Here is a 56,673-nt window from a genome sequence, read left to right on the forward strand (position 1 = left end):
CGATCTCACCCAGCAACCCGTCGGCATCCTCGGGCAGACGCGTACGGAAATCGCCGTCCCGGACCGCCGTCAGCCCGCCGAGCAGCTGACGCAGCTCGGTCTCGCCCACCTCGGAAGGGCCTCGGACACGTTTGCCGCGCCCGCTCGAACGTGCGTTGCCGACCGTGGGGTCGCTCATGTCGTGTTCCTCGTTCCGTGCTCGCCCGGCATGGAAGAACTTCAACCCTGGGTGGCGGAGGAGTAGCCGCCTGCGCCCAGACGCGCGCTAGCCCCGAAGTTAGCCGAGAATGCCCCCGCGCGCCGCCCGTCACACGGAACGTTCCGCGGCGGCCCTGGCGGCGGCCACCGCCTCCTCGACGGTGTCGTGCACCGGGACGTGCCCGAGCACCCCGGTGACGTCCAGCAACCGGGCGGGCAGGGGCTGCACGGCGGCCAGCCGCACCGCGCCCGACCGCCTGAGCTGGTCGGTGGCGAAGGCCAGCAGGACGTGCAGGCCCGAGCTGTCCACGAACGGCACCCGGGCCAGGTCGAACACGACCTGGTGACCGGGGGGCTCCGGACGATCTCTGAGGAAACTCTCGAACTGGGCGCGGTTGGTGGCGTCGAGCTCGCCGGACACCACGATCACGGTCACGCCCGGCTGCTCCCGGCGCAGGAGCGTCAGCGGTGGCATCGGCGTCGCCCACCGCGCCTCGGACGCGACGCGACCGGCGGGGGAGGGCCGCCGACCGGCGCCCGGTGATGACCGGCCCCGGCGGAGGCCGGGTGTGTCGAGAAGCCGCGTCCCGCGGGGGGCGGAGCAGTCACGCAAGCAGAATAGCCTCCCGGGGTCGCCGGGGACATCCCGTCAGTGACCGTGACCGTGGCCGACGAACGCGCCCGCCGGCCTGCCGGGCGGGACGAGGCCGAGCGAGATCACCGCCGCCACCCCCGCGACGACCGCGCACAGCACGAGCCCCGAGGTGAAGCCGCCGGCGCCAGCGCCCGGCACCAGGCTGGACGCGGCGACCGTGGAGACCACCGCCACCCCGATCGAGCCGCCCAGCTCGTGGAAGGTGTTGATCACTCCGGAGGCGACGCCGTTCTCGCCGGGCGGGACGTTGGCCATCGTCGTGGTGGTGGCGGTCACGAACGCCGGCCCGATCCCCACGGCGGCCAGCACGAACCCCGGCACCAAGGTGGTGAACGCGCCCGCCTCGGGGGAGACCCGCGTCATCAGCGCCGCCCCCGCGGCGGTCAGCAGGAACGACGCCACGGCCACCGGCCGGCCCCCGACCTTGCCGATGAGGCGGCCGCCGAGATGCGCGCCGAGCGTGATGGCGACGGCGACGGGCAGGAACGTGAGCCCGGTCCGCAGGGGGCTGTAGCCCAGGACGTGCTGCAGGTAGAGGGAGCTGAGGAAGAACAGGCCCAGCATCAGTCCGGTGGCGACCAGCATGACGAACGCGCCCGAGACGACAGGCCGCCTGGCCAGGGTCTCGACCCGCATGAGCGGCACCCGTACGGACCGCTCGACCAGCACGAACGCGACATAGGACAGGGCGGCTCCGGCCAGCGGCAGCACGGTCCGCGCGGATCCCCAGCCGCCGTCGCCGGCGGAGACGAGCCCGTAGATCAGCAGGGCGGTCGCCAGGGTGACGAGCAGCGCGCCGCCGACGTCGACACGACCGCCGCGCCGGGCACCGTTCTCGACACCGTCCTCGACACCGTCCTCGACGCGGGCGGGGACGACGCGGGGGACGGCGGCCAGCACCAGCAGGCCGACGGGGACGTTCACGAAGAACACCCACGTCCAGCCGGGGCCGTCGGTCAGGACGCCGCCGAGCAGCACGCCGATCGCCGCGCCCGAGCCGCCGATGGCCGCCCACACGGCGAGCGCGCGGGCCCGGCGCTCGCCCTGGAAGACGGTGGTGACGACGGCCAGGGCCGCGGGGGACATCAGCGCCGCGCCGATCCCCTGAACGGCCCGCCCGGCGATGAGCGTGCCGCCGCCGTCGGCCAGGCCGCAGACGAGCGAGGCCGCGGTGAACAGCGCCAGCCCGGCCAGGAGCGTGCGGCGGGGGCCGAGCGCGTCGGCGAGCCGCCCGCCGAGGACCATCAGGCCGCCGAAGCACAGGGTGTACGTGGTCACCACCCAGGTCAGCGCCTCCCGGCCGAGCGCGAGGTCGGCGCCGATGGTGGGGAGGGCCACCTGGACGACGGTGATGTCGATGATCAGCATGAACTGCGCCAGGCACAACAACGCCAGCACCGCCCAGCCCTTGCTCTGTGCGGGGGCGGAAGCCCGCGTCCCGACGTGATGACTCATCTCGTGTCTCCTTAACTCGTACACTGGTGTTCAAGTTAAGCACAAGAAAACGGTACGCCGGTAGGGTGTCGCGCCGGGCTCGGGAGAAGGGGGGCTGAATGCCGGGGCAGCCGAGCGTGAGGCCGTGCCGGAAGACCGGCGGGGGAGGAGCCTGTAGGGCGGGGTGGGAGGGGGAGCGCCTGGAGGGGGGAGGTCAGGCCGGGGAGGGCGGGGTGAGGAGGGAGAGCATGGTGCGGGTCAGGACCGGCTCGACCTCCTCGGCGGCCAGACGGCCGGCCTCCCGTTCCTGGGCCGCGCTGTGGATGATCGCGAAGAACGTCGTCACCAGCCACTCCAGCGGCAGGTCGGTGCGGAAGTCCCCGTCGCCCTGGCCGCGGGCGATCAGGCGTTCCACCCGGCGTAGCGGGCGGTCGTGGTGCTCGCGGATGCGCTCGGTGGGCAGCACCCGGTCGGCGGCCACGAAGAGCCGCCGGTGGCGATCGAGGATCTCCCACGACGAATGCAGCAGCCCGGCCATCGCCTCCGGCGCGGGAGCCGTGTCGAGCGCCTCGTCCTCCAGGACGGCGTCGGCCAGCCCGACGGTGTGGTCGAGGACGGCGTCCACCAGGGCCTCGCGGGAGGGGAAGTGCCCGTACAGGGTGACCCGGCCGACGCCCGCGGCCTTGGCGATCTCGGCCACGCTCGCGCCCGGGTCGTCGCTGAGCAGCCGCGTCCCGGCCTCCAGGATGGCGGCGATGTTGCGTTCGGCGTCGGCCCGCCGGGCGGGGACGGGCTGTCGGGCGGCGGTCTTCCCCATGGGCACCAGCCTACGACGCCCCTGGCCGGAGATCGCCGCTGCCCTGGGCGCGTCACCGGCCCCAGGAGAGGTGGTCAGAGCGCGAGCGCGTGGTCCAGGAGGGACTGGAGGGTGACGGCTCCGGCGACCCGGCCGTCCTCCACGATCGCCACCAGCGGGCTGCGCGTGCGGGCCATGAGCGCCGCCAGTTCGAGCACCGTGGCCTTCATGTCCGCCACCGGAAGCTCGCGCGGCTGCTCGGGCAGGCACTCGCGGACGGTACGCGTGCCGAGCCGGTGCAGGAACAGGTCGGCGTGGGCCTCGTCCACCACCCGGGCCAGGGCCGGGTCGTCCTGGCAGTAGGGCGGCACGGCCAGCCGGAGCACCTGCGTCCCGGGGAGGATGCTGTGCGGGCGGCCGTCGTCGCCGATCACGATGAGGCCGGGCAGGTCGCGCTCGGCCAGCAGCCGGGCGGCGTCGAGCGCCGACATGTCCAGCGTGACCGCCGGGAACTCCGTGACGAGATCGCGTGCGCGCATGGGTGATCATCCTCCGGCCCACAGCCTAGCCAACTCCCCTCCCGCCCGGCTCTGCCGGAGCCCCCGGGGGGCCGAAGAAGGCCGTGCGGCCCGGCTCCCGTGGCGGGGCTAGGAGGGGAGGCGCAGGTAGCCCGGTGGGACGTGGGCGGTGAGCCAGACGCCGTTGGCGCTGCGCAGGAAGAGGTGACCGGCGGCGTGCATGTCCCCGGCGGCGACCGCCAGCACCACCGGCCTGCCCCTGCGCGCGCCCACCCGGACGGCGGTCTCCCGGTCGGGGGACAGGTGCACGTGGTGGCGGCTCATCGGCCGCAGGCCCTCCCGGCGGATCGCGTCCAGGCTGCGCGCCACCGTCCCGTGGTAGAGGTACGCGGGCGGCTCCACGGCGGGCAGGCCGAGCTCCACCGGCACGGAGTGGCCCTGGCTGGCGCGGATCCTGCCGTCCTCGATCGCGTAGCGCCGCTTGTCGTTGGTCTCCACGACCTGGCGCAGCTCGTCGGGGGTGATCGGGAAGTCGTGCGCCGCGGCGGCGGCGAGCAGGTCGTCGACGGCGACCCAGCCGGCCGGGTCGAGGGTGAGCCCGATGCGCTGCGGATCGTGGCGCAGGTGCCTGGCCAGGTACTTGGAGATGCGGATCATGCGTCGTTCGTCCATCGAGGTCCCATTGTGGCAGCGACGGGCGGGCGCGGTCAGTTGGTTTGTGCCCGTACGAGGTCTTCGCCGACGGACGTACGGCCGTAGAGGACCGAACGGCCCGCCCGGACGCGGCCGACCAGCCCCGCGTCGAGCAGCACCCTGAGATGGCGGCCCACCGAGCCCAGGCCCTGGCCGGTGAGCGCGACGAGCTGCGTGGTGCTCTTCGGCGTGTCCAGCAGCACCAGCACGCCCGCCCGCGCCCCGCCCAGCAGCCTGCCCAGCGCCTGCGGCGCGGGCGGCGGGCCGACGTCGGCCAGCGGCCCCGAGCACGGGTAGACGATCGCGCAGCGGCGGGAGCCGTGCCAGCTCACCCAGCCCTGCCGCGGCGTGACCGGCACGAACATCAGCCGGGCGCCCGCCAGGTCCCGCGGCGGGTGGTCGTGGGCGTTGATCTGCAGCCGTCCGTCGCCGAGCCAGCGCAGGCCGGGACGCATGCCGTCCAGGGCCGCCGCCCAGCCGCCCCGGCCCAGCCGCGCGGCGCGGGCCGTGACGTCGGCCTCGATGATCCGGCGGCGCCGCGGCCAGGTCGGCAGCACGGTCTCGCGCCACACCCACTCCAGCCGGGCGGCCATGCGTCCGGGCAGGTCGTCGCGGCGCAGCACGGCGGGCACCGGGCCGCCCAGCGACTCGACCAGGTCCGCGCGCGCCTGCCCGGGCGGGGTGTCGCGGACGCTCGCCACCTCCTCCTCGAAGGCGGCCTCGCCTTCTCCCTCGGGCGTGGGCGTGAGGAAGGTCGCGTTCCACGTACGGCCCAGCGCCGCGCGGACGAGCAGCGCCGTCACCGGGTCGGCGGCCTGCTCGGCGCGGTAGGCGGGCAGGTGGGCGGCCAGCCAGGCGTCCTCGCCGGGATGGGCGGCGACGGCGCGGTCCAGCGTCTTCAGCGCGGCGATCGTCTCGGCCAGCGGCGACAGGACGAACCGGCCGCCCGCGAGCGTGTCCGCGTCGACCTGCCAGACACCCACCACGTCCTCCTCGTCCCACATTGTTTCGCGGGTGGGCGAAACAGTAACGCCCGCAGCCGCCGGTCGCGAAGACTGCCGTCCCATGCGCACGTACCGGGACCTGTTCGGCAGGTCCGGATTCACCCCGCTCTTCCTGGTCTCGTCCGGGCAGGTGGCCGGGCAGACGGTGAGCGGGCTCGCCCTCGGCACCCTCGTCTACGCCGACACCGGATCGCCGCTGCTGTCCGGGCTGGCCATGTTCGGCCCGGCGCTCGCCCAGGTGGTGGGCGCGGCCACGCTGCTGTCGGCGGCCGACCGGCTGCCGCCGCGGGCCGCCCTGTCCGGGCTGGCGCTGGCGGCCGCGCTAGGCGCCGCCTTCCTGGCCGTGCCCGGCCTGCCCGTGTGGGGCATGCTCGCCGTCGTGCTGGCACTCGGCGCGCTGTCCGCGCTCGGCGGCGGCGTCCGGTACGGGCTGCTGAACGAGCTGCTCGACCGGGACGGGTACCTGCTCGGCCGGTCGGTGCTCAACATGTCCTCCGGGATCGTGCAGATCGCCGGGTTCGGCGCAGGCGGCGTGCTGGTGACCGTCCTGTCGCCGCGCGGGACGCTGCTCGTCGCGGCGGCCCTCCACCTGGCCGCCGCGCTGGCCGGGCTGGGGCTCGGACGGCGGCGGCCGCGCGCGTCCGGACGGCCCTCACCCGCCGAGACCTGGCGCGACAACGCCCGCCTGTGGTCCGATCGGCCGCGCCGGCACGTCTACCTCGCCCTCTGGCTGCCCAACGGCCTGATCGTCGGCTGCGAGTCGTTGTTCGTGCCGCTCGCGCCGGACCGGGCCGGGCTGCTGTTCGCCTGCGCCGCCACCGGGATGCTCGCCGGTGACGTGCTGGTCGGCCGGTACGTGCCGCCGCACTGGCGGGCGCGGCTGGTCACGCCGCTGTACCTGCTGCTCGCGCTGCCGTACCTGGTGTTCGCGGCCTACCCGTCGCCGGTGCTGGTCGCGCTCGCCTCGGCCGGGTTCGCCGCCACCCTGCTGCTGCAGGAGCGGCTCATGGCGCTCACGCCCCCCGAGCTGAGCGGGCACGCGCTCGGGCTGCACTCCTCCGGCATGGTCGCCATGCAGGGGCTGGCCGCCGCGCTCGCCGGCGCCCTGGCCGAGCACACCTCGCCCGGCGTGGCCATGGCCGTGCTGGCCGCGGCGTCGGCGGCGGTCACGCTCGCGCTGGCGCCCCGCCTGCGGTCCGCCCGTGTCGCAACCCCGGCGCAGGCTCCGGCGAAGTTACCGTTGACCAGGGGAAATCGCCGGGGGAAGGACACATCATGACGCAGACGGACGACTTCGTGCTCGACGTCACCAGGATCCGCGAGCAGGTGCGGCAGAAGATGGACGAGGGCCCGATCACGCAGACCTTCGGCCGCGACCCGGAGAAGGTCATCGAGATCCTCAACGACGTGATCGCCACCGAGGTGGTGTGCTGGCTCAGGTACACCAGGCACGCCATCTCGGCCAAGGGCATCGACCGCGCGCAGGTGGCGGCGGAGTTCACCGAGCACGCCAAGGAGGAGCTCGACCACGCGCTGCGCGCCGCCGAACGCGTCAGCCAGCTCGGCGGCGAGCCGGACTTCGACCCGGCCAAGCTCGTCCAGCGCTCGCACACCGACTACCAGGTGCCCGCCGACACCGACCTGAAGGCGCTGCTGGAGGCCAACCTGTGGGCCGAGCGCATCGTCATCTCCACCTACCAGGAGATCATCCGCTGGCTCGGCGAGGGCGACCCGACCACCCGCCGGCTCATGGAGTCGATCCTGGAAGAGGAGGAGGAGCACGCCGACGACCTCACCGACCTGCTCGGGGTCTAGAACCGGGCTTGGCCCGCCGTTGGGCGGCCCGTGAGCCGGCCCGGGTAAGTGGCGGGCATGAAGAGCCTGGTCGACACGCCCGTCACGCACGCGCCGCCGTCCCGCGAGATCGACGTCGAGACGCTGAGCCGGCGCCTCGCCGAGGCGGTGGACGGCGAGGTGCGCTTCGACCTGGGCAGCCGCGCCGCCTACGGGCGTGACGCCTCCAACTACCGGCAGGTCCCGATCGGCGTCGTCGTGCCGCGCGACCTGGACGCCGGGGTGGCGGCGGTGGCCGTGTGCCGGTCCAGCGACGTGCCCGTGCTCTCCCGCGGCGGCGGCACCAGCCTGGCCGGGCAGTGCTGCAACGCGGCGGTGGTGATCGACTGGTCCAAGCACTGCGGCGCGGTCGAGTCCGTGGACGCGCCGGGCCGCCGGGTCGTCGTCCAGGCGGGGGCCGTGCTCGACCAGGTGGACCACGAGCTGGCACCGTACGGGCTGATGGTGGGGCCCCGGCCGTCCAGCCACCGGGCCTGCACGATCGGCGGCATGATCGGCAACAACTCGTGCGGGGCCTCGGCGCAGGCGTACGGGAAGATGTCGCAGTCGGTGCTCCGGCTGGAGATCCTCACCTACGACGGCGTGCGCGCCTGGGTGGGGCCGACGGACGACGCCGAGTACGACCGCATCCAGGCCCAGGGCGGCCGGCTGGCCGAGATCTACCGCCAGGTGCGCGACCTGCGCGACGAGACCATGGAACTGGTCCGCACCCGCTACCCCAGGCTGGAACGCCGCATCTCCGGCTACAACCTGGACCAGCTCCTGCCCGAGAACGGCTTCGACCTGGCCCGCGCCCTGACCGGCAGCGAGGGCACGCTGGTGACCGTGCTCCGCGCCGAGCTGCGCGTCGTGCCGGCGCCACCCGCCAGGGCGCTGGCCGTGCTCGGGTTCGAGGACGTCTTCACCGCCGCCGACGCCGTCCCGGCCGTGGCCCGGCACGCGCCGATCGCGCTGGAGGCCATGGACGAGACCATGTACCGGCTGGCCAAGCGGGAGCACCCCGGCGACCCGGCGCTCCAGGACCTGCCCGAGGGCGGCGGCTGGCTGCTGGTGCAGTTCGGCGGGGACACGCCCGAGCAGGCGCGCGAGCGGGCCGAGACGATGATGCGCGACGTGGGAGAGCGGGCCGAGGCGCCCACGCCCACGCACGCCTTCCTCGGCGACCCGGCCAGGGAGGACCGGCTGTGGCGGTGGCGGGAGTCGGGGCTCGGCGTGGAGGCGTACCCGCCGACCGGCCGCCAGACGTACGAGGGCTGGTCGGACGCGGCCGTGCCGCCCGAGCGGCTGGGCGCCTACCTGCGCGACTACGAGCGGCTGCTGCGCGCGCACGACTACCAGGACTCCGCCCTGTACGGCCACTTCGGCCAGGGCTGCGTGCACGGTCGGCTGCCGCTCGACCTGCACACCGACGACGGCATCGCCCGGTACCGCGCCTTCGCCGGGGAGGCCGCCGAGCTGGTCGCCTCCTACGGCGGCTCGCTGTCCGGCGAGCACGGCGACGGCCAGGCGCTGGCCGAGCTGCTGCCCGTCATGTTCGGCCCGGAGGTCGTGGAGGTGTTCGGCCGCTTCAAGGCCATCTTCGACCCGCGCGACCGGGTGAATCCGGGCAAGGTCGTCCACCCCCGCCACCTGGACCAGAACCTGGCCCAGCACCGCTTCTACCCGCACGAGCCGCGCCAGACGTTCTTCCAGTACCCCCACGACCACGGACGTTTCGGGCACGCCGCCACCCGCTGCGTCGGCACCGGGACCTGCCGCAAGCACACCTTCGAGGGCGGCGTCATGTGCCCCAGCTACCGGGTGACCCGCGAGGAGGAGCACTCCACGCGCGGGCGCGCCCGCCTGCTTGAGGAGATGGTGCGCGGCGACGTCATCACCGACGGCTGGCGTTCGGACGCCGTGCGCGACGCGCTCGACCTGTGCCTGTCGTGCAAGGGCTGCCGCTCCGAATGCCCCGTGAACGTGGACATGGCCACCTACAAGGCCGAGTTCCTCGCCCACCACTACCGGCACCGCGTCCGGCCGCGGGCCCACTACTCGATGGGCTGGCTGCCGGTGTGGGCCGCGCTCGCCTCGGCCGCGCCCGGCCTGGTCAACGCGGTCGGCTCGGCGCCCGGACTGTCGCGGCTGGTCAAGGCCGTCGCGGGGATCACGCCGGAGCGCGACCTGCCGCGGTTCGCCCGGCAGCGGTTCACCGACTGGTTCAGGCGGCGTCCCCAGGGCCGGCCGGGCACGCGGGGGCGGGTGGTGTTGTGGGCCGACACCTTCACCGACCACTTCGACCCGCACATCGGGCGGGCCGCCGTGGACGTGCTGGAGGCGGCCGGGTTCGAGGTGGTGGTGCCGCCGGTGACGCTGTGCTGCGGGCTGACCTGGATCAGCACCGGGCAGCTCGGGGTGGCGCGGCGGGTGCTGGCGCGTACGGTGGGGGCGCTCGCCTCCTGGGCCGAGGCCGGGGTGCCGGTGGTCGGCCTGGAGCCGAGCTGCGCCGCCGTGTTCCGCTCCGACGGGCCGGAACTGCTCAACACGACCGAGACGCGGCTGCTGGCGGAGCGGTTCCTGACGCTGGCCGAGCTGCTGGAGACGCGCGCCGCCGACTGGCGGCCGGCCACGACCGGCGGGCAGGCGATCGCGCAGGTGCACTGCCACCAGAGCGCGATCATGGGCTACGACGCCGACCGGGCCGTGCTCGACCGCTTCGGCATCCGGACCAGCGTGCTCGACTCCGGCTGCTGCGGGCAGGCCGGGAACTTCGGGTTCGAGCGGGAACACCACGAGGTGTCGAAGGCCTGCGCCGAGCAGGGGCTCTGGCCGGCCGTACGGTCGGCGGGGCCGGGGGACGAGCTGCTCGCCGACGGATTCTCCTGCCGCACCCAGATCGCCGCCGCCGGCACCGGACGCCAGGGCCGCCACCTGGCCGAACTGCTCGCCACGGCCCTCGTCCGCCAGGACTGACCCGGCCGCGCCCCCGCCCCGCCCCCGCTCCCGCCGCGCCCCGGCCGGGCACGGGCCGGCCGGGGCCGGGGCCGGGCCGGGCCGGGCCTGGCCGGCGTCAGGCCGACAGGCTCTGGGACAGGCGGCGGGGCAGGCCGGTGTTGCGGGGGCGGCCCACGCGGTGGACGGCCAGCTCCAGCGCCTCGCGCTGCCCCACCAGCACGACCCACGCCTTGGCCCGGGTCACCAGCGTGTACAGCAGCTTGCGCCGCAACATGATCCCGCCCGCCTCGGCCACGATCGGCGCCACCACGAACGGGTACTCGCTGCCCTGCGAGCGGTGCACGCTGATCGCGTAGGCGTGGGTGAGGTCGTCGAGCTCGCCGAACCCGTACTGGACGGTCTCGCCGTCGTCGGTGCGGACCTCGATCACGCGGTCCTGCGGCAGCACGGCGGTGACCGTGGCGGTCTCCCCGTTGAAGACGCCCTTGTCGTAGTTGTTGCGGATGGGCATGACCCGGTCGCCCACCCGGAACACCGACGCCCCCGACCAGTGCTCGGGCTTGTCGTCGGCCGCCGGGTTGAGGCGGTCCTGGAGCAGCCGGCCCAGCGTGACCGCGCCCGTCTCGCCCTTGCGCATCGGGCACAGCACCTGCACCTGCTCGGGCGGGACGCCCTGCTTGCGCGGGATCGCCTCCATGGCCAGATGGGCCACCCGCTCGGCCACCCGCGCCGGATCGTCGAGCTCCTCGAACCAGAACCCGCCGCGCCCCGGCGTCGCCGGCATGCGGCCGGCCCGGATGAGGTGGGCGGCCTCGACGATGCCGCTGCCGCCCGCCTGGCGGAAGACGTGGGTGAGCCGCACCCGCGGGATCGCCTCCACGCGCAGCAGGTCGGCCAGCACGTCGCCGGCGCCGATGCTGGGAAGCTGGTCGCTGTCGCCGATGAGCAGCAGATGGCTGCCCGGCTGGACGGCCGCCGTGAGCCGGGTGGCGAGATGGAGGTCGAGCATCGACGCCTCGTCGACCACGATCAGGTCGGCCTGCGCGGGCGCCTCCTCGAACAGCGTGGACGGATCGGGGTCGGGCTGGTGGGCGAGCATGCGGTGGATGGTCATCGCGGGCAGGCCGGTCAGCTCCGACAGGCGCTTGGCCGCCTTGCCGGTGGGGGCCGTGAGCGTGACCGTGCCGCCCGACGCCCTGACCGTGGTGGCCACGGCTCTGACCGTGTGGCTCTTGCCGCAGCCGGGCCCGCCGGTGATGATCGAGACAGTGCAGGTCAGCGCCATGTTGACGGCCGCGCGCTGGTCGTCGTGGAGGGTCTCGTCCTCGCGGAAGGGGCGCAGCGGCAGCGTGGAGCGGGCCCGCATGAGCCGGGTGAGCTGCTCGGTGAGCTGCCGCTCGCGGGCGTGCACGTGTTTGGCGTAGGCCACCGCCCGCCCCGGCTGCTCCTCGTCGGCCTCGACCACCACCCGCCGCTCGGCCACCAGGGCGTCGATCATCGGCCCGACCGCCTCGGGATCGAGCTCGATCAGCTCGGCCGCCCCCGCCACCAGATGGGGCACCGGCACGAAGCAGTGGCCGTCGCGGACCGCCGCCGACTCCAGCCGGTCGAGCAGCGCCGCCTTGATCCGCTGCGGGCTGCGCTCGGGCACCCCCCGCTGCAGCGCGATGCGGTCGGCGACGCGGAAGGCGATGCCCCTGACCCGGCCGATCAGCCGGTAGGGGTCGGTGGCCAGGACCTCCTCGGCCTCGCCGCCGAACACCTGATGGATCTTGGCCGCGAGCAGCGGGCTGACGCCCAGCCCCTGCAACGTCACCATCAGCGCGGCGATGGCCTTCTGCTCCTGCCACGCCTGGACGATCTGCGCCTGCCGCAGCGGCCCGATGTTGACGACCTCGGTCAGCCGCCCGGGCTCGGCGTCGATGACCTTGAGCGTCTCCTCGCCGAAGTGGTCGACGATCGCGTACGCCAGCCGCGGCCCGATGCCCCGGATCAGCCCCGACCCCAGGTAGACGCGGATCGCCCGGACCGTGGCGGGCACCACCCGCTCGCACCCGGCCACCGCGAACCGCCTGCCGTGGCGCGCGTGGTGGCTCCAGTCGCCGGTCAGCCGGAGCGTCTCGCCCGGCTGCGCGCCCGACAGCGCCCGGCCGGTGGCCACGAAGTCGGGCACGCCCTCGGCGCTCATGCGCGCGACGGTGTATTCGTCGTCTCTGACGTAGACGAGCTGCTCGACCGAGGCCTCCACAGCAGCGATCAAACCATCTGCCACCGACAGTCCGTCACATGGCGCTGGGATAGGTCTCCGGTTCGACGTCGTCCCACGGCTCGGCGTGCAGCGGGTGCAGGGCCTCGGTGACGTCCAGCCAGAGGAAGGCGTCGTAGCGGTCGCCGAGCGCGGTGGGCACGTAGTTGCCCCACTTCTCGCGCTCCGGCCGGTAGACGACGCCGATCGCGCGGTGGTCCAGCGGCTGGTCGAACCAGCGCGGACGGGGCCGCCGGGGCGTCACGAACAGGGCGCGCTCGCCTCCGAGAGCGTCGTGCAGCAGCGCCTCCAGCGATCCGGGCCGGGCCGGCGGGACGGGCATGACGTGCGCCCGCGTGCCCCAGCTCGCCCCGGCCACGACCGTCCCCCGGTAGCCGCCGAAGCCGACCAGGACGACGTCCTCGCCGTGCCGCTCGCGGGCCAGCTGGCCGAGGTTGGTCATGCCGGCGGCGGCCATGTCGGTAGCGCGGGCGTCGCCGACGTGCGTGTTGTGCGCCCACACCACGCCCTTGGCGCCGTGGAAGGCGGTCAGCCGGTCCAGGGTGTCGGCCATGTGCACGTCCCTGATGTTCCACGAGCCGGGGCCGCCGCCGACCATGGTCCGGTAGTAGCTCTCGGCCCCGGCCACGACCTCGGCGTTCTGCCGGGCCTCGAAGCCGTCCTCGTCGGCGGGCGCGGCCGTCACGACCGCCCTGAGCAGCTCCACGACCTCGTTCTCGCAGGAGTCGGGGACCAGGCGGGTCTCCAGGCCGTACCGCTGCGGGTCGTGGCCGTAGGACTCGAAGCAGTACAGGGCCTCCATCACCGTGCCGAGCTGGTCGGGCAGGTGGTCGACGGCGTAGCGGCGCACGGCGCGCAGGGACTCCCAGAGGCTGTAGACGTCGAGGCCGTGGAAGCCGACGCGCTCGCCCGGCGGCAGGGCCGAGTTCCAGCGCCGCAGCCAGCGGCAGAACTCGGCGACCTCCTCGTTGGCCCACATGAACGCGGGCCAGCGCTGGTAGGCGTACAGGGCGTCGAAGGGGTCCTCGCCGTCGCGGGTGACCGCGCGGTGGACGCGCTCGCAGTCGGGCCAGTCGCCCTCGACGGCGACGAACCCGAAGCCCTTCTCGGCGATCAGGCGGCGGGTGAGCGCGGCCCGCCAGGTGTAGAAGTCGTGGGTGCCGTGACTGGCCTCGCCGATCAGCACGAGACCGGCCTCGCCGACCCGGTCGAGCAGCGGGTCGAGGTCCTGTTCGCCCGACAGCCGCAGCGCCGAGCTGGTGACGTCATCCATAGCCGTCCTCCTCTGCCGGCCGGAACACGCCCAGGCATTCGCGGGCGAGCTGGAGCTCCTCGCGCACCTGGACGACCAGGACGGGCACGGCGGCGCCCGGCCCGCTGACCGGGCCGTCGTCGTGCCGGTTGCCGGACTCGGGCGGCTCGACGCCGAGCAGCCCGAGACGGCGGCAGACCGCCTCGCGCACCTCGGGCTGGTCCCAGCCGATCTCGCCGGTGAACACCAGCGCGTCGATCCTGGACAGCGACGTGGCGGCGGCGGCGATCTCCCGGCTCACCCGGTGGCAGAACACCTCCAGGGCCAGGGCGGCGTCGGCGTCGCCGGCGCGTTCGGCCTCGACCAGCTCGCGGGTGTCGCCCGAGCGGCCCCCGGACAGCCCGAGCAGCCCGGAACGGCGTTGCAGGCCCTCGTCCAGCTCGTCGGCCGACAGGTGGCCCTGCGACAGCAGCCACATCAGCATCCCGGGATCGACGCTGCCCGAACGTCTGCTCATCGGGACGCCGTCCAGCGGGGTGAACCCCATCGAGGTGTCCAGGCTGCGCCCGCCCGACACCGCGCACACCGACGAGCCGCCGCCCAGGTGGGTCAGCACCAGCTCCAGGTCGGCGAGCGGCCGGCCGAGCAGCTCGGCCACCCGGTCGGCGGTCCAGGCGTAGGACAGGCCGTGGAAGCCGTAGCGGCGCAGGCCGTACCGGTCGCGCCACTCGCGCGGCAGGGCGTAGACCGCGGCGGCGTCGGGCAGGCCGGCGTGGAAGGCCGTGTCGGGGCAGAGCACGTGCGGCACCGCGGGAAGCTGCTCGCGGGCCGCCTCCAGCAGCGCCAGCGCGGGCGGCAGGTGCAGCGGCGCCAGGCTCACGACGCCGCGCAGCGCCTCGACGGTCTCGTCGTCGGCGACCGTGGGCGCGCGGACGACGTCGCCGCCGTGCACCAGCCGGTGCGCCACCGCGCGGATGTCGCGGTCGAAGTGGCCGCCCAGGAACGCCGCCAGCTCCTCGCGCGCCGAGCCGGGGTCCGCGGCTCGCTCGGCGTGCGCGCTGTCCAGCACGCAGCCGCCCTGCACGAGGTCGAGGCGCAGGCTCGACGAGCCCGCGTTGACGGTGAGCACCGCCTCGGACTCCGCCACCTGCTCGTCGAACGCTCGCCCCATGCACCCCTCCGCGGCCCGATCCTCTTCCCGGCTACCCGCCGCCCGCGGGCCGACACCTGGACGCCGTCACCTTTACCCCGAGATGTCCGAGCCCGTGGTTGCCCCCGGCGGTGGCCGGGTAGGCGAGCGCCTATGGACATCACCCTGCAGGTGAACGGCGTGCCGCACACCGTGGCCGTCGACCCCAGGATCTCCTTGCTCGACCTGCTGCGCGAACGGCTCGGCCTGACCGGCTCCAAGAAGGGCTGCGACCACGGCCAGTGCGGCGCGTGCACGGTGCTGATCGACGGCCGCCGGGCCAACTCCTGCCTGGCGCTGGCCGTGGCGGTGGACGGCAGCGAGATCGTCACCGTCGAGGGGCTGGCCTCGGGCGAGCAGCTGCATCCGCTGCAGGCCGCGTTCATCGAGCACGACGCCTTCCAGTGCGGCTACTGCACGCCGGGCCAGCTCTGCTCGGCGGTCGGCATGCTGGGCGAGCCCGGCCCGAGCGCCGTCACCGCCGACCTCCTCCTCGACCCGGCCCTGACGCCCGAGGAGATCAGGGAACGGATGAGCGGCAACCTGTGCCGGTGCGGCGCCTATCCCGGCATCGTGGCCGCGATCGGCGAGGTGGCCCGGTGAAGGCGTTCGACTACGTCCGCGCCCAGAGCCCGTCGGACGCGGTCGGCCGGTACGGCCCCGGCACGATGTACCTGGGCGGCGGCACCAACCTGGTCGACCTCATGCGCCTCGGCGTGGCCGCCCCCGACCACCTCGTGGACGTCAGCCGCCTGCCGCTGGACGCCGTCGAGCCCGTACGCGACCGGCTGCGGATCGGCGCGGCCGTGCGCAACAGCGACCTGGCGGCCGACCCGTTCGTCCGCGCCCGCTACCCGATGCTCGCCAGGGCCGTGCTGACCGGCGCCTCCGGCCAGGTCAGGAACATGGCCACGGTGGCCGGCAACCTGCTGCAACGCACCCGCTGCCCCTACTTCCAGGACGTCACCAGGCCCTGCAACAAGCGCGAGCCCGGCACCGGCTGCCCCGCGATCGAGGGCGACCACGGCAACCTGGCCGTGCTCGGCGCCTCGGACGCCTGCGTGGCCACCCATCCCTCGGACATGGCCGTGGCGCTGGCCGCGCTCGACGCCGAGGTGCACGTCACCGGCCCGGCCGGCGACCGGATCATCCCCATGCCCGGCCTGCACCGCCTGCCCGGCGACGCGCCCGAGCGCGACACCGTGCTCGAACCCGGCATGCTGATCACCGCCGTCGAGCTGCCCGCGCCGCCCCCGGGCGCCTCCCTCTACCGCAAGGTGCGCGAGCGGGCCTCGTTCGCGTTCGCGCTGGTGTCCATCGCCGCCGTGCTCGACGTGCGCTGGGACGGCGTGGTGACCGGCTGCCGCATCGCGCTCGGCGGCGTGGCCCACGCGCCCTGGCGGGCCGAACGCGCCGAACGGGCGATCATCGGCGGCCCCGCCACGGGCGAGGCGTACCTGCGGGCCGCCGAGGCCGAGCTCGACCAGGCCCGCCCGCTGCCGCGCAACGCGTACAAGCTGCCGCTGGCGCGCAACCTGATCGTCCGCACGCTGGAGGAGCTGACGCCGTGAACCGCATCGAGGGGCGCGTCAAGGTCACGGGGCTGGCCACGTACGCCGCCGAGTACCCGGTCGAGGGCGTCGCCTACTGCTACCCGGTGCAGTCCACGGTCGCCAGGGGCCAGGTCACGCGGGTGGACGCCGGGCAGGCGCTGGCCATGCCGGGCGTGCTCGCCGTGCTGTCCGTCGACGACCCGCCCGACCTGGCCGAGGACGCCGACCCCGAACTGGCGCTGTTCCGCTCCCGGGACGTCGTCTACCGGGGGCAGCTCGTGGCCGCCGTCGTCGCCGGCAGCTACGACCAGGCCCGCGCCGCCGCCGACGCCGTCCGCGTCGACTACCGGCCGCAGGCCCACGACGTGCGGCTGCGCGCCGACCACCCGGACCTCTACCGGCCGGAGGTGGTCAACCCGAACCTGCCGCCCGACACCGAGAAGGGCGACGTGGCGGCCGGGCTGGCCGCCGCCGCGTCGGCCGTGGACGTGACGTACACGACGCCGCCGCTGCACAACAACGCGATGGAGCCGCACGCCGCGGTGGCCGTGTGGGCCGACGACGGCCGGCTGCTGGTCTACGACTCGACCCAGGGCAGCAGCGGCGACCGGGACAGCATCGCCAAGACCCTCGGCCTGCCCGCCGCGCAGGTGCGCGTGGTGTCCAGGCACGTCGGTGGCGGCTTCGGCTCCAAGGGCACCACCAGGCCGAACGCCGTGCTCGCCGCCCTGGCCGCCCGGGCCGCCGGCCGTCCGGTCAAGGTCGTCTTCACCCGGCAGCAGATGTTCGACCTCACCGGCTACCGCACCCCGACCGTCCAGCGGCTGCGGCTCGGCGCGGACGCCGAGGGCCGGCTCACCGCGGTCGAGCACACGGCGTACGTGCAGACCAGCAGGCTCGTCGAGTTCGCCGAGCAGGCCGCCACCCCCGGCCGCGTCATGTACGCCACGCCCGCGCTGCGCACCGCGCACCGGCTCGTCCGCCTCGACGTCGCCACCCCGTCCTGGATGCGCGCCCCCGGCGAGTGCCCCGGCATGTACGCCCTGGAGTCGGCGATGGACGAGCTGGCCGAGGCGGCCGGGATCGACCCTGTCGAGCTGCGCATACGCAACGAGCCCACGGCCGAGCCGGACGGCGGGCTGCCGTTCAGCTCCCGCAGCCTGGTGACCTGCCTGCGCGAGGGCGTCCGCCGCTTCGGCTGGGACCGCCGCGACCCGGCGCCCGGCGTCAGGCGCGAGGGGGAGTGGCTGGTCGGCACCGGCGTGGCCGCCTCCACCTACCCGGCCAGGCGCGGCCCGTCGCAGGCCACCGCGACCGTGCGGGACGGCGACTTCGTCATCCGGGTGGCCGCCGCCGACATCGGCACCGGCGCCCGGACCGTGCTCACCAGGATCGCGGCCGACTGCCTGGGCGTCGCCCCCGGCCGGGTGCACGTCGAGCTCGGCGACAGCGACCTGCCCACCGCGCCCGTCGCGGGCGGCTCGATGGGCACGGCGTCGTGGGGCTCGGCCGTCGTACGGGCCTGCGAGGCGCTGCGGGCCGACGGCGGCGAGGGGTCCGCCGACACCACCGAGGAGGTCAAGGCCGACGAGGAGCTGGCCAGGCACGCCTTCGGCGCCCAGTTCGCCGAGGTCAGGGTCAGCTCCGTGACGGGCGAGATCCGCCTGTCGCGCCTGCTCGGCGTGTTCGCCGCCGGCCGCATCCTGGACGCCAGGCTGGCCAGGTCGCAGTTCGTCGGCGGCATGACCATGGGCATGGGGATGGCGCTGATGGAGGAGACGCTGACCGACGACGAGTTCGGCGGCTTCCTGCACCGCGACCTGGCCCAGTACCACGTGCCGGCCTGCGCCGACGTGCCGGCGATCGAGGCGGTCTGGATCGACGAGCAGGACGGCCTGCTCAACCCGATGGGCTCCAAGGGCATCGGCGAGATCGGCATCGTGGGCACCGCCGCCGCGATCGGCAACGCCGTTCACCACGCCACCGGCCGGCGGGTGCGTGACCTGCCCATCACGCCCGCCAAGATCCTCGCCTGAGCTCGAAAATCCATGTTTCGACCGGCCTCCGCCAAGGAAGAGGAGAACATCCAACGAGGAGGCCGAGTGAAGAACGAGTCGCACGAGGAACGCGCCGACCGCAACTTCGTCGAGCTGCTGCAGGGAGCCCGCGTCGCGGTGACCGGCGTGCAGGTGCTGTTCGCGTTCCTGCTGACCGTCCCCTTCTCGCCCGGCTTCGTCAAGCTGGACCAGACCGACCGCTGGCTCTACTTCGCCGCGCTGGTCAGCGCCGCCATCGCGTCGATCTGCTACATCGCGCCGACCGCCCAGCACCGCGTGCTGTTCCGGCAGGGCCACAAGGAGAACCTGGTACGCCGGTCCAACACCTACGGCCTGTTAGGAGCGCTCGCCCTGGTGGTGTCGATGACCACGGCCACCATGCTGGTGATCGACTACCTGTTCCACTCCACCCTGGCCTGGATCACCGCCGGCATCCTGGCCGGGCTGGCCGCCTGGACCTGGTTCGGCCAGCCGGCCCTCGACCGCAGGGGCGATCAGTCCTCCTCCGAGGGCGGCATCTCGGTCTCGTCCCGCGACGACTGACGCGAGTAGGCCGCCCGCCCCACCATGTACGCCGCCACCGACACGGTGATCACCTGCGAGGCCCCCACGATCAGCAGCGGCCCGGCGTTCCACCAGGTGGGCCGGTGCAACCACATCGCGGCCAGCACCAGCAGCACGCCGAGCACCTGCGGCTTGGTGCCGGCGTGCATCCGGTCGAGCGTCGTGCGGAAGCGCACCAGCCCGGCGCCCGCCGACAACGCCAGCACGGCCCCGAGCACCAGGCAGACCGCCGCCGCGACGTCCATCACGCTCACCCCGACCGCCCCGGGAAGAACCGGGCCAGCGACACCGAGCCCACAAACCCGAGCAACGACAGCACCTGGAGCACCGGCAGGTCCGAGTAGTCGTCCCTGACCACCGCGAACAGCCCCACCGCGCACATCGCCAGCGACGTCAGCACGTCCAGGGCGACCGCGCGGTCCAGCATCGAGGGCCCGCGCCCCACCCGCCACAACGCGGCCGCCGCCCCGCCGCCCAGCAGCGCGATCGTCACCAGGTACACCGCGCTCACCGCAGCTCCTCCCGGTCCGCGCGGGTCCCGAACGCGGCCACGATCCGCGACTCCAGCCCGGCCACGTCCGTGCGGACCGCGTCCGGGACGCCCTCTCCGGCCAGCCCGAGCACGTGCAGCATCAGCTCTCTCCTGTCCATGTACGCCTCCACCACCAGGCTCCCCGGCATCGTGGACAACGCCACCATGATCATCACGGTCATCGACTCCGACGACGTGCGCAGCCGGACCAGGACCAGCTGGGTGGGCGGATCGCCGGGCCGCACCACCCACGCCACCACCCGCACGGTCGAGAGCAACATGTCCCACCCGAACCACAGCAGGAACCGCGCCAGCGGCAGCGGCCGCACCCTGATCCCCGGGTCCAGGACGGGCAGCGGCAGCAGCCACGTCACCACCAGCGCGGTCGCCAGGCCGCCCAGGACGTTCCCCGCCGACAGCTCGCCCCACAGCGTCACCCACACCAGCGTCAGCCACGCCACCAGCGGCAGCGGCACCCGCCGGCCGAACAGCCGCGGCGCGAGCAGACCGCCGCTCACGGCCGCGTCCCCAGCACCGCGGTGATGTACGTCTGCCGCTCGCTCAGCTCCGTGGCCACCCGCTGCGTCAGCGCCGCCAGCGGCCCGGCCAGCACCGTGAACGACAGCCCGAACGCCACCAGCGCCGCCGTCGCGCCCAGCAGCACGGGCGGCAGCGCCGTCGTCGTCACCACCGGCTCCTCACCCGTCGCCTCCTCGCTCTCCATCACCTGGCCCAGCCGCTCCTCGCGCGGCGCGCGCCAGAACGCCTTGCCCCACGTCCTGGCGATCGCGTACAGCGTCAGCAGGCTCGTGAGCAGCCCGCCCGCCACCAGCACGACCGCCGCCGGGCCGCCCTTGGCCAGGCCCGCCTGCACCAGCAGCAGCTTGCCCAGGAAGCCCGACATCGGTGGGATGCCCGACAGGTTCATCGCGGGCACGAAGAACAACACACCCAGCACCGGCGCGGTCCTCATCAGCCCGCCCAGCCGGTTGACCGACGTGGTGCCGGTGCGCCGCTCGATCAGCCCCGTCACCAGGAACAGGCTCGTCTGCACGGTGATGTGGTGGACGATGTAGAACACCGCGCCCGCCAGGCCCGCCACCGTCGACAGCGCCACCCCGAACACCATGTAGCCGATGTGGCTGACCAGCGTGAAGGACAACATGCGCTTGATGTCGGTCTGCGCCACCGCGCCCAGCACGCCGGCCAGCATCGTGGCCAGCGCCACCGCCATCAGCAGCGTGGACACCGGCCCGCCGGGGAACAGCAGCGCCTCCAGCCGGATGATCGCGTACACGCCGACCTTCGTGAGCAGCCCGGCGAACACGGCCGTGGCCGGCGCGGGCGCGGTCGGGTAGGAGTCCGGCAGCCACGCCGACACCGGGAAGATCGCCGCCTTGATCGCGAACGCCAGCAGCAGCGTCAGCTCGACCAGCAGCTTCACCTGCTCGGGCAGCGTGCCGAAGCGCTCGGCGAGCTGCGCCATCGACAACGTGCCCGTCGCGCCGTAGGTGACCGCCAGCGCGATCAGGAACAACATCGACGACGCCAGCGCCATCAGCGTGTACGTGGCCCCCGCCCGCATCCTGGACTCGGTCCCGCCGAAGGTCAGCAGCACGTACGAGCCGCTCAGCAACATCTCGAACGCGACGAACAGGTTGAACAGGTCACCGGACAGGAACGCGTCCGCCACGCCCGCCACCATGACCAGGAACGCCGGATGGAAGATCGCCATCGGCGCGTCGTGCTCCGCCTCGTCGTAGGCGTTGGCGATCGAGTACACCATCACGCAGAGCGTCACCGCCGACGACACCACCAGCACCAGCGTCGAGAGCCGGTCGGCCACCAGGCAGATCCCGCCCGGCGAGGCCCAGCCGCCCAGCTCGGTCACCAGCGGGCCATGCGTGTCGGCGTGCGCGAGCAGCAGCACCGACACCGCCAGCGAGATGCCCAGCGTGGTGAGGCTGATGGCCGACTGCAGGTGCCGCAGCCGCCCGCCGATCGCCAGCTTGATCCCGGCCGCCAGCAGCGGCAGCAGCACCGGCACGCACACCAGCCCGCGCAGCTCGACCAGGTCACCCACGGGCCCCGCCCCTGCCTGCCACTAGTCGTCGCCCTCCAGTTCGGGGTCGTTGGCGAGCGCCTGGCGGGCCCGCTCCTCGCGGATGGCCGAGCGCATCTGCCTGCGGGCGTCGCGCTGCCGGGCCTTGATCCGCTGGCGCAGCTCCTTCTCGCCGGCCGCCTGCTCGGCCCGCCGCCGGGTGTGCTCGCGGCGCAGCTCGTCGATGCGCTCGGCGTTGTCACCCGCCGTGGCCTCCTCGTCCGGCCGGTCCCGCTGCCCGGCCTCCTCGAAGCCGCGTTGCAGCTCCTCCTCCGACAACCCCTCGGCCATCCGGGTGCGCATCCACTCCTCCAGCTCGGTGTGCACGCGGGCGATCCGCCGTTCCAGGTCGTCCTCCTGCAGCCGCTCCCGCTCGGCCTGCTCGGCCTCCAGCCGGGCCAGCTCCGCCCGCTGCTCCACGACCAGCCGCCGGTAGGCGTCCTGCCGGGTGCGCAGGGCGTGGCTCAGCTCGCCGCGCCGGGCCCGCAGCCGCACGCGCCGGTCCTCGGTGTCGTCCTGGACCTCGTCGCTGCCGGTGAGCTGCCACGACCGGTGCACCATGGCCAGCACGAACGCCGTCACGCCCAGGGTGATCACGATGGCGGTGAGCACCATCGCCTGCGGCAGCGGATCGGCCATGTCCGCCACCGGCGTGCTGCCGAGGATGGGCGGCCCGCCGGCGTTCCCGCCCGCGGTGACGATCAGCAGGTTCACGCCGTTGCCCAGCACGACGACCCCGGCCAGCACCCGCACCAGGCTCCGCTCCAGCAGCAGCGTCACGCCGGTCGTGATCATCACGCAGCAGCACACGAGCGGCGCCAGGGAGATCGTCACGAGCTCTCCTCCGCCTCGATCTGCCGGTCCAGCTCGGCGCCGAGGCCGCGCAGCACGTCCTGGACCATGCCGGTGACCGAGACGTACACGCCGAGGTCGAACAGCAGGCCGGTGGACACGTGCAGGCTGCCGACCAGCGGCAGGTGCACGTCGGCGGCCAGCATGTCCAGCGCCGCCCGCCCGAACAGCAGCCCGGCCAGCGCCGTGCCGGTCGACAGGGTCAGCCCGACGCCCATCAGCACGCCGGCGTGCACCGGGACCGCCGCGGCCAGCTCGTACCGGCCGCCGGCCAGGTAGCGCACGGTGATCGCCAGCCCGGCCACGATGCCGCCGGCGAACCCGCCGCCGACCCCGCTGTGCCCGACGAACAGCAGGAACACCGAGAGCACGAGCACCGTGTGGAAGGTCAGCCGGGCCGCCACCTCGAAGGCCACGGCCCGCTGGCCGCGCGGCAGCGTCGAGGACAACCAGTGCGTGCGCTCGGCGGGCACCCGGCCCCGGTCGTCCCGCTCGATCTCGTACGTCCTGCGCCGCAGGAACACCAGGCTCGTCACGCCCAGCGTCAGCACGACCAGCACGGTGCTCTCGCCCATCGTGTCCCAGGCCCGGATGTCCAGGATGATCGCGCTGACGACGTTGCGCGCCCCGGCCTCGCGCGCCGCGGCGGGCATCAGCGACCCGACGGCCCAGGTGCTCCGCGCGCTGGTGGCCAGCAGGCCCGCGCCGGTCACCACCACCCCCACGGCCAGCCCGAGCCCGAACCGGAACAGGCGCGGCAGCCGGGGCCTGACCGGGGTCACCGGCAGCCGTCGCAGCACCAGGGCGAACACCACCAGGGCCAGCGTCTCGGCGAGGAACTGGGTCAGCGCCAGGTCGGGCGAGCCGTGCGCGAGGAACAGCAGCGCGGTGCCGTACCCGATGACGCCGACGACCACGGCCAGCAGGATGTAGGCGCGGGCGAACAGCGCCAGCGCCGCCGCCGCGGTGATCAGCACCGCCAGCACCGGCTGCTCCACGCGCTCCCAGGCGACGACCGGCACGTCCAGGTGCGGCACGCCGCCGTAGGCGACGGCGAACACGCCGACGCCGGTCGTGGCGGCCAGCGTGAGCAGCAGGTAGTCGGGCAGCGAACCGCGCTGGACGAAGCCGGTGGCCTGGACGGCGAACCGGTCCAGCCGGCGGACGAGCGACCAGAAGATCTGCGTCGAGTCCAGCACGTGCAGCGCCGCGCCCGCCCTGGCCACCGGCTCCCTGGCCAGGAACAGCAGCACCCCGGCCGCCAGCGCCACGGCCGACAGCAGCAGCGCGGGCGACAGGCCGGCCCAGATCGCCAGGTGCGTGGCATGGCCGGGGTCGCGGAAGGTGCCGGTGTAGCCCGACATCGCACCGCCGTACCAGGAGGCGAAGGGCGCCAGCGCCAGGCCGAGCACCGCCAGCAGCGCGGCGGGCGCGAACATGGCCGCCGCCGTCCGGTGCGCCGGCGTGGCCGGCACGCCCGGCTTGGCGGCGAAGGCCCCCCACAGGAACCGCAGCGTGTACCCCGCCGTCAGCGCCGACCCCGCCACCACCCCCGCCAGCACGAGCGGCCGGTCCAGCAGCGCCTCCAGCGCCGCCTCCTTGCCGGCGAACCCCGCGAACGGCGGCAGCCCCGCCATCGACGCCCCCGCCAGCACCGCGGCCGCGCACACCAACGGCATCGACCGGCCCACCCCGCTCAGCTCGCGCAGCTCGCGGGTGCCGGTGGCATGGTCGACGACGCCCACGACCAGGAACAGCGCGGCCTTGAACAGCGCGTGCGCGGCCAGCATGCCCACCCCGGCCAGCGCCGCGCCCCGGGTGCCCGAGCCGAACAGCGTGATCAGGAAGCCGAGCTGGCTGACCGTGCCGTAGGCCAGCAGCCGTTTCAGGTCCGTCTCGCGCAGCGCCCGCCAGCCGCCCAGCAACATCGTCAGCACCCCGAGCGGCACCGCGACCGCCCGCCACAGCGGCACGTCCCCGAACGCCGGCCCGAGCCTGGCCACCAGGTACACCCCGGCCTTGACCATGGCCGCCGCGTGCAGGTACGCCGACACCGGCGTCGGCGCCGCCATCGCGGCCGGCAGCCACGTGCTGAACGGGAAGATCGCCGACTTCGCCAGCGCCCCGGCCAGGATCAGCACCAGCCCGGCGGCCAGCGGGCCCGCCTGCGGCGGCCGGGCGACGACCCCCGACAGCGCGTACGTGCCCGCCGCCTGCCCGACCACCACGAACCCGGCCAGCATCGCCAGCCCGCCCAGCGTGGTCACCGTCAGCGCCTTCATCGCGGCCCGCCGGCTCGCCCGGCTCTCCGGGTGGTAGCCGATCAGCAGGTAGGAGAAGACGGTGGTCAGCTCCCAGAAGACGTACAGCAGGAGCAGGTTGTCGGCGGTGACCAGCCCCAGCATCGACCCGGCGAAGGCGGCCATCGCGCCGCCGTAGCGGCCCAGCCCGTCGTCGCCGGCCGGGAAGTAGCGCACGCTGTAGACGAGGACCAGCACGCCCACGCCGGTGACCAGCGCCATCATCAGCAGGGTCAGCGGGTCGGCCCGGAAGGACAGCTCCAGCCCGAGCGCGGGCGCCCAGCGGGTGTCCTCCCGCGCCGGCAGCCCCCGCACCCCGAGCCACACCGAGTACGCGAAACCGGCGCCGGGCGCCACGGCCAGCAGCAGGAAGGAGGCCCGTCCCATGCGCCGGGCCAGCCAGGGAGCGCAGACCGCCGCGAGCGCGTGCAGGACCAGCAGCGACTCCATGGGCTCCTCGGGCGGGAATTTCCGGCTACGTCCGCCCAATCTCTCCCGCCCGGTGGTGGCCGCCGCGCAGGCGCGGCCAGGGTTGACCCGAACGTCACCAGTCCCTCACCCGCCCATGAGCGGGTGGGGGACCGGGCCCCGCCGTCAGACCTTCGCGCAGGCTCCCGGGCGCGGCGCGCGAGCCGTGATCACGTACCGGTCGATCTGCCGGTCCAGGCAGGACGAGCTCCCCTTGTACGCCGTGTGCCCGTCGCCGTCGTGGGTCAGCAGCACGCCGTGCTCCAGCTGCCCGGCCAGCCGCCTGGCCAGCTCGTACGGCGTGGCCGGGTCACGTGTCGTGCCCACCACCACGATCGGCGGCGACCCGTGGGCGCGCACCTTCCTGGTGAACCTCCTGCCCTTGACCGGCCAGTACGCGCAGCGCTGCTCGGGATGGTCCAGGCAGTTGACGGCCGTCAGCGCCTCGCTGCTGTTGTCGTAGCTGCCGTCGGGACGGCGTCCGTGGTTGACGTCGGCCAGGGCGAGCATGGCCGTGCCGTCGCCCTTGAAGGCGAGGGCGAGTGCCTGGCGCAGGTAGGGCCAGCTGTCCCTGGCGTACATGGCCTGGTTGACGCCCGAGCGCAGGATGGCCTCGTTGACCTGCCTGCTGTCGCCGTCGTTGCGCAACGGCGCCCGGTCGGCCCGCTTGTAGAGCGCCTCCAGCCGCCTGGTCGCGGCGGCGACGGTGTGCCGGGGGAACGGGCAGTCCCTGGCCCGGAAGCAGTCGCGCAGGAACGACTCGCGCGCCAGCCGGAACCCCCGCTCCTGCGCCGCGCCGAACTCGGCGAGCGTCTGGCCGGGGTCCTCGGCGCCGTCGAGCACCATGGCGCGGATCCGGGTGGGGAACAGGTCGGCGTAGCGGGCGCCCAGGTAGGTGCCGTAGGAGAAGCCGAAGTAGGTCAGGCGGGCGTCGCCCAGGGCGGCCCGCATCACGTCCAGGTCGCGGGCGACCTCGCCGGTGCCGACGTGCGCGAGCAGCTGCTTGCCGGAGTTGGTCGCGCAGCCCTGGGCGAAGATCTTCATCCACGCCTTGGCCCGCTTGACCTCGGCCGCGTTGTCGGGGGTGGGGTCGGCGGCGAAGTAGGCGTCCAGGCCGAGGGGGGACAGGCAGCGTACGGGGGCGGAGGCGCCCACGCCGCGCGGGTCGAAGCTGACCACGTCGAAGTGCTGCCGGACGGCGGCCGACATGACGGTCTTGTCGGCCTTCAAGATGGTCGCGCCGGCGCCGCCGGGACCGCCGAAGTTCAGCACGATCGAGCCGATCCTCCGGCCGGTCGCGGGCAGCCGGACCATGGCGATCCTGATCCGCCGGCCGCCGGGCTTCGCATAGTCGAGGGGGACCGCCAATTTCGCGCACTGGAACCCGCTGCCGCACCCCGACCAGGCCAGGCGCTGACCGTAGAAGGCGTTGAGCCCGCCGTTCGTGGCCGCGTCCGCGGCGCCGGACAGGCCGGCCGCGGCGATCAGACCTGCGAGTACGGGCGAGAGAATCGTGATTAAACGTCGCATAATCAAAAGTTGAAGGGGATACCTTGCGAGCCCCTTTAAGCGTGGTGGCACAGATCGTTTGCAAGAAGCGCGCCGAGCTGGGTATCGAGCAGGTCATCCGCACGACTACCAGGGGGAACAGGCCGCCATGTCGCAGCAGAACCGTCCCGTCGAGGGCGAGCACAAGTACGAGCAGCACGTCACCTCGACCGGCGAGCACGAGGAGCGGCCCGGCCGCAGTCTCATCACCACCGACCACGACGTGATCCAGGAATGGGCGCAGGAACGCGGCGCCAAGCCCGCGACCGTGCCCGGCACCGAGCACCAGGGCAGGGCGGGCGTGCTCCGCTTCGACTTCCCCGGCTACGGCGGGAAAGACCTGGCGGAGATCACCTGGGAGGAGTGGTTCGAGACCTTCGACCAGCGGAAGCTGAACTTCATCTACCAGGAGCACAAGAAGGACGGCAAGCAGAGCAACTTCTTCCGGCTGGAGAACCCGGACCGCGAGGACGCCTGAACCCCGGAGGGCGGGCCCGCCCCCGCCCGCCCGCCGGAGTCAGCCGCCCTCGCAAAAGCCGCCGTCCGGACGCGCCGAGGGGAAGCCGCCGTTCAGCCGCCCTCGGAGACGCGGCGGGTGACCTCGTCGGCCAGCCGGTCGAGGGAGCGGTCGAGCAGCTCGCGCACCTCGTCGGCCCTGGCGCCGGCGGCCGGCTCGTCGAGCAGCGACAGGTGGACGGTCACCTCGCTGGTACCGGCCGCCGAGTCGGACACCTGCAGCCAGCCCGCGTAGTCGGGGTGGTCGCGGCCGCCCCACTCCACCCGGAGCTGCTCCTCCCGGGCGCGGAACAGCCCCTCGTGCCGCCCGCTGCCGGGCACCAGCTCGCCGCCCGCCTCGACGGTGCCCGCTCCGCCGTCGCCGACCCACAACCCCTGCGGCAGCCACCGGTCCATCAGCTCGACGTCGGACGCCACCCCGAACACGATCATGCTGTCGGCCGGCATCCCGCGCGTCGCCTCGATCTCCGCCATCACAGGCCCCCGTCTTCCCCGAATGCCGCCGTACCGGGCGCGGACCGCGCCGCCTGCCACCGGCAGCCGAACGCGGCGACCATACCCGTGGCAGCTGCTCGCAAACCGGCCCCCGCGGGGCCCGTCTCTCCAGCTACGGTGGCTCCGGTGAAACCGCGGCGAGAGGGGAGAACGGCGCGATGGCGGAGCTGCCACGAGTGCCGCCGGAGATGTTCCGGTTCGCCACCACTGAGCGGGCGGATCTGCACACCGCCCTCCTCGACGTCCTCGGCGCCGCCGCCGAGCGCCTGGAGCCCGCGCTGACCGCCGACGAGGTCCGCGACCGGCTGCGCGCCCGCGGCTGGTACGCCCCCGTCAGCGACCACGACCTCACCGGCGCGCTGCGGCAGCTCGCCGGCTGGAGACTGGTCGAGGTCGTCTTCGACCACGCCGCCGGCTTCGCGACCGCCGAGGAGTACGAACGCAGGAACCTGCGCTACGCCCTGACCGCCGAGGGCGAGGCCGCCCACGCCGGGCTGCGGCAGGCGTCGGCGACGCTGGCCTCGGCGACACCGGCCTCGGGGGGCGCGTTCCACACCGCCGTGCTCGACGCCCTCGCCGACCGGCTGGAGGAGCTGGAGGCGCTGCTGGCCGACCCCGACCCCGGCCGCGACCGGCGGGTGTTCACCTGCCTGCGGGAGCTGGAGTGCCACCTCGACGGGCTGCGCCGCGACACCGTGCGGCTCAACGGCGAGCTGCGGCGGCTGCTGCGCGCCGACGGCGCCGGCGTTGGCACGTTCCACGAGCCCGAGGCGGCCACGGTGGCCTACCTCCAGGAGTTCGTGACCGGGCTGGAGCAGCGCGGCGAGACGGCGGCGCGGGCGCTGCGCGGCGTGGCCGGGCGGGGCGTCGGCGTCCTGCACACCCGCGCCCTGGCCGGCGCCGACCTGCCCCGGATCCCCGGAACCGACCTGGCCACGCCGTGGCTGGCCGCCCGCGCCGCCGCCTGGGCCGAGCTGCGCCAGTGGTTCGACCCCGACCTCGACGGCGACCTCGACGGCGACCTCGACGGCGACCTCGACGGCGGCACCGGGGGCGGCACCGGGGGCGAAGGTACCGAGAGCGGCGGTGCCGGGCCCCGGTTGCGGCGGCTGCACGAGGTCGCCGGCGAGGCCATCGTCACCCTGCTCGGGCTGCTCGACCGCGTCACCGCCGCCCGCCGCCCCGCCTCCAGCGCCGCCGCCGACTTCCGCGCGCTGGCCCGCTGGTTCGCCACCGCGCCGGGCGAGGACGACGCCCACCGGCTCTGGGACGCCGCCTTCGGCCTCGGCCCCGCCCGGCACGCCCACCTCGGGCACGCCGACGCCGAACTCGTCCCGGCCGGGACGCCCTGGGCGGAGGCCGGGCCGGTGGCGGTCTCGGCGCTGCTGCGCTCGCGGGGCAGGACCGAGCGCATGGGCCGTACCGGGCGGGTGCGCGACGTGGCCGCGTTGCGCGCCGAGCGCCGCGCCCGCGCCGAGAAGGAGCATGCCGGGCTGGAGGCCGCCTGGCAGGCGCTGGCCACCACCGGCTCGGTCCGCCTCTCCCAGCTCGGCGCGCTCGACCACGACACCCTCGGCCGGCTGCTCGACCTGCTGGGCCGGGCCCTGGCCGCCCGTCCCGACGCCACCGGCCTGCGCCGGGCCGTCACCTCCGACGGCCGGGTCGAGGTCGTGCTGCGGGCCCCCGGTGACGGCGCGGTCGCGGTGCTGCGCACGTCCGAGGGCTGGTTCCGCGGCCCCGACTACCTGCTCGACGTGCGCTCCCCGGGCGCCCGCGACCACGGGAGGGCCGAAGGGGCATGAGCAGCCTGGCCAACCAGCTCGTCAGGGCGGAGAAGGAGGAGATCGCCCGCGCGATCAGGACCCTCCTCGCCCGGCCCTTCCTGACGGCGGACGACGAGCCCGCCGCCTTCGCCGTGATCAGGAAGCGGCGGGAGCCGCTGACCCGGTGGTTCGACTACTTCTGCGGCTGGCGGCTGGTCGTGGAGCCCCGCGAGGGTTACGCCCGCCTGGTCAAGGTCGGGTCGCGGCCGACGGCCACCCGCCCGGCCCGCCGCCGCGCCGGCGGCCCGCCGTTCGACCGCCGCCGCTACACGCTGCTGTGCCTGTGCGCGGCCGAACTGCTCGCCGCGCCGGTCACCACGATCGGCATGCTGGCCGGGCGGGTGGCGCGGGCGGCGGCGGTCGAGGCCGGCGTGCCGCCGTTCGACCCGGTCGGCGCCGACGAGCGGGCCGCCTTCGTCGACGCGCTCAAGCTGCTCGAACGGCACGGCGCGATCACCGCCACCGACGGCACGACCGACGCCTACCTCGACGACGAGGAGGCCAAGGTGCTCTACCGCGTGGACACCACCCGCGTGATCAGGCTGCTGGCCGCCCCCGTCCCGCCCTCCCGCCTGCCCGGCGCGGCCGGCACCCCCGCAGCGCTCACCGCAGCGCTCACCGTCGAGGCCCGTTACGGCGGCGACGAACCCACGGAGACCCAGCGCGCCCTGTGGGCCCGCCACTCCGTCATCCGCCGCCTGCTCGACGAGCCCGTCGTCTACCGCGACGAGCTGACCCCCGCCCAGGCCGCCTACGCCGCCTCGCTCACCGGCCGCGGGATGATCCGCAGGGCCGCCGAGGAGGCCGGGTTCGTGCTGGAGGAACGCGCCGAGGGTCTCCTGCTCGTCGACACCGAGGCCACCGCCACCGACACCAGGTTCCCCGACGACGGCGGCCACGCCAAGGTCGCCGCCCTGCTCCTGCTCGACCTGCTGGTCACCGCCGGTCCGCTGCCCGCAGGACGCCTCGACGAGGAGGCCGCCGAGCTGCTGCGGCGCTTTCCCCAGTGGGCCAGGGCCTACCAGTCGGACGGCGGAGCGCCTCGCCTCGCGGCCGACGCGCTGGCGGTGCTGGCCATGTTCGGGCTGGCCCGCCGTACCGGCGACCGGGTGGCCGCCCTGCCCGCCGGAGCCCGCTACCGGGTCGATCGCGGCCCGGCCGACACGGAGGACGCATGACCGTCACCGAGCTCACGCCCGCCCGCACCGCCCCGGGCATGGACCGGCGCTGGATCCCCGTACGCGCCGGGATCCTCAACGTGTGGCGCTACCACGACGAGGTGTTCGAGTTCCACCGGGGCAGGCTGCTGCTGCGCGGGCCCAACGGCAGCGGCAAGTCCAAGGTGCTCGAACTGCTGCTGCCGTACGTGCTGGACGCCAGCCTCAAACCCAGCAGGCTGTCCACGTTCGGCGGCACCGAGCGGACCATGCACTGGAACCTCATGGGCGAGGGCGCGAGCGGCGTCACCCGCGTCGGCTACGTCTGGCTGGAGTTCCAGCACGCCGACGGCCGCTGGTTCACCTGCGGCGCCCGCCTCCAGGCCACCGCCCACACCAAGAACGTCACCGCCGCCTACTTCACCAGCGGCTCCCGCGTCGGCCTGCCCGGCGGCGTCCGGCTCACCGGCGACGGCGGCCAGCCGCTGACCAGGGCCCAGCTCGCCGACGAGCTGGGCGAGGCCGGGACGGTCCACGAGTCCGCCGACGCCTACCGCGCCGTCGTGCGCCGCACCCTCTACACCGCGCTCAACGAGCAGCGCTACGACTGCCTGCTCACCGCGCTGCGCCAGCTCCGCACCCCCAAACTGTCCGAACGCCTCGACCCCGGCCTGCTGTCCGACCTGCTGTCCAGCGCCCTGCCGCCGCTCGGCGAGGGCGAGATCCACGAGATCGCCGACGGGTTCGAGCGGCTCGACCGGCAGCGCGAGGAGCTGCGCCTGCTCGACCGCGACGTGCAGGAGGCCGACCGGCTCGCCGACGTCCAGCGCGGCTACGCCCAGAAGGTGCTGCGCGCGGCCGCCGCCGCGGCCCTGTCCGCCGGACAGGCCGTCGACGCCCTCGCCGCCGAGGTCAAGGCCGGACGGGAGGCGCTCAAGCAGGCCGACGGCGAGCTGGCCGCCGCGGCCGTCCGGCTGTCGGAGGAGGAGGCGCAGGAGCTGGCCCTGGCCGCGCAGATCGACGGGCTGAAGGAGAGCGAGGCGTACCGGTCCGGCCGTGACCTGCACCGGCTGCGCACGCAGGCGGGCGAGGCGCACGAGTCGGCGGCCCGGCTGCGCGACCAGGCCGGGGCGGCGGCCCGCAGCGCGTCGGCCAGGCAGGAGCTGTCGCTGCGCGCGGCGGCCGTCGCCCGCGCCGCCACCGGCCTGGCCGACCGCGCCCGCGCCGAGGCCCGCCGCGCCGCCGAACGCGCCGGGCTGCTCTCGGTCCACCTGGAGTGCGAACGCCCGGTCCCCGAGCCCTGCTCCCCCTCGCCGGGCACGCAGCCCGGAGCGCCCGGCGAGGGGGAGCGGGGCGACGACGGCGAGGAGTCCGTGCGCCGCGCCCGCGAGCTGCTGCGCGCCGCCGTCACCAGCCGCGCCGGCCAGATCCGCGAGGTCGCGGCGGCGGCCGTCGAGCACGAGGAGGCGATCGGCCGCCGCACCACCGCCGAGCACGACCGCGACCGCGTCCGCGACGACCTGGTGGCCGCGACCGCCGCCCACGACCAGGCCGGCACGACCCGCGACGAGCGCGCCCACGACCTGGCCGCCGCCCTGGAGGAGTGGGCCCGCGGCTGCGTCCACCTCCGGCTCGACCCCGAGGAGCTGGCGGGCCTCGCCGACCGGTCCGACCAGGCCGACGAGCGGGTCGGCGCGGCGCGCACGGCGGCCGCGGTCCGGCTGGCCGCCCGCGAGCACCACCTGACCGGCCTGCGTGACCGGCTGCACGCCGAACGCGCCGAACTGGCCCGCGAACGCGAACGCCTGGCCGACCGGACCGCCCTGGAACCGCCCCCCTCGCACGCCCGCCCCGCCTCCCGGTCCGGACGGCCCGGCATGCCGCTGTGGCGGGCGCTCGCGTTCCGCTCGGGCGTCGACCCGGTCACCCAGGCGGGCGTCGAGGCGGCGCTCGAAGCCTCGGGCCTGCTCGACCTGTGGCTGCTGCCCGACGGCGGCATGGACCCCGGCGAGCACGACGCCTTCGCCGCCTCCGCCCTGGCCCGGCCCGCGCCCGGCCACAGCCTGGCCGCCGTGCTGTCCGCCCAGCCGGGCGCGCCCGTCTCGGCCGAGCGGGTGCTCGCGGGCGTCGCCTTCGCCCCCACGGCGCTCGGCCTCGACCATCCGGCGGCCGTCGGCGCCGACGGCACCTGGCGGCTCGGCCCGGCCGCCGGGCGCTGGGTCAAGCCGGAGCCCTCCTACATCGGCGACGCCGCCCGCGAGCGCGCCCTGCGCCGCCGCGTCGCCGAGCTGGACGACCGGCTCTCCGACCTGGCCGGCACGATCGCCGAGTGCGACCACCTGTTCAGGGTGCTGGCCGGCGACCGCGACACGCTCGCGGCCGAGCTGCGGCGGCGGCCCGACAGGAGGCCGTACGACGGGGCCGCGCGGGCCCTGGACGCAGCCGTGGGCAAGGTCGCCCTGCTGGAGGACCAGCTCCGCGCGCACGAGCAGCGCCTGCACGAGCGCGAGAAGGAGGTGGGCAGGTCGCTGCGCCGGCTCACCGAGCTGGCCGCCCGGCACGCCCTGCCCGCCGCCCGGCCCGCGCTCGACCGGCTGGAGGCCGCCCTGCGCGCCGCCGAGACCACCGGCGCCGTCTGGCACGACCGGCGCGGCGACGCCCGCGCGGCCAGGGACCGCGCCGGCCAGGCGGCCGAGACCGCCCGCGAGTACCAGGACCTGGCCGTACGCGCGATGGAACGGGCCGAGGAGGCGGCCGACGCGGCCGTCGTGCTGGCCGAGAAACTGGCCGCCGTCGAGCCCGTGGCCGGCGGCGAGGATTCCGACCTGCTCGGCCGGCTCCAGGACGCCCAGACCGCACACCAGGGCTGCCGCCGCCTGATCCGGACCATCCACGACGACACGGCCCGGCTCAACGCCCGCCTCGGACGGCTCGGGGGCGAGCTGGGCCGGGCCGAGGAGAAGCATGCCGAGGCGCGGCGCGTCCGCGAGGCGGTCTGCGAACGCCTGCGCCGCCTGCTGGCCGGCCACCTGGCCGCCGACGCCGGCGTGCCGGCCGGGCTCGCCCCCGACGCCGGGGTGCGGGCGGTGCTGGAGGCGGCCGGGGACGTGGCCGGACGGCTCGCGGCGGTGCCGCACGAGCAGCGGAGCGTCAGGGAGGCCGAGGCCCGCCTGCGGGACGCCTTCCACCACGCCAGGGAGGTCCTGGCCGGCCGGGCCGAGCTGGAGCTGGCCCCCGACGACGACGTCCAGGTGCTGACCGCCATCGCCGGCGGCGTGCGGGCGGGCGCGGCGGCGCTGGGCAGGGCGCTGCGCGGCGAGCGCGACGAGCGGCGCGGCGACATCACCGAGGCCGAGCGCGACCTGTTCGACCGCACGCTCGCCGGTGACACGCGGCGGCACCTGGCCGACCGCATCCGCCAGGCCGCCGCGCTGGTCGAGGGCATGAACCAGCGGCTCGAACGCGTCCGCACGGCCTCGGGGGTCGCGGTGCGGCTGGTGTGGCAGGTCGATCCCAGCCAGTCCCCGGCCACCCGCGCGGCCCGCGAGCTGCTGCTGCGCGACCCGGCCGGGCTGGGCGAGGCCGACCGCGAGGCCCTGTACGCCTTCTTCCGTGACCGCGTCGAGGAGGCGCGCGCCGACAACTCCTCGGCGGGCTGGGAGGACCAGCTCATGAGGGTGCTCGACTACACGTCCTGGCACCGGTTCGTGGTCCGCCTCGACCGCGGCGACGGCCAGGGCTGGCAGGACCTGACCAGGAAGCTGCACGGTGCCCTGTCCGGCGGCGAGAAGGCCATCGCCCTGCACCTGCCGCTGTTCGCCGCCGTGGCCGCCCACTACCGCACCGACCCCGGCTGCCCCCGGTTCATCCTGCTGGACGAGGTGTTCGTGGGCGTCGACCGGGCCAACCGCGGCCAGGTCTTCGACCTGCTGGTGAACCTCGGGCTCGACCTCGTGCTCACCTCCGACCACGAGTGGTGCGAATACCGCGAGCTGGACGGCATCGCCATCCACCAGCTCATCACCGGCGACGGCGACGACGCGGTGACCACGGCCCGCTTCGTGTGGAACGGCTACCGGACCGTCGCCACCGAGACCCTTGATTAGAAAGGTTCTTTACCACCAGCGATCGCGTCCGTATGGTGGGGGCAACCCTCGGGAGGCGGTCATGAAGATCCGCACCGCTGCGGTCGTGCTGACGACCCTGCTCGCCATGTCGGTTTCCGCATCCGTGCCCGTCGCACCGAGCGCCACGGCGGCGGCCGCCGTCGCCTTCGGCGCGATCGTGCCCGCTCCGGTGAGCGCGGTCCCGGCGGCGGGGGTGACGTACCGGATCACCGCCGCGACGGCCCTGTACTCCGACGCGCCCGAGGTGGGCGAGCAGCTCGCGCAGCGGTTGCGCCGCTCGACCGGCTACCCGGTCCCGGTCGTGACGGCCCCGCCGGCGGACGGGATCGCGCTGCGGCTGGGCACGGTCGCCGGCGGGGCGGAGGCGTACCAGCTCGACGTGACCGCCACCGGGATCGTCGTGCTGGCCAACGGGGCCGCCGGGCTGTTCAACGGCGTGCAGACGCTCCGGCAGCTGCTCCCGTACGCGGCCGAGGCCGGCACGGTGCAGCCGGGCCCCTGGCCGGTGCCGGGCGGGCGGGTCGTGGACCGGCCGCGCTACCCCTACCGGGGCGCGATGCTCGACGTGGCCAGGCACTTCTTCCCGGTGGACGCGGTCGAGCGGTACCTCGACCAGATCGCGCTCTACAAGATCAATCGCCTGCACCTGCACCTGTCCGACGACCAGGGCTGGCGCATCGCGATCGACTCCTGGCCCCGGCTGGCCTCCTACGGCGGCGGCACGGCGGTCGGCGGCGATCCCGGCGGCTTCTACACCAAGGCCCAGTACCAGGAGATCGTCGCCTACGCCGCCGCGCGAAATATCACCGTAGTTCCGGAAATCGACATGCCGGGGCACACCAACGCCGCCCTCGCCTCCTACGGCGAGCTCACCTGCGACGGCGTCGCCCCGCCGCGCTACACCGGCACGGACGTCGGGTTCAGCTCCCTGTGCACGTCCAAGGAGATCACCTACACCTTCGTCGACCAGGTGATCGGCGAGCTGGCCGCGCTCACCCCCGGCCCGTACCTGCACATCGGCGGGGACGAGGCGTCCTCCACGACGCCGGCCGACTACCGGGCGTTCGTCGACCGGGCGCAGGGCATCGTGGCCGCCCACGGCAAGACGGTGATCGGCTGGCACGACGTCGTCAACGCCACCCCGCTGCCCGCCACGGTCGTCCAGTACTGGGGCAGCGACCCCACGGAGACGGCGGTCTCGACGGCGGGCCGGAAGGTCGTCATGTCCCCGGCGAGCCGTGCGTACCTGGACATGAAGTACAACCGACGCACCCCGCTCGGCCAGACCTGGGCGGGCACCATCGAGGTCAAGGACGCCTACGGCTGGGATCCCGGGGCCTACCTCAGAAGGCTCCCGCCCGAGCAGGTGCTCGGCATCGAGGCGCCGCTGTGGACCGAGACGCTCAGGACGTCGGCCGACCTCGAGTACATGGCCTTCCCCCGCCTGCCCGCGCTCGCCGAACTGGGCTGGTCCCCTTCCGCCACGCACGACTGGACGGCGTTCCGGCAGCGGCTGGGCGCGCAGGGCCCGCGCTGGCGCGTCATGGGGATCGCCTACTACCGCTCCACCCAGATCGCCTGGCCCTCCGGTTCGTAGGAGCCCCCTCAGGAGCTGCGCATGTCCCGATCGATCAGATGCGTCCTGGCCGTGCTCGTCCTGCTGCTCGCCTCGGGGGTGGTGAGCGCCGGCAGCGCCGTCGCGGCGGCCGGTTCGACCGAGCTGGCCTCGGGCTGGGCGCTGCGCCCGGCCACCGGCCTCGCCGACACCGGCGCGGCGATCTCCACGCCCGGGTACGCCACCACCGGCTGGAACCCGGTCACCCTGCCCTCGACCGTCCTGGCCGGGCTGGTCGCGAACGGCGTGTACCAGGACGTCTACTTCGGCCAGAACCTCAAGAACGTGCCCGACCTGACCACCCAGGACTGGTGGTTCCGCGGCGAGTTCACCGCCCCGGCCACGGCCCCCGGCCAGGTGTACTGGCTGCGCTTCAAGGGCCTCAGCTACCGCGCCCAGATCTGGCTGAACGGCGTGCAGCTCGACGCCGCGGCCGTGGGCACGTTCGTCGGCCACGAGTACGACGCCACCGCCGCGATCCGGCCCGGCGCGGTCAACGCGCTGGCCGTCCGGGTCACCCCGCCGCGCCACGACTGCAAGGACCTGTCCACCTGCACCGTCGACTGGAACCCCGAGGCCCCCGACATGAACGCGGGCATCTGGAACACGACCCTGCTGGACACCACGGGCCCGGTGGCCCTGCGCGACCCGTACGTGCGGACCACCCTGTCCGGCGCCGCCGCCGACCTGAGCGTCTACGTGGACGCCGTCAACGCGACGAACGCCCCCGTCACCACCACGGTCAGCGGCACGATCACCAAGGCGGGCCGGCCCGACCTCACCTTCTCCCAGACCGTCACGCTGGCCGCCCGCGAGCGCAAGGAGGTCGCCTTCGCGCCCCTGCACGTGAGCGATCCGGTGCTGTGGTGGCCGTACCAGTTCGGCAGCCCCGAGCTGTACCGCCTGACGGTCGGCGCGGGCGCCTCCGACAGCAAGACCATCGACTTCGGCATCCGCCAGGTCACCGACTACCGCACCACCGTCAACGGCACCTCGTTCGCCGGATACAAGATCAACGGCCGGCCGATCCTGCTGCGCGGCGGCGGGTACGTGTGGGACCTGATGCAGCGCTGGGACACCAGGACGAACGCCGCCCACATCGCCTACGCCAAGGACATGGGCCTGAACACCATCAGGCTGGAGGGCACCCTCGGCAACGAGGAGCTGTACGACATGGCCGACAAGGCGGGCATCCTGGTGATGCCGGGCTTCGTCTGCTGCAGCGCCTGGGAGGACGACAGCGCCTGGACCGCCGAGCAGGAACAGGTCGCCCGCGCGTCCCTGGACAGCCAGCTCCGCTCACTGCGCCACCACGCCTCGGTGTTCCTGTGGACCTACGGCAGCGACCAGCCGCCGACGGCCGCGCACCTGGCCGCCTACAAGAGCGTGGCCGCCGCCCTGCACTGGCAGAACCCCACCCTGGACAACGTCGCCACCTGGTCCGACGCCGACGCCGGCATGAAGATGGACGGCCCGTACGTGTGGGAGCCCCCGGTGCTGTGGTGGGACGAGAGCAGGAGCGGCGGCGCGTACGGCAGCACGGGGGAGGAGGGCACCGAGTCGCCGCCGCCCCTGGAGACGCTGCAACGCTTCCTGGCGCCCGCCGACGTCTGGCCCATCGGCACGGCGTACAACTACCACGCCGGCAAGCCGGGCAGCGTGTTCGACACCATCGCCCCCTACAGCACCGGCCTGGCCAAGCGCTACGGCACGCCCGCCTCCGCCGCCGACCAGTCCCGCAAGTCCGAGGCGCAGAACTACGAGAACGCCCGCGCCTTCTTCGAGGCGTGGAGCGCCAGGCAGCACGTGCGCTCGTTCGGCTCGATCTTCTGGATGCTGAACAACGCCTGGCCGTCGGTCCACTGGAACCTCTACGACTACTACCTCAAGCCCGGCGGCGGCTACTTCGGCACCAAGAAGGCCACCGAACCCGTGCACATCGCCTACGACTACCTCACCCGGGCCGTCCACGTGGTCAACTCGACCCTCACCACGCGGTCCGGGCTCACGGCCACGGTCTCCGTGCACAACCTGCCGGACCTGGCCCAGAAGTACACCGCCTCGGCCCCCGTCACCGCCACGGCCAACGCCGGCGTCCAGGTGCTGACGATCCCGGCGGTGACCGGGCTGTCGCGGACGTACCTCATCAGGCTCCAGCTCAAGGACGCCGCCGGCGCGAAGGTCAGCGACAACGTCTACTGGTACTCCACCGCGCCCGACACGCTCGGCAACAAGAGCAACTGGTACCGCACCACGCCGAAGACCTACGCCGACCTCACCGGCCTGAACGCCCTGCCCGCCGCCGACGTGGCCGCCACCGGCGTCCGCGCCGTCTCCGCCGGGACCGAGACCGTCACGATCACCCTGCGCAACCCCTCCGGCCTGGCCTTCCTCCTGCGCCCGGAGGTGATCGCGGACGGGCGCGAGGTCGTACCCGTGACCTACACCGACAACTACGTCACGCTGTGGCCGGGGGAGACCACGACGATCACGGCCACGTACCGCACGACCGACCTCGGCGGCCACCAGCCGGCGCTCCGCGTACGCGGCTACAACGTCCCGGCCACGACCATCCCCCTCACCTGACCCGCCTCCCCGACCACGAGAGCCCCGCCGCCCCGGGCGGGATCCCGGCCGCTCGCCGGGGTCCCGCGCGGGTGCCGGTCAGGGGGTGGCCAGCGCGTCGGCCCAGGGCGGGTTCGCGCCCGCCACCGAGCAGGTCAGCGCCGACACCCGGGCCGCGAACGACGCGGCGGCCACGGCGGTGTCCAGGTCGAGGCCGTCGAGCCGGCCGCCGAGCAGGCCGCGCGCGCCCAGGTCGTGCAGGAGCCCGGCGGTGAAGGAGTCCCCGGCGCCGACCGTGTCGACGACGTCGACCTCCTGCGCCCGTACCTCCGCCCGTTCGCCGTCGAGGGACACCAGCGCGCCCGCCGCCCCGCGGGTCACCACGACGAGCCGGGCCCCGGCGGCGTGCCAGGTGTCGCAGGCCCGTTCCACCGACGCGCCGGGCATCAGGAAGCGCAGGTCGTCCTCGCTGAGCTTGAGCAGGTCGGCCCACCGGCACCAGTGCTCGACCCGGTAGTCCTCGCGGGCGGCGAGAGTGGGGCGCACGTTGGGGTCGACCGAGACCGTGGCCCGCGCGGCGGCCTCGCGCGCGAACTCCTCGACCGCCGTCCGGCCCGGCTCCCTGACCAGTGCCAGCGACCCGGTGTGCAGGCAGGCGGCCGGTCCGAGGCGGGCCGGGGCCAGCTCGTCCGGGCGCCACTGCCAGTCGGCGGTGCCGCCCGCGTAGAAGGTGTAGGCGGCCTGGCCGCCGCCGTCGAGCGCGGCGACCGAGAGCGTGCTCGGCTCCGCGGCCTCGACGGCCGCCGACAGGTCCACGCCCGAGGACGCCAGGCGCTCACGGAACAGCGCCCCGAACACGTCGCCGGAGATGCGTCCGAGGAAACGGGCCGGCGTGCCGAGCCTGGCCAGCGCCACCGCGGTGTTGGCCGGCCCGCCGCCCGGCAGCACCCGCAACCCGAGCTCGCCCCGCCCCGCGCCACCTGCCGCGGTGGTGAAGCCGTCGGCGACGCACTCGCCCAGAACAGCGATCATCGAGCCTGCCTTCCTGGCGCGCGCCGCCGATGCCGTACGCCCCGGGCGGCATCGACGTCTCCGGATGGGAGCTCATCATCGCAGCCCATCCGCCCTACCTGCCCATGTCGGCGCCGGGTGTGCTGCGCGGTTCGTCAGGAGGTCTGGTTCCCGTCCTTCAGGTGGCCGGGCAGGCCGGTGTTCGGGACGTCGAGCTCCTGGGCGTACCGGTCGTTCAGCTCCGGCCAGCCGAAGTCGACCGCCGCCGCACCCCGGATCGGCGGGATCGGCCGCCCTTCGAGCAGCCGCTCGGCCACGTCGAGGCAGATGTGCCAGCCGGCCGCCGCCTTGGGCAGCAGGTCGCGGTCCAGGACGGTGTGCCGCAGCGTCAGACGGGTGCCGCCGCCGGTCGCCGCCAGCTCCCACCGCAGTAGGTCGGTGCCGAACGTGTGCTCCAGCAGCGCCGGCGGGCGGACGCGGACGACCTCGGCCACCAGGTCCTGAGGCTTCTCGTCGTCGATCATCGTGAGGGTCGCGCCACCGGCCGCCGAAAGATCACGGTCGGCGGTGTACGGCGCCCACGCCGCGAGCTGTCCGGGCTCGGTCAGCGCCCGCCACACCTTCTCCGGCGGATGCCGCAGGTCACGGACGAAGACGAGGGTCCAGCGACCCTCCGTCACCTCGCTGCCGACCTGGGCCGGCGGGCTCGGGCGGTACGCGTCTGAGGTCATGACTGCTCCAGGTTGTCGAGATGGCGCTCAAGGGCGTCGAGATGCGTGTCCCACAGGGCCCGGTACGGCTGGAGCCAGTCGTCCAGCGCCTGGAAGGGGCCGGCGTGGAGGCGGTAGATCCGCCGCTGCGCCTCGGTGCGGCAGGTGACGAACCCGGCCTCCCTGAGCACCTTCAGCTGCTTGGACACCGTGGGCTGGCTGACATCGAGCGCCTCGACCAGCTCGTTCACACTGCTCTCGGCCATCCGGAGCCGATCGAGGATCCGGCGCCGGGTCGGCTCGGAGAGCACGGAGAACGCGTCGACGGACATGCCTTCATATTCCGTCTCAGGTATATGCCTGTCAAGGAATACACTCCCTTCCGGTGGCCCCTCGCTGAGCCGCCCTGGACGGGGAGCCAGCGCGGCACGCGGTGGCGGAGGGCGGGGCGGGGCTGTTCGGGGTGGCCCTGCCTCGGGGGTTGCGGGGGCCGGGATTCCGGTCGGGCGTGTGGTTTTTTCGTGTCCGTCCGAGGGCTCGCTAATGTTACCTCTTCGTGATGTGCGGCGCTGGCGAACGATTTGTCCTGAGAGGGGGTGTGTAGAGGAGATTGGTTGCCCCGATTTTTCGTTTTTATCGGGAAAAGTGGGACGCCGCTGTCCGGACATTCTTGTGGTTACGATTCCTTCGTCCAGTCGTTCTGCGGAGCGGAGGGGAAGAAGGGCGCCATCGATTCCCACGATTTGGCCGAACTCGAAAAGCGCCGAAACGACCCCGACTTCGCCGTGGCGTTCGCCGCCGTGATGCCGCCGCGCCAGCTCAAGAGCCTTCTGGCTGGTCTGCGCCGCGCGCATGCCATCCAGTCCACCAGCCTCGACAGGCTGGCCAGGGCGCTGAGCACGCTTCTCGGCACCGCTTCGCGCGCGCCCGGCGCAGCCAGGATCTCGACCCCTTACGTCCACCGCCTGCTCGAAAACCTCGACGACCCGGAAACCGGTTTCGCGCTCGGGCAATTGTTGCGATATGGCTGTTTCGCCGACGTGTTCCTGCGCGACCTCGCCTTCAGGGTCTACGACTACGAACGCAGCCAGCCTCCCGCGTCCCCGTACTGGCGCAACCTCCGCCCGGACTCGCGGCCGATGTGCGCCATTCCCCTGGACGAACGGGACCCCATGGCGGCCGTCATGGCCGCCCTGTCCAACCATCCCCGCGCCGCCCGGGAGTTCCTGACGGACGAGCGGCGGGACCCGCTGGAGTATCTCCTCTACGAGCGCTTCTGGCCCGGAGGCACCGAGATGTACCTCGACCGGGCGATGGACATCGCGGGCCTTTAGCACCTTCGGCCCGTACGTCGAGTCCGCCGCCGGCGGACGACTCGACATCCATGCAATCTGCACCCGGTCATGCTGGGATCGATCCCTATGAATGATCATTCGCTCGTTGCAGCCGACCTGCTGGACAGGATGGAACGGAACCTGGCCGAACACGCCGGTCACCTGCACCGGAGCATGGACGGCGCGACCGTCACGGAGACCGGTGACCTCCTGGTCGCCGACAGCGGCCTGGACGACGACACCTTCAACATCGTCGCCGCGGCCCGCTTCACCGTCGCCGACGCCACGGCACGGATCAGCGAGACCGCTCGGACGTTGGCGCGCACCGGTCGCCGTTTCTCCTGGTGGGTGGGGCCCGCCTCGACACCGCCGGACCTCGGTGCCCGCCTGACGGCGGCCGGTCTGCCGGCGTCCGAACGCGAGACGGCGATGTGGGCCGAGCTGGACGGCACCCTGCCACCGCCCGCCGTCCGAGGGCTGGACATCCAGAGGGTCGTCACGCCCGGACAGCTCGCCGATTACGCCACGGTTCTCGCCGCGAACTGGGACCCGCCCGCTGACACCGTCCGCCGCTTCTTCGCCCGGGCCGCCCCGTGGGCACTGGCCGCGCACTGTCCGGCCCGGTATCTGGTCGGCTACGTGGACAGCCGTCCGGTCTGTTCCGCCGAAGTGTTCCAGCACGCGGGGGTCGCCGGCATCTACAACATCTCCACCCTGGCCGCCCACCGCCGACGGGGCTACGGCGGTGCCATCACGCTCGCGGCACTCCGCACGGCCCACGACCGAGACCATCGCATCGCGGTCCTGCAGGCGTCAGCCGACGGAGAGCCCGTCTACCGCCGCCTGGGCTTCCGCCCCTGCGGCCACTTCACCGAACACCCCATCACCCCCTGAACCCCGGGCCCGGGTCCCCCTCGCTGACGGCCGCCTCGGACCGGACCGCTCCCATGGCCACAGCACGGTCCCCGCGAGTGCGATGAATACCTGACGGCCGCGCGGTTGCGGGTCTGGCCGAGGCGGGTCCGCGGACGCCCTGAGACCAGCGGGCGACCTGGACCTTCGTCAGAACGGGCGCGATCTGAGCGGAGTCGCCACGCCGTCCGATGGTGATCACGATGGACAGGGGCCCATGCCCCCGCTCGACGGCCATGCGCACCTCGGTGGCAGCTCGGCCGCCGGCTCAGGCGGCGTCGTGCAGTGCTTCCGAGGAGGAGTCGGCCAGGGACCGCGTAGGGGACGACGCGGTGAAGGCCAATCCGAGCTTGTTCGACGGTCCTGTGGTGGCGTGCTCGGATTGGGCGTGGGAGGGGCCGTACGGTCTCGTTCTCTCCTGGGCGCGGGTGACCTACCGGCACTTCGCGCTGCGCCAGGTACCCGGGCGGCCCGCGATCACGGCACTACAGGCTGCTCGGCGGGGATCTGGGCAATCCGCTGGTGGGGCAGGGACAACACGCTTCCTCTGTCGCGCGTGTTCCACCCCTTGCCCTTGAGCAGATGAGCGGCGCAGGAACGCGCGCTTCACAGGCGTTCACGACGATGCCCAGGGCCTCCACCGTCTCCGGGGCGGCCTCAAGGGGGGTCGAAGGTGAGGTCAGCGGTTGCTCTTCACCTCGCCCCGACTTCCCCCTGGGCCCCTGACGGTGGCGGTGTCGGTGGTCGTCACCTCGTGTGGCTCGGATGCGCACGGCGTTCGGCTGCCAGGGGATGCCGCCGGCGGGTCGCTTCGGTGGCTCGGGCACGAACGCGGGAACGTTCCGCCAGTGGCCGCACCACACAGGGAGGCCGGCCGGCCGAGGTCGAAGGCGCCCCGCCCGGCGCCGGGGAGGGTCAGGGGCGGAGGCCGGCGAAGAGGTCTTCCTCGTGGTCGGGGGCGTTGACCTTGTTCAGCTTCCGCTCGAAGGCCTCGTGGGAGAACGCCTGGTGCTGGGCCTCGTCGGGCATGCGGAGGAGGAAGATGTTCTCGCCCTGGCTCTCGTGGGCCTTGAGGGCCTTGAGCTTGCGCTCGACGTAGGGGGTGACGTCGACGACGGCGGTGACCAGCTCGTCGGGGGTGCCGAAGTCGTCGGACGGCTCGAAGCCGCCCAGGTCGACGCCGCTGTCGCGCATCAGCTCGAACATGCGCTTGATCGCCGCCCGGGGGATCGCCGTGTAGTAGAACTTGTCGGGGATGCCGGTCGCCTCGACGGCGGCCACCGTGATGCGGTGGGCCTGCACGTGGTCGGGGTGGCCGTAACCGCCGCCGCCGGTCTCGTCGTAGGTGATGACCACCTGCGGGCGGTAGCGCTCCATCAGCTCGCCCAGCCTGGCGGCGGCCACCTCGACCGGCACGTTGGCGAACGCGTCGGGGTGGTGGTTGGTGTCCCAGCCGTCCATGCCGGAGTCGCGGTAGCCGAGCAGCTCCAGGTGGTCGAGGCCCAGGTGCGCGACGGACTCGCGCAGCTCGGCCAGCCGCCGTTCGGCCACCCTGGCGGCGTCGTGACCCTCCTCGCCCGGTTTGACGCCGCCCGTGTCGTCACCCTGCTCGCCGTTGGTGCAGGTGACCAGCACGGTGCGGATGCCCTCGTCGGTGTAGCGGGCGAGGACGCCGCCGGTGCTCAGGCACTCGTCGTCGGGGTGGGCGTGGACGACCATCAAGGTGAGTTCCCGATCCATGAAGGGAACCCTACTCGGCGCGTGCGACACTTCCGCCCGCGCGTTCGCGGCGACCGCGGAGGAGCGGCCGGGTGGGCGGAGGGACCGGCGGGTCAGGCGCCGGCGATCAACGTCGTGGCCTTCCCGCGGGCGATGGCGGCGGCCGCGCGGTCGCCCAGCCCGTCGGCCACCGCCGCCTGCTTGAGCCAGTTGAACGGGCTGCCCGGCCGCACGCTGATCCGCTCGCTCACCAGCGCCCGCGCCAGCTCGAGCCGGCCGTCCCGCAGCGCCGCCTCCAGCAGCGTCTTCTGCACGGCGTCCCGCTGGGCGTGGCTGCCGCCGAACTCGTTGACCCGGTGCCTGATCGGGTGCAGCAGGTCGACCACCGCCGCGAAGTCGCCCCGCCCGTACGCCACCAGGGCCCGGCACACCGGCAACCCCACCCGCAGCGTCATCGCGACGTTGGTGACCCCCGGACGGGACTCCAGCGTGTACGCCTCCCGCGAGGCCACCAGCCGCTCCGCCTCCTCGAACCGGCCGGCCCCCACGTACGACATCACCGCGTGCACGTCGTTGAAGGCGTAGAACGGCTCGGCCACCAGCGGCGGCCACGCGTCGGCCAGGGCCTGCCAGCGTTCGTGCTGGCCGGAGCCCTCCAGCAGGAGCCGCCAGAGCAGCGCGGCGGCGTCCAGCAGCTCCATGGACGTGCGCCCGCCGGCCAGCACCGCGTCGTGCACCTCCAGCGCCCGCCGCGTGTCGCCGCTCTCCAGGGCGTAGAGGGCGTAGTGCCACCAGGTGTGGACGTTGAAGAACGTGCCGGTGGACCAGTCGTCCAGGCGGGCGTCGAGGTAGCGCACGCCCTCGCCGAAGCGGCCCTGCATCTCGTAGGTGTGCACGACCGCGTGGATGCCCCACACGTCGCGCGGGTTCAGCTCGACGGCGCGCAGGCCGACCTGCTCCGAGCGGTCGTAGTGGCCGGCCTCCTCCAGGCCGAAGGCGTGCATGCCGAGCAGGTGGCCGAAGTGCCGGTCGTCCTCGTGCCAGGCGGTGAGCGCGCCGCCGATCCGGTCGCGCAGCGAGCGGGCGTCACCGGTGAAGAAGTCGAGCTGGTGCCCGACGGCCAGGGCCAGCGCGTCGCGCGGGTGGGCGACGGCGATCTCGGCGAGCAGCGCGCCGCAGGTGGTCAGGTCGCCGTCGAGCAGCGCCTGGACGGCCGCGACGTGGGCGCGTTCGCGCGGCAGCAGCGACGACTCGTCGGCCCGGCGGCGGAAGGACTCGAACCGGGCCCGCGCGGCACGGGCGCCGGCCGCCTCGGTGGTCAGCAGGTCGAGGTAGGCGGCCAGCACGTTGCCCATCGGGAAGCCGGGGGAGTCGGCCAGCGCGGCGGCCGCCTCGGCGTCGACCTCGGCCCGGAAGTGCAGCAGCTCGTCGATCGCCTGGTCGTAGTGGCGCGCGGCGGCGGCGCTCGCGCCGGTCATGGCCAGGCCGTGCTGGTCGGTGGTCACCCGGTCACTGTAACCGCGCGACCGGCCGCGGCTCGGGGCGACGGCGCGCCCTGAGCGCCGCCATGGAGGCTCATTCGGTCCCGTACGACCCAATGAGAACCCTTGTCCGGATAAGTCGTCAGACGTAATGTTTGTGGCCGAATAAGCTTCCCGGTGAAGGAGAACCATGCGCCTGGCGGACGTCGACCTCGCCGACCCCGGCAGGTTCACCGACGGGGTGACCCCGTGGCGCATGTTCGACGTGCTGCGCGAGCAGTCACCCGTCCACTGGCAGGACGAGCACGGGCACGGCAGGGGCTTCTGGGCGGTCACCAGGCACGCCGACATCGTGGCCGTCGGCCGCGACCCGGAGACGTTCACCTCGGAAGGCTTCACCAACCTGGAGGAGGTGGACGAGCGGCAGGCCGCGATCCGGCGTTCCCTGCTGGAGACCGACGGCCCCCGCCACCACGCGCTGCGGCGGCTGCTGCTGCGCGACTTCTCGGCCAGGGCGGTGGCCGGCTACGAGGTGTTCCTGCGCGGCCTGACCGCCACGACCCTGGACGCCGCCCTGCCCAAGGGCGAGTTCGACTTCGTCAAGGAGGTCGCCGCCGACTTCCCGATCAACGTGCTGGCCCGCATGCTCGACGTGCCCGACACCCAGCGGCTCATCGACTGGGGCAACCAGATCATCGAGAACACCGACCCGGAACGGCTGCGCGAGAGCGAGGAGTTCAAGGACCTGCCCTTCCGCAGCCCGGCCTCCCTGGAGGTCTTCGAGTACGGCCGCGAGCTGGCCGCCCGCCGCCGCGGCGGCCACGGCACGGACCTGGTCAGCAGGCTGGTCAACCAGGAGCCCGTGGACGGCCTGCCGCTGTCGGACCGCGACTTCGACAACTACTTCCTGCTGCTGGTCGTGGCCGGGAACGAGACCACCAGGCACGCCGTCTCGCACGCCATGCTGGCCCTCATGGAGCACCCCGCCCAGCTCGACCGGCTGCGCGCCGACCCGGCGCTGATGCCGCGGGCCGTGGACGAGTTCCTGCGCTGGGCCTCACCCGTCTACCACTTCCGCCGCACCGCCACCCGCGACGTCACCCTGCACGGCCGCCGCGTCGCCGCCGGCGACAAGGTCGTCATGTGGTACGCCTCCGGCAACAGGGACGAGCGCGTCTTCCCCGACCCGTACCGGTTCGACGTGGGCAGGGACGCCGACGAGCACCTGACGTTCGGCAGGGGAGGCCCGCACTACTGCCTCGGCGGCGCGCTGGCCAGGCTGGAGATCCGGGTGCTGTTCGAGGAGCTGCTGCCGCGCCTGTCGTCGATCGAGCCGGCCGGCGAGGTGCGCAGGATCCGCTCGAACTTCGTCAACGGCATCAAGGAACTGCCGGTCAGATGCTCTCCAGGTGCTCCATGACGCGCTTGAGCGAGCCGGCCAGCTCGCGCCGCTGATCGCTGTCGAGCTCCTTGACCACGAACGCCTCCTGCCGGTTGAACTCCGGGAACAGCTCGCGCATCAGCCGCTCGCCGGTCGCGGTGAGCGCCAGCATGACCCGGCGGCCGTCCGTGGGGTGCGGGAAGCGCCGCAGGTGACGGTAGGACTCCAACGTCTTGACCACGCCCGTGAGCGTGCCCTTGGAGATGCCCGCCTCGGCGGCGACGTGGCGGGTCTCGCTCTCGCCCCAGATCCACACCACCCACATCACCACGAACCCCGTCCAGGTCAAGCCGGTGTCGCGCAGGACGGTCTGCTCCAGGTGGTTGCGAATGGCCGAGGAGGCGCGGTAGACGTTCGACACCGCCCACATGGCCTCGAAGTCGATGTTGAGGTCGCCCAGCCGCTGGCCGATGGCCTCCTCGGTCTGGCGCAGCGTGTGGTGTCCCGTCATGGCACGAAAGTATATTCGGTACCTAACAATCTTCACGTTCGCCGCTCACGAACGGGACCAAACGACCCGGCCGCCGAAGACCGTCAGGTCCACCGGCGCGGCCACGACGTCCTCGTCCGCCGTCGCCGCGCTGACGCACAGGTCGGCGACCTTGCCCGGGGTGAGCGTGCCCTTCCAGCCCTCGGCGAAGTCCTGCCGCGCTCCGGCGATCGTATAGGTGGCCAGGGCCTCGGTGAGCGAGACCCCCTCGCCGTCGCGGGCGACCAGCGCGGCCACGCCCGCCCGCCAGTCCGGCGCGGTCACCGGCGCGTCGGAGCTGCACGCGGTCAGCACGCCCGCGTCGATCGCCGAGCGGGCCGGCCACTCCTGCTCGGCCGCCCGCGCGCCGAACAGCTCGCGCGTGGTGCCCGACTCGACGCGCTGCAGCACCGGCTGGAGGTTGATCCCGTAGCCCAGCTCGCCGAGCGTGGCCAGCGCCTGCTTCGAGGCGAACTGGCCGTGGATCACGTAGTGGCGGGGGTCGGCCCTCGGGTGCTCGCGGGAGATGGCGGCCAGCGCGTCCACGACGGCGTCCACGCCCCGGCTGCCCACCACGTGCACGCCCGCCTGCAGGCCGGCCACGTGCACCAGGCGCAGGATCTCGTCCAGCTCGGCGACCCGCTCGGCGTCCGTGCCGCCGTGCGTGCACAGCGAGCCGTGCCCGCCCGACGGGTACGCCTCCCGCATCCAGGCCGTCTCCGACGGCGGGATCCCGTCGGCGAACACCTTCACGCCCAGCAGCCGGACCAGCCGCTCGTCCACGCCGTCCAGGTCGCCCGGCAGGCGGTCGAGGTAGGCGGCGGTGTCGGCGACCGAGGCGCCCGACATCGGGCTCGGCAGGCCCAGCACGCTCACCCGCGCGGTCAGTTCACCGGCCCGCGCCAGCTCCGCGTACGCGCCCAGCACCCCCGGCCCCATGCCGCCCGCGAACGCCTCCCCGCCGCCCGGCCCGAGGCCCGGCTCGGTGAAGCTGGTGATCCCGGCCCGGTTCAGCTCGGCCACCACCTCGCGCAGCACCCGCCGCAGGCCACCCGCCGGTGGCGGCACCAGGCGCTGGACCAGGCCCTGGTCCCCGTGGTGCAGCAGGCCGTCGCCGTCGTCGGGCAGCCCGGCCAGGCGCAGCGCGGCGGAGTTCGCCCACGTCGTGTGGCCGGAGAAGTCCTGGAGCAGGACGGGATGGTGGGGGGCGACGTCGTCCAGGTCCGTCCTCGACGGCGGGCGGCCCTCGGCCAGCCGGCCGGGGTTCCAGCCGATCCCGCGCACCCACTCGCCGGGGCCGGCGGCGCGTACCGCGGCGGCGACCCGCTCCCGCACCTCGGCGATCGACCCCACCGCCACGTCCACGCAGAACGGCGGGCGGGTCAGGCCGTAGCCGCAGGCGTGCAGGTGGGAGTCGTTGATCCCGGGCAGCAGGACGCGGCCCCGCAGGTCCACCACTTCGGCCGCGCTCCAGCCGGCGGCGTCGCCGACGTGCGCGATCACGCCGTCGCGCACCGCCACGCCCGTCGCGTACGGCCGCGCCGGGTCCATGGTGAGCACCCGCCCGTTGACCAGCAGAAGATCCGCGTTCGTCATGAATCAGCTCCCAAATAGGCGCGCCTGAGCGCGGCATCCGACTCGCGCAGCGGCGCGGGGTCGCCGCCGTAGGTGATCGCGCCGTGGGCCAGCACGTACGCGCTGTCGGCCAGGGCCAGGGCCGCGTGCGCGAACTGCTCGACCAGCAGCACCGCGCAGCCCTCGTCGGCCAGCCGCCGGATCACCGGCAGCAGCCGGCGCACGACGCCCGGGGCCAGGCCGAGCGACATCTCGTCGAGCAGCAGCGCCACGGGACCGGTCCCGATGGCCCTGGCCAGGACCAGCATCTGCTGCTCGCCGCCGGACAGCAGCCCGGCCCGCACGTCCAGCCGCCGCTCCAGCTCGGGGAACAGCTCCAGCGCGCGCCGGGGGTCGCCGGCCAGGTCCAGGTTCTCCCGCGTGGTGAGCGTGGCGAACACGGCGCGGCCCTGCTCCACGTGTGCCAGGCCGTGCCGGGCCCGGTGGGTGCGCGGCCGGCCGGTCAGCGTGGTCCCGCCGAGGACGATCTCGCCCCCGGCGGCGGGCAGCACGCCCGAGACGGCTTCGAGCAGCGTGGTCTTGCCCGCGCCGTTCGGGCCGAGCAGCACGGTGACCTGCCCGCGCGCGGCGGTCAGCGTCACGTCCCTGACCACCGGCTGGCCGCCCCTGGCAACGGTCACGTCCCGCAGCACGAGGTCCATGGGCTCGCCTCCCGTCCGCCCGCTCACGCGGCGGGCTCCTGGCCCAGGTAGGCCCGCAGGACGCCGGGCTCGGCGAACACCTCGGCGGGCGGGCCCTGGGCGATGACGCGGCCGAAGTCCAGCACGGTCACGCCCGTGCACGCCGCCCTGACCAGGTCCAGGTCGTGCTCGATGAGCAGGACGGCGGCGCCGTACCGGGCGGGCACCCGCCGCAGCCAGGCGCCCAGCCGTTCGCTCTCGGCGTGGCCGAGGCCGGCGGCGGGCTCGTCCAGCACCGCGACCGCGGGGCGGGCCAGCAGCGTCCCGGCCACCTCCAGCAGCCGCCTGCTGCCCACGTCGAGCGCGGCGATCGGGTCGCCGGGCGCCGCCGCCACCAGCCCGGCCAGGCCCTCCGCCAGCTCGGCGTCGCTGAGGGAGCGGCGCGCGGCGAAGCGCAGGTACTCGCGCACCGACAGGCCCACCGGCACCCGGTCCTGCTGGAACGTGCGGCGCAGCCCGGCCCTGGCGCGCCGGTGGACCGCCGTGCCGCCCCGGGCGCCGGCGACGGCCACGCCGCCGACCTCGACCAGGCCGCCGCCGGCGGGCACGAACCCGCTGATCGCGTCGACCAGGGACGACTTGCCGGCGCCGTTCGGGCCGACCAGCCCGTGCACCTCGCCGGCGAGCACGGTGAGGCCGACGCCGTCCACGGCCACGACCTGGCCGTACCGTACGCTGACGCCCTCGATCCGCAACGCCGGCGGCCGTCCGGCCGGACCGGGCGCGGGCAGCTCGGGCCCGGCCGCGGCGGGCACGCCCGGCCCGGCGCCGGCCCGGTGGGAGCGGCGGGAGCGGCGGGAGCGGCGGGCGCGCACGGCGGCGCGCAGACCGTCGCTCATGCCCGAGCCCTGCGTCATCGCCTGCACCGCGCCCACCGCGAACACGACGTTCGCCCACTGCTGCGGCACGCCGAACCGCCGCAGCAGCTCGCTCACCAGCACGCCCAGCGCCCCGCCGATGAGCGCGCCCTCCGCGTGGTGGGCGCCCGCCATCACGGCCACCGCGTAGGCGACCAGCGACTGCCCCGGGTCGAAGTTGCGCGAGACCACCATGGCGAGCTGCCCGGCCAGCAGCGCCCCCGACACGCCCGCGATGAAGGCGCTCACCGCGAAGGCGCTCAGCTTGGCCCCCGGCACGCTGGTCCCGGCCGCCGCCGTGGCCCGTTCGGACTCCTTGAGCGCCCGCCACGACGCCCCGAGCCGGGTCCGCCGCACCACCGCCAGCGCCACCGCCACCAGCGCGAAGACGCCGCAGCAGAACAGGAAGAACTGGCGGTCGGAGGTCAGCCCCGCCGGACGGCCCACCACCACGCCCTGGCTGACGCCGGGGAAGGAGTTGGCGGCCATCACGACGTCCACGGTCGCGGCGAAGCCCAGCGTGACGATCGCCAGGTGCACGCCGCGCAGCCGCAGCGCAGGCAGGCCGATGAGCAGCCCGAACGGCACGGCGGCCAGGCCCGCGAGGGGCAGCCAGACGTACAGGCCGCCGGGGACGCCCCAGACGTTGAGCTGGGCGGTGGTCCAGGCGCCGATGGCGGCGAAGGCCATCTGGCACAGCGACACCATCCCGGCCTGCCCGGCCACCACGCCGAGGCTCTGCAGCAGCACCCCGGAGATGACCGCCGACATCGCCAGGAACACCCAGTACGCCGGCAGCCCGGCGGCCGGCCCGTAGGCCGCCGCCGCCATCAGGACGCCCGCGACCGCCCACCGCACCACCGGCCGGTCAGCGGGACGCATCCCACACCTCCCGGCGCCGGCTCCACAGGAGGATCAGCAGGATGGCCGCGAACGGCACCACGTCCCGGTACTGCTGCACCACCGCCGACCCCGCGAGCACCCCTTCGAGCAGCCCGAGCGCCAGGCCGCCGGCCAGCGTCCCGGCCAGCCGCCGCAGCCCGCCGAGCAGCGCCGCCGCGCAGGCGGGCACGATGAGCATGCTCAGCGACAGGATGTCGCTCGACCGTACGGGCGCCACCACCAGCAGCACCAGCGACGACAGCGCGCCGGCCAGGGCCCACACGGTCACGGTGAGCGCCCGGGTGCCGATGCCCAGCAGCTCCGTGGTCACCGGCCGCTCGGCCATGGCGCGCAGGCGCAGGCCCAGCGGTGTCCGGGTGAGCAGCAGCCAGGTGCCCGCGCCGATCACCACGGCCAAAGCGAGCAGCACGACCGCGCCCTGTGTCACCACGACGCCGGCCAGCGTGGCGACGCGGCCCGCGGCCGGGTTCGGCAGCACCCGCGGCTCGTCGCCGAAGGCGATGTAGGCCAGCGCGATGATCCCGATGAGCTGCGCGATCGACACCGCGGTACGGGTCTGCGGCCCGCTCTCGGCGAACCAGCGCGTCATCACGAACCCGCACCCGGCCGACACCAGCGCCCCCGCCGTCACCCCGGCCAGGGCCGCCGCCCAGTACGGCCACCCCGCCCCGGTGAGCGCGGCCATCACGTACACCCCGGCCACGCCGGTCGCCGCGACGGCCAGGTTCACCGTCGCGGTCAGCCGGTACATGGCGGTGAGCAGGAGGCCGAGGGCGGCGAACGTGCCGCCCGCGGCCAGCCCCGAGACCAGGCCCTGGAACATCAGCCGAGGGTCCCCGGGTAGCGCACCCACTCGCGGGTGACCACGTGCCACGCGCCGCCCCTGAGCTGGACGATCTTGCCGGCCCGGTTGGAGAAGTGCCTGGGGGCCTGCCCGAACTCGTACGGGGTGCCGGTCAGCGGGGTCTGGACGGGCTTGAGCGCCTGGAACGCCGCCGTCACCGACTCCCGGGTGATCGGTCCCTTGATCGTCTTCAGCGTGTCCACGAAGTACGTGGCCGCCAGGTAGCCGCCCTGCCCGAAGGAGGTCAGCGGCACGTTCTTCGAGGTCATGAGCGTGCGCCAGTCCTTCAGCGCGGGCGAGTCGGCCTCGGTGAACGGCTCGAACTCGGCGTTGGCGTACATGCCGTCGCCGTCGGCGCCCAGGGCCTTGGCGACGGCCTCGGTGTAGGGGGCGGTGGTCATCAGCCAGTCGATCCCGCTGACGCCCTGCTGCTTGACGACCTTCATCCAGGAGATTGCCATCGGCTCGGTGCCGTTGTACAGGACCGCCTGGCAGCCCTCCCGCCGGGCCCGCAGCACGAACGGCGTCGGGTCGGAGTCCGGCTTGACCGTCCGGTCGTCCAGGGTGAGCTTCTTGCCGGTGAGCGCGGTCCAGCTCTTCACGGCCCCGCCGTAGGCGTCGTTGGTGTTGCCGAGGATCGCCAGGAACATGCAGACCTTGTCCCGTTTGAGCACCTCGGAGGCGTAGTAGAGGTTGATCGCCATGTTGAGGTACGGGCCGGTGTTGACCGGGGAGATCGCCGGGGACTCGAAGCAGGTCGGGTCGACGCCGGTGCCCTGGACGGAGACGATCCGCGACTGCTGGTAGAAGGGGGCGTTCACGGCGCAGTCGAGCAGGCTGGCCGAGCCGACCAGCGCCACCACGCCCTGGTTGGTGACGACGTCCCTGGCGGCCTGGGCGGCGGCGGCCGGATCGCCCTTGTCGTCGGCGCTGACGTACTCGATCTTGTGGCCGTTGACGCCGCCCTGCTCGTTGACCCGGTCGAAGACGGCCTTGGCGGCGGCCGAGGAGTCGGGGAAGGTGACCGCGCCGCTCAGCGAGCTGACGCCGCCCACCTTGATGACGTCGCCGGCGGCGCCGGACGAGGCGGCCGGCGGGTCGTCGGACAGGCCGCACCCGGCGACCAGGAGCAGGGCGGCGAGCGGGACGGCGAGTGCCCTCATGGGGATCATGGGCGACCTCTCTGCGGATTTTGGAGGGATCGTAAGGGGCCAAACGAGTTGGTTCAAGAGCTAGCTTGCTTAAGATCGTTCGGGTATGAATGCAAGATGAAGCAACCGCGCATGCAACTCGTGCTGTCCGAGAACTGGACGATGACCTCGGCCCGCGACCTGCCGGTGCTGGTCCGGTGGGCGCGTGAGGCCGAGGACGCCGGGTTCGACTCGGTCATGGTCAGCGAACACCTGGTGCTCGGCCCCGACGCCGGCGCCCGGGGCCGCATGGCCAACCCCCGCGAGTACGCGCTGCCCGGCAACCAGGACCCGTTCACGCCGTGGCCGTACTCGCTGGGCCTGCTGGCGGCCGTCGCCTCGGTCACCACCCGGCTGCGCCTGGCCGCCGCCGCGGTGCTCGCCCCGCTGCGCCACCCACTGGCGCTGGCCCGCGAGCTCGGCACGCTCGACCTGCTGTCGCAGGGCCGGCTCGTCGTGCTGCCCACCGTGAGCTGGAGCCGCGACGAGTACGCCGCGCTCGGCGTGCCCTTCGAGCGGCGCGGTGAGCTCCTCGACGAGCACCTGGAGATCTGGGAGCTGCTCTGGCGGGACTCGCCGGTCACCTACCACGGCCGGCACTACCGGTTCGACGAGGTGTACTTCGAGCCGAAGGCGTACCGGGAGAGCGGGCCTGCGCTGTGGTTCGGCGGCGCGCGGACGAGCGGCCGGCTGCTGCGCCGGATGACCCGCTGGGGCAGCGGGTTCAACCCGCTCGGCTACCCGCCCGCCGAGGACATGAAGGCGCTGGCCGACGGCATGAAGGCGGCCGGTCGTGACATCGGCGAGCTGGAGCTGGCCGGTGGCACGCGGGCCGTCTTCCCCGACGCCGTCTCCTGCGCGCCGCTCGGCCCCGCCCTGGAGCACATCCCGGCCCGGATGGCCGAGGGCTACACCACGTTCTGCATCAAGCCGTCGCAGTTCATCGACGACCCGGACGGCGTGGGCGCGTTCTGCCGCGAGGTCATGCGGCGCGTGGGGGAGCTGACCGGCTGAGGACGTCGCGCGGCCGGCCCTCATCCGGCCGCGCGACGGGATCATGGGACGAGCGCCTCCCGGACCAGGGCCGTGTCGGTGAACTGCTCGAACCTGGTGGCCACGCCGTCCGCCAGGTGCCAGACGTGGGTGAAGCGCACCTTCATCGACTTGCCGGTGGCGCGGTAGGTGCCGCTGTAGTGGCCGATCACGACGACCACGTCGCCGCCGTCCACGAACTCCTCCGGCTCGGCCTGGTAGCCGTCCCACTCGCTGCCCAGCTTGGCGAACACCTCCGACAGCACCTGCTGCGGCCCCACGTACGTGCCCGCGTACGGGAAGCCGGCCATCTCCGTCCACCGGGCCGCCGGGCCCAGCAGGGACACGATGCCGGTCACGTCGCCGGCCGCCGAGGCCGCGTAGGAGGCGCGTACGGCGTCGAGATTGTCGCTCATCTGTGTTTCTCCTCAGACCGGTTCCTCACCGGCCGGATAGGTGACCTGACCCAGCGGCTCGATGTGCGCGCCGCCGGGGGAGTGGTGGATCTCGCCCTCGCCCGACAGGCCGAAGAAGGTGCCGACCGTGCGCAGGGCGGTCCAGTCGTAGAGCCAGGTGGCCGCGACCGGGATGCGGAACTCGCGGAAGGTGAACACGTACAGGCCGTCGGCGATCTTCCAGGCGGCGGCCAGGTCGACGTCGCCGTGGCCGCGCTGCGCGCCGGCCAGGCACTGCCAGGCGTAGCGCTCGGAGCTGAGGTAGACGTGCTCGTAGAGGTGCTCCGGGCTGTAGCGGTACAGGGCCCGGCGGCCGATCAGCTCGCGGGTCGGCGCGGGCGGCTCGCCGGTGACCTCCCGGCCCTCGATCACGCCGGGCGTGAACGTCTGCGACACCCGCGGCTGCCCCGGCACCGGCTCGGGCGCGATGACCGAGACCACGCGCAGCGCCCGGCCCGTGCTGGTGTGCAGGACGGTGACCGTGTACTCGCGGGGCCGTTCGGCGTGCGCGCGGCCGACGTAGAACAGGTCCTCGCGCATGGCCACGGCCTCGTACGGCTCGGCCGGTCCGCCGTCGGCGTGCACCTTGTAACGCCCGGCGAAGGCCAGGGACGTCTTGCTGCCGTCGTCGAAGGTGAGGTCCACCTCGGTGCCCGCGAGCGCGTACGTGGCCGGAAGGCGGTTCGTGGCGATCCCGGGCGCGAAATCGTCCATGTTCTTCCAACCGGCAGGGCGATCGGTCATGGCCGCTCCTTCCTCCACGAATTCGTCTATGAAATCATATAGCTTCCCGTTGTAAAGGAGTAGGCGATGAGGCTCAAGGGAAAGGTCGCGCTGATCACCGGGGCGGGCACCGGCATCGGCGCGGCGACCGCCCGCAGGTTCGCCGCCGAGGGCGCCTCGGTCATGCTGACCGGCCGCCGTCCCGGGC

General features: G+C 74.0%; 48 protein-coding genes (1 of these 48 only partly in view). 18 read left to right on the top strand and 30 right to left on the bottom strand.

Going from position 1 to position 56,673, the window contains the following annotated elements; all coding sequences use genetic code 11:
• Positions 1–307 precede the first annotated feature (307 nt).
• The 6 genes from ABZ444_RS25245 to ABZ444_RS25270 form a co-directional block, all read right to left on the bottom strand.
• Positions 308–673 (bottom strand): STAS domain-containing protein, encoded by a 366-nt coding sequence (locus tag ABZ444_RS25245; RefSeq protein WP_358001413.1) that lies wholly within the window; start codon positions 671–673, stop codon positions 308–310.
• 174 nt (positions 674–847) lie between these two features.
• Positions 848–2,308: an MFS transporter gene (locus ABZ444_RS25250; protein ID WP_358001416.1), complete on the bottom strand. Its 1,461-nt coding sequence runs from the start codon at positions 2,306–2,308 to the stop codon at positions 848–850.
• 193 nt (positions 2,309–2,501) lie between these two features.
• Positions 2,502–3,104 (bottom strand): helix-turn-helix domain-containing protein, encoded by a 603-nt coding sequence (locus ABZ444_RS25255; RefSeq protein WP_358001419.1) that lies wholly within the window; start codon positions 3,102–3,104, stop codon positions 2,502–2,504.
• A 74-nt stretch (positions 3,105–3,178) separates the two neighbouring features.
• Entirely contained in the window at positions 3,179–3,622 is a 444-nt protein-coding gene (locus ABZ444_RS25260; protein WP_358001422.1) for a CBS domain-containing protein, read from the bottom strand.
• Between the two features lie 108 nt (positions 3,623–3,730).
• Positions 3,731–4,273, bottom strand: a complete 543-nt coding sequence (locus ABZ444_RS25265; protein ID WP_358001425.1) for an RNA 2'-phosphotransferase — start codon at positions 4,271–4,273, stop codon at positions 3,731–3,733.
• 35 nt (positions 4,274–4,308) lie between these two features.
• Positions 4,309–5,277, bottom strand: coding sequence for a helix-turn-helix domain-containing protein (locus ABZ444_RS25270; protein ID WP_358001428.1), 969 nt, complete (start codon positions 5,275–5,277; stop codon positions 4,309–4,311).
• A gap of 82 nt (positions 5,278–5,359) precedes the next feature.
• Here ABZ444_RS25270 and ABZ444_RS25275 point away from each other — a divergent pair, with 82 nt between their 5' ends.
• From ABZ444_RS25275 to ABZ444_RS25285, 3 genes are read left to right on the top strand one after another with little or no spacing between them, the layout of a single operon-like run.
• Positions 5,360–6,577 (top strand): MFS transporter, encoded by a 1,218-nt coding sequence (locus ABZ444_RS25275; RefSeq protein ID WP_358001431.1) that lies wholly within the window; start codon positions 5,360–5,362, stop codon positions 6,575–6,577.
• Entirely contained in the window at positions 6,574–7,113 is a 540-nt protein-coding gene (locus ABZ444_RS25280; protein WP_352351383.1) for a DUF892 family protein, read from the top strand. The genes ABZ444_RS25275 and ABZ444_RS25280 overlap by 4 nt, the downstream gene beginning before the upstream one ends.
• A 57-nt stretch (positions 7,114–7,170) precedes the next feature.
• Positions 7,171–10,107: an FAD-linked oxidase C-terminal domain-containing protein gene (locus ABZ444_RS25285; protein WP_358001434.1), complete on the top strand. Its 2,937-nt coding sequence runs from the start codon at positions 7,171–7,173 to the stop codon at positions 10,105–10,107.
• A 97-nt stretch (positions 10,108–10,204) separates the two neighbouring features.
• Here ABZ444_RS25285 and ABZ444_RS25290 read toward each other — a convergent pair whose 3' ends face one another.
• The 3 genes from ABZ444_RS25290 to ABZ444_RS25300 are packed head-to-tail and all read right to left on the bottom strand — an operon-like array spanning position 10,205 to position 14,778.
• Positions 10,205–12,337 carry an ATP-dependent RecD-like DNA helicase gene (locus ABZ444_RS25290; RefSeq protein ID WP_358001437.1) on the bottom strand — a complete coding sequence of 711 codons (2,133 nt, stop codon included), beginning with the start codon at positions 12,335–12,337 and terminating at the stop codon, positions 10,205–10,207.
• A gap of 34 nt (positions 12,338–12,371) precedes the next feature.
• Positions 12,372–13,628 (bottom strand): erythromycin esterase family protein, encoded by a 1,257-nt coding sequence (locus ABZ444_RS25295; RefSeq protein WP_358001440.1) that lies wholly within the window; start codon positions 13,626–13,628, stop codon positions 12,372–12,374.
• Positions 13,621–14,778 carry an acetate/propionate family kinase gene (locus tag ABZ444_RS25300; RefSeq protein WP_358001443.1) on the bottom strand — a complete coding sequence of 386 codons (1,158 nt, stop codon included), beginning with the start codon at positions 14,776–14,778 and terminating at the stop codon, positions 13,621–13,623. The genes ABZ444_RS25295 and ABZ444_RS25300 overlap by 8 nt, the downstream gene beginning before the upstream one ends.
• A 132-nt stretch (positions 14,779–14,910) precedes the next feature.
• Here ABZ444_RS25300 and ABZ444_RS25305 point away from each other — a divergent pair, with 132 nt between their 5' ends.
• The 4 genes from ABZ444_RS25305 to ABZ444_RS25320 all read left to right on the top strand — a co-directional run bounded on the left by ABZ444_RS25305 (position 14,911) and on the right by ABZ444_RS25320 (position 18,949).
• Complete coding sequence (locus ABZ444_RS25305) at positions 14,911–15,399, top strand: 2Fe-2S iron-sulfur cluster-binding protein (RefSeq protein ID WP_357977060.1); 489 nt, start codon at positions 14,911–14,913, stop codon at positions 15,397–15,399.
• Positions 15,396–16,367: a xanthine dehydrogenase family protein subunit M gene (locus ABZ444_RS25310; protein WP_358001446.1), complete on the top strand. Its 972-nt coding sequence runs from the start codon at positions 15,396–15,398 to the stop codon at positions 16,365–16,367. Before ABZ444_RS25305 ends, ABZ444_RS25310 begins: the two co-directional genes overlap by 4 nt.
• Positions 16,364–18,385 (top strand): xanthine dehydrogenase family protein molybdopterin-binding subunit, encoded by a 2,022-nt coding sequence (locus ABZ444_RS25315; protein WP_358001449.1) that lies wholly within the window; start codon positions 16,364–16,366, stop codon positions 18,383–18,385. Before ABZ444_RS25310 ends, ABZ444_RS25315 begins: the two co-directional genes overlap by 4 nt.
• A gap of 66 nt (positions 18,386–18,451) precedes the next feature.
• Positions 18,452–18,949 carry a DUF6328 family protein gene (locus ABZ444_RS25320; RefSeq protein ID WP_358001451.1) on the top strand — a complete coding sequence of 166 codons (498 nt, stop codon included), beginning with the start codon at positions 18,452–18,454 and terminating at the stop codon, positions 18,947–18,949.
• Here ABZ444_RS25320 and ABZ444_RS25325 read toward each other — a convergent pair.
• From ABZ444_RS25325 to ABZ444_RS25355, 7 genes are all read right to left on the bottom strand, one after another.
• Positions 18,901–19,215 (bottom strand): monovalent cation/H(+) antiporter subunit G, encoded by a 315-nt coding sequence (locus tag ABZ444_RS25325; protein WP_358001454.1) that lies wholly within the window; start codon positions 19,213–19,215, stop codon positions 18,901–18,903. The two genes, ABZ444_RS25320 and ABZ444_RS25325, sit on opposite strands and share 49 nt — an antisense overlap.
• 5 nt (positions 19,216–19,220) lie before the next feature.
• On the bottom strand, positions 19,221–19,481 hold the full coding sequence (locus ABZ444_RS25330) for a monovalent cation/H+ antiporter complex subunit F (RefSeq protein WP_352351365.1): 261 nt from the start codon (positions 19,479–19,481) through the stop codon (positions 19,221–19,223).
• Entirely contained in the window at positions 19,478–20,020 is a 543-nt protein-coding gene (locus ABZ444_RS25335; protein ID WP_358001457.1) for a Na+/H+ antiporter subunit E, read from the bottom strand. The genes ABZ444_RS25330 and ABZ444_RS25335 overlap by 4 nt, the downstream gene beginning before the upstream one ends.
• Positions 20,017–21,585 (bottom strand): Na+/H+ antiporter subunit D, encoded by a 1,569-nt coding sequence (locus ABZ444_RS25340; protein ID WP_358001460.1) that lies wholly within the window; start codon positions 21,583–21,585, stop codon positions 20,017–20,019. The genes ABZ444_RS25335 and ABZ444_RS25340 overlap by 4 nt, the downstream gene beginning before the upstream one ends.
• 21 nt (positions 21,586–21,606) lie before the next feature.
• Positions 21,607–22,437, bottom strand: coding sequence for a Na(+)/H(+) antiporter subunit C (locus tag ABZ444_RS25345; protein ID WP_358001463.1), 831 nt, complete (start codon positions 22,435–22,437; stop codon positions 21,607–21,609).
• Complete coding sequence (locus ABZ444_RS25350) at positions 22,434–25,205, bottom strand: Na+/H+ antiporter subunit A (protein WP_358001466.1); 2,772 nt, start codon at positions 25,203–25,205, stop codon at positions 22,434–22,436. Before ABZ444_RS25350 ends, ABZ444_RS25345 begins: the two co-directional genes overlap by 4 nt.
• 144 nt (positions 25,206–25,349) lie before the next feature.
• The gene (locus tag ABZ444_RS25355; RefSeq protein WP_358001469.1) at positions 25,350–26,753 is read right to left on the bottom strand and encodes an alpha/beta hydrolase; all 1,404 of its coding nucleotides are present in this window, start codon (positions 26,751–26,753) and stop codon (positions 25,350–25,352) included.
• 127 nt (positions 26,754–26,880) lie between these two features.
• Here ABZ444_RS25355 and ABZ444_RS25360 point away from each other — a divergent pair, with 127 nt between their 5' ends.
• The gene (locus ABZ444_RS25360; protein WP_358001472.1) at positions 26,881–27,249 is read left to right on the top strand and encodes a hypothetical protein; all 369 of its coding nucleotides are present in this window, start codon (positions 26,881–26,883) and stop codon (positions 27,247–27,249) included.
• A 92-nt stretch (positions 27,250–27,341) separates the two neighbouring features.
• Here ABZ444_RS25360 and ABZ444_RS25365 read toward each other — a convergent pair whose 3' ends face one another.
• Positions 27,342–27,761, bottom strand: a complete 420-nt coding sequence (locus tag ABZ444_RS25365; protein WP_358001474.1) for an SRPBCC family protein — start codon at positions 27,759–27,761, stop codon at positions 27,342–27,344.
• Positions 27,762–27,940: 179 nt separating this feature from the next.
• Here ABZ444_RS25365 and ABZ444_RS25370 point away from each other — a divergent pair, with 179 nt between their 5' ends.
• The 5 genes from ABZ444_RS25370 (at position 27,941) to ABZ444_RS25390 (ending at position 39,090) form a co-directional block, all read left to right on the top strand.
• On the top strand, positions 27,941–29,584 hold the full coding sequence (locus ABZ444_RS25370; protein WP_358001477.1) for a TIGR02677 family protein: 1,644 nt from the start codon (positions 27,941–27,943) through the stop codon (positions 29,582–29,584).
• On the top strand, positions 29,581–30,783 hold the full coding sequence (locus ABZ444_RS25375) for a TIGR02678 family protein (protein ID WP_358001480.1): 1,203 nt from the start codon (positions 29,581–29,583) through the stop codon (positions 30,781–30,783). The genes ABZ444_RS25370 and ABZ444_RS25375 overlap by 4 nt, the downstream gene beginning before the upstream one ends.
• Entirely contained in the window at positions 30,780–34,868 is a 4,089-nt protein-coding gene (locus tag ABZ444_RS25380) for a TIGR02680 family protein (protein ID WP_358001482.1), read from the top strand. The genes ABZ444_RS25375 and ABZ444_RS25380 overlap by 4 nt, the downstream gene beginning before the upstream one ends.
• Before the next feature lie 61 nt (positions 34,869–34,929).
• Positions 34,930–36,486, top strand: coding sequence for a beta-N-acetylhexosaminidase (locus ABZ444_RS25385; protein ID WP_358001484.1), 1,557 nt, complete (start codon positions 34,930–34,932; stop codon positions 36,484–36,486).
• A gap of 21 nt (positions 36,487–36,507) precedes the next feature.
• Complete coding sequence (locus ABZ444_RS25390; RefSeq protein WP_358001487.1) at positions 36,508–39,090, top strand: hypothetical protein; 2,583 nt, start codon at positions 36,508–36,510, stop codon at positions 39,088–39,090.
• 78 nt (positions 39,091–39,168) lie between these two features.
• Here the strand turns inward: ABZ444_RS25390 and ABZ444_RS25395 are convergent, their stop codons facing one another.
• The 3 genes from ABZ444_RS25395 to ABZ444_RS25405 all read right to left on the bottom strand — a co-directional run bounded on the left by ABZ444_RS25395 (position 39,169) and on the right by ABZ444_RS25405 (position 41,122).
• A complete protein-coding gene (locus ABZ444_RS25395; protein WP_358001490.1) occupies positions 39,169–40,101 on the bottom strand; it encodes a carbohydrate kinase in 933 nt (310 codons plus the stop codon).
• A gap of 134 nt (positions 40,102–40,235) precedes the next feature.
• Positions 40,236–40,811, bottom strand: coding sequence for an SRPBCC family protein (locus ABZ444_RS25400; protein ID WP_358001493.1), 576 nt, complete (start codon positions 40,809–40,811; stop codon positions 40,236–40,238).
• Positions 40,808–41,122 (bottom strand): metalloregulator ArsR/SmtB family transcription factor, encoded by a 315-nt coding sequence (locus ABZ444_RS25405; RefSeq protein WP_357977010.1) that lies wholly within the window; start codon positions 41,120–41,122, stop codon positions 40,808–40,810. Before ABZ444_RS25405 ends, ABZ444_RS25400 begins: the two co-directional genes overlap by 4 nt.
• Before the next feature lie 282 nt (positions 41,123–41,404).
• Between ABZ444_RS25405 and ABZ444_RS25410 the strand changes: the two genes are divergently transcribed.
• Together ABZ444_RS25410 and ABZ444_RS25415 are read left to right on the top strand one after the other, a co-directional pair.
• Positions 41,405–42,124, top strand: a complete 720-nt coding sequence (locus ABZ444_RS25410) for a hypothetical protein (RefSeq protein ID WP_358001496.1) — start codon at positions 41,405–41,407, stop codon at positions 42,122–42,124.
• An 87-nt stretch (positions 42,125–42,211) separates the two neighbouring features.
• Positions 42,212–43,018: a GNAT family N-acetyltransferase gene (locus ABZ444_RS25415; protein WP_358001499.1), complete on the top strand. Its 807-nt coding sequence runs from the start codon at positions 42,212–42,214 to the stop codon at positions 43,016–43,018.
• A gap of 933 nt (positions 43,019–43,951) precedes the next feature.
• Here the strand turns inward: ABZ444_RS25415 and ABZ444_RS25420 are convergent.
• Together ABZ444_RS25420 and ABZ444_RS25425 are read right to left on the bottom strand one after the other, a co-directional pair.
• Positions 43,952–44,776 carry a PIG-L family deacetylase gene (locus ABZ444_RS25420; RefSeq protein WP_358001502.1) on the bottom strand — a complete coding sequence of 275 codons (825 nt, stop codon included), beginning with the start codon at positions 44,774–44,776 and terminating at the stop codon, positions 43,952–43,954.
• Positions 44,777–44,868: 92 nt separating this feature from the next.
• The gene (locus tag ABZ444_RS25425; RefSeq protein WP_358001505.1) at positions 44,869–46,260 is read right to left on the bottom strand and encodes a tetratricopeptide repeat protein; all 1,392 of its coding nucleotides are present in this window, start codon (positions 46,258–46,260) and stop codon (positions 44,869–44,871) included.
• Between the two features lie 166 nt (positions 46,261–46,426).
• Here ABZ444_RS25425 and ABZ444_RS25430 point away from each other — a divergent pair, with 166 nt between their 5' ends.
• Positions 46,427–47,656, top strand: a complete 1,230-nt coding sequence (locus ABZ444_RS25430; protein WP_358001508.1) for a cytochrome P450 — start codon at positions 46,427–46,429, stop codon at positions 47,654–47,656.
• Here the strand turns inward: ABZ444_RS25430 and ABZ444_RS25435 are convergent.
• Genes ABZ444_RS25435 through ABZ444_RS25460 form a run of 6 tightly spaced genes read right to left on the bottom strand, consistent with a single transcriptional unit; the run spans position 47,631 to position 54,237 of the window.
• Positions 47,631–48,128 carry a MarR family winged helix-turn-helix transcriptional regulator gene (locus tag ABZ444_RS25435; protein WP_357976992.1) on the bottom strand — a complete coding sequence of 166 codons (498 nt, stop codon included), beginning with the start codon at positions 48,126–48,128 and terminating at the stop codon, positions 47,631–47,633. The two genes, ABZ444_RS25430 and ABZ444_RS25435, sit on opposite strands and share 26 nt — an antisense overlap.
• A gap of 45 nt (positions 48,129–48,173) precedes the next feature.
• Positions 48,174–49,742 (bottom strand): amidohydrolase family protein, encoded by a 1,569-nt coding sequence (locus ABZ444_RS25440; RefSeq protein WP_358001511.1) that lies wholly within the window; start codon positions 49,740–49,742, stop codon positions 48,174–48,176.
• Positions 49,739–50,449, bottom strand: a complete 711-nt coding sequence (locus ABZ444_RS25445; protein ID WP_358001514.1) for an ABC transporter ATP-binding protein — start codon at positions 50,447–50,449, stop codon at positions 49,739–49,741. Before ABZ444_RS25445 ends, ABZ444_RS25440 begins: the two co-directional genes overlap by 4 nt.
• Positions 50,446–52,200, bottom strand: coding sequence for an ATP-binding cassette domain-containing protein (locus ABZ444_RS25450; protein WP_358001517.1), 1,755 nt, complete (start codon positions 52,198–52,200; stop codon positions 50,446–50,448). The genes ABZ444_RS25445 and ABZ444_RS25450 overlap by 4 nt, the downstream gene beginning before the upstream one ends.
• A complete protein-coding gene (locus tag ABZ444_RS25455) occupies positions 52,187–53,044 on the bottom strand; it encodes a branched-chain amino acid ABC transporter permease (protein ID WP_358001520.1) in 858 nt (285 codons plus the stop codon). Before ABZ444_RS25455 ends, ABZ444_RS25450 begins: the two co-directional genes overlap by 14 nt.
• Entirely contained in the window at positions 53,044–54,237 is a 1,194-nt protein-coding gene (locus ABZ444_RS25460; protein ID WP_358001523.1) for an ABC transporter substrate-binding protein, read from the bottom strand. Before ABZ444_RS25460 ends, ABZ444_RS25455 begins: the two co-directional genes overlap by 1 nt.
• Positions 54,238–54,333: 96 nt before the next feature.
• Here ABZ444_RS25460 and ABZ444_RS25465 point away from each other — a divergent pair, with 96 nt between their 5' ends.
• A complete protein-coding gene (locus tag ABZ444_RS25465; RefSeq protein WP_358001526.1) occupies positions 54,334–55,269 on the top strand; it encodes a TIGR03619 family F420-dependent LLM class oxidoreductase in 936 nt (311 codons plus the stop codon).
• Positions 55,270–55,310: 41 nt separating this feature from the next.
• Here ABZ444_RS25465 and ABZ444_RS25470 read toward each other — a convergent pair whose 3' ends face one another.
• Both ABZ444_RS25470 and ABZ444_RS25475 read right to left on the bottom strand, forming a co-directional pair.
• Positions 55,311–55,703: a nuclear transport factor 2 family protein gene (locus ABZ444_RS25470; protein WP_358001529.1), complete on the bottom strand. Its 393-nt coding sequence runs from the start codon at positions 55,701–55,703 to the stop codon at positions 55,311–55,313.
• 12 nt (positions 55,704–55,715) lie between these two features.
• Positions 55,716–56,486 carry a MoaF C-terminal domain-containing protein gene (locus ABZ444_RS25475; RefSeq protein ID WP_357976968.1) on the bottom strand — a complete coding sequence of 257 codons (771 nt, stop codon included), beginning with the start codon at positions 56,484–56,486 and terminating at the stop codon, positions 55,716–55,718.
• A gap of 66 nt (positions 56,487–56,552) precedes the next feature.
• On the opposite strand from ABZ444_RS25475, the gene ABZ444_RS25480 reads away from it, so the two are divergent.
• A protein-coding gene (locus tag ABZ444_RS25480) for an SDR family NAD(P)-dependent oxidoreductase (protein WP_357976965.1) crosses the window boundary here: on the top strand, positions 56,553–56,673 show its beginning. Its footprint extends 668 nt past the window's final position; the window shows 121 of its 789 coding nt (coding positions 1–121); it begins with the start codon at positions 56,553–56,555; the stop codon falls past the right edge of the window.

The organism is Nonomuraea sp. NPDC005730, from assembly GCF_040630865.1.
Lineage (GTDB): Bacteria > Actinomycetota > Actinomycetes > Streptosporangiales > Streptosporangiaceae > Nonomuraea.

What these genes read in the sequence shown, in the direction of transcription:
- ABZ444_RS25245 (WP_358001413.1), bottom strand. Translation starts at nt 673, where the DNA reads ATGCCACCGCTGACGCTCCTGCGCCGGGAGCAGCCGGGCGTGACCGTG.
- ABZ444_RS25250 (WP_358001416.1), bottom strand. Translation starts at nt 2,308, where the DNA reads ATGAGTCATCACGTCGGGACGCGGGCTTCCGCCCCCGCACAGAGCAAG.
- ABZ444_RS25255 (WP_358001419.1), bottom strand. Translation starts at nt 3,104, where the DNA reads ATGGGGAAGACCGCCGCCCGACAGCCCGTCCCCGCCCGGCGGGCCGAC.
- ABZ444_RS25260 (WP_358001422.1), bottom strand. Translation starts at nt 3,622, where the DNA reads ATGCGCGCACGCGATCTCGTCACGGAGTTCCCGGCGGTCACGCTGGAC.
- ABZ444_RS25265 (WP_358001425.1), bottom strand. Translation starts at nt 4,273, where the DNA reads ATGGACGAACGACGCATGATCCGCATCTCCAAGTACCTGGCCAGGCAC.
- ABZ444_RS25275 (WP_358001431.1), top strand. Translation starts at nt 5,360, where the DNA reads ATGCGCACGTACCGGGACCTGTTCGGCAGGTCCGGATTCACCCCGCTC.
- ABZ444_RS25280 (WP_352351383.1), top strand. Translation starts at nt 6,574, where the DNA reads ATGACGCAGACGGACGACTTCGTGCTCGACGTCACCAGGATCCGCGAG.
- ABZ444_RS25285 (WP_358001434.1), top strand. Translation starts at nt 7,171, where the DNA reads ATGAAGAGCCTGGTCGACACGCCCGTCACGCACGCGCCGCCGTCCCGC.
- ABZ444_RS25295 (WP_358001440.1), bottom strand. Translation starts at nt 13,628, where the DNA reads ATGGATGACGTCACCAGCTCGGCGCTGCGGCTGTCGGGCGAACAGGAC.
- ABZ444_RS25300 (WP_358001443.1), bottom strand. Translation starts at nt 14,778, where the DNA reads ATGGGGCGAGCGTTCGACGAGCAGGTGGCGGAGTCCGAGGCGGTGCTC.
- ABZ444_RS25305 (WP_357977060.1), top strand. Translation starts at nt 14,911, where the DNA reads ATGGACATCACCCTGCAGGTGAACGGCGTGCCGCACACCGTGGCCGTC.
- ABZ444_RS25325 (WP_358001454.1), bottom strand. Translation starts at nt 19,215, where the DNA reads ATGGACGTCGCGGCGGCGGTCTGCCTGGTGCTCGGGGCCGTGCTGGCG.
- ABZ444_RS25350 (WP_358001466.1), bottom strand. Translation starts at nt 25,205, where the DNA reads ATGGAGTCGCTGCTGGTCCTGCACGCGCTCGCGGCGGTCTGCGCTCCC.
- ABZ444_RS25355 (WP_358001469.1), bottom strand. Translation starts at nt 26,753, where the DNA reads ATGCGACGTTTAATCACGATTCTCTCGCCCGTACTCGCAGGTCTGATC.
- ABZ444_RS25360 (WP_358001472.1), top strand. Translation starts at nt 26,881, where the DNA reads ATGTCGCAGCAGAACCGTCCCGTCGAGGGCGAGCACAAGTACGAGCAG.
- ABZ444_RS25365 (WP_358001474.1), bottom strand. Translation starts at nt 27,761, where the DNA reads ATGGCGGAGATCGAGGCGACGCGCGGGATGCCGGCCGACAGCATGATC.
- ABZ444_RS25370 (WP_358001477.1), top strand. Translation starts at nt 27,941, where the DNA reads ATGGCGGAGCTGCCACGAGTGCCGCCGGAGATGTTCCGGTTCGCCACC.
- ABZ444_RS25375 (WP_358001480.1), top strand. Translation starts at nt 29,581, where the DNA reads ATGAGCAGCCTGGCCAACCAGCTCGTCAGGGCGGAGAAGGAGGAGATC.
- ABZ444_RS25380 (WP_358001482.1), top strand. Translation starts at nt 30,780, where the DNA reads ATGACCGTCACCGAGCTCACGCCCGCCCGCACCGCCCCGGGCATGGAC.
- ABZ444_RS25385 (WP_358001484.1), top strand. Translation starts at nt 34,930, where the DNA reads ATGAAGATCCGCACCGCTGCGGTCGTGCTGACGACCCTGCTCGCCATG.
- ABZ444_RS25390 (WP_358001487.1), top strand. Translation starts at nt 36,508, where the DNA reads ATGTCCCGATCGATCAGATGCGTCCTGGCCGTGCTCGTCCTGCTGCTC.
- ABZ444_RS25395 (WP_358001490.1), bottom strand. Translation starts at nt 40,101, where the DNA reads ATGATCGCTGTTCTGGGCGAGTGCGTCGCCGACGGCTTCACCACCGCG.
- ABZ444_RS25400 (WP_358001493.1), bottom strand. Translation starts at nt 40,811, where the DNA reads ATGACCTCAGACGCGTACCGCCCGAGCCCGCCGGCCCAGGTCGGCAGC.
- ABZ444_RS25405 (WP_357977010.1), bottom strand. Translation starts at nt 41,122, where the DNA reads ATGTCCGTCGACGCGTTCTCCGTGCTCTCCGAGCCGACCCGGCGCCGG.
- ABZ444_RS25415 (WP_358001499.1), top strand. Translation starts at nt 42,212, where the DNA reads ATGAATGATCATTCGCTCGTTGCAGCCGACCTGCTGGACAGGATGGAA.
- ABZ444_RS25420 (WP_358001502.1), bottom strand. Translation starts at nt 44,776, where the DNA reads ATGGATCGGGAACTCACCTTGATGGTCGTCCACGCCCACCCCGACGAC.
- ABZ444_RS25430 (WP_358001508.1), top strand. Translation starts at nt 46,427, where the DNA reads ATGCGCCTGGCGGACGTCGACCTCGCCGACCCCGGCAGGTTCACCGAC.
- ABZ444_RS25435 (WP_357976992.1), bottom strand. Translation starts at nt 48,128, where the DNA reads ATGACGGGACACCACACGCTGCGCCAGACCGAGGAGGCCATCGGCCAG.
- ABZ444_RS25440 (WP_358001511.1), bottom strand. Translation starts at nt 49,742, where the DNA reads ATGACGAACGCGGATCTTCTGCTGGTCAACGGGCGGGTGCTCACCATG.
- ABZ444_RS25450 (WP_358001517.1), bottom strand. Translation starts at nt 52,200, where the DNA reads ATGCGTCCCGCTGACCGGCCGGTGGTGCGGTGGGCGGTCGCGGGCGTC.
- ABZ444_RS25455 (WP_358001520.1), bottom strand. Translation starts at nt 53,044, where the DNA reads ATGTTCCAGGGCCTGGTCTCGGGGCTGGCCGCGGGCGGCACGTTCGCC.
- ABZ444_RS25460 (WP_358001523.1), bottom strand. Translation starts at nt 54,237, where the DNA reads ATGATCCCCATGAGGGCACTCGCCGTCCCGCTCGCCGCCCTGCTCCTG.
- ABZ444_RS25465 (WP_358001526.1), top strand. Translation starts at nt 54,334, where the DNA reads ATGAAGCAACCGCGCATGCAACTCGTGCTGTCCGAGAACTGGACGATG.
- ABZ444_RS25470 (WP_358001529.1), bottom strand. Translation starts at nt 55,703, where the DNA reads ATGAGCGACAATCTCGACGCCGTACGCGCCTCCTACGCGGCCTCGGCG.
- ABZ444_RS25475 (WP_357976968.1), bottom strand. Translation starts at nt 56,486, where the DNA reads ATGACCGATCGCCCTGCCGGTTGGAAGAACATGGACGATTTCGCGCCC.